General features: G+C 51.2%; 58 protein-coding genes and 1 tRNA gene (2 of these 59 running past the window's edge). 35 read left to right on the forward strand and 24 right to left on the reverse strand.

Going from position 1 to position 57,671, the window contains the following annotated elements:
• From ABD843_RS03215 to ABD843_RS03230, 4 genes are all read left to right on the forward strand, one after another.
• A protein-coding gene (locus ABD843_RS03215; protein ID WP_345078425.1) for a type III PLP-dependent enzyme domain-containing protein crosses the window boundary here: on the forward strand, window positions 1–398 show its 3' portion. Its footprint begins 1,018 nt before the window's first position; only the last 398 of its 1,416 coding nucleotides appear in the window; its start codon lies beyond the left edge, outside the window; its stop codon occupies window positions 396–398.
• Between the two features lie 67 nt (window positions 399–465).
• A complete protein-coding gene (locus tag ABD843_RS03220; RefSeq protein WP_345078427.1) occupies window positions 466–693 on the forward strand; it encodes a DUF433 domain-containing protein in 228 nt (75 codons plus the stop codon).
• A 1-nt stretch (window position 694) separates the two neighbouring features.
• Window positions 695–928, forward strand: a complete 234-nt coding sequence (locus tag ABD843_RS03225; protein ID WP_345078430.1) for a hypothetical protein — start codon at window positions 695–697, stop codon at window positions 926–928.
• A 207-nt stretch (window positions 929–1,135) separates the two neighbouring features.
• Entirely contained in the window at window positions 1,136–1,288 is a 153-nt protein-coding gene (locus ABD843_RS03230) for a hypothetical protein (RefSeq protein ID WP_345078433.1), read from the forward strand.
• 3 nt (window positions 1,289–1,291) lie between these two features.
• On the opposite strand, the gene ABD843_RS03235 is transcribed toward ABD843_RS03230, so the two are convergent.
• The 3 genes from ABD843_RS03235 to ABD843_RS03245 all read right to left on the reverse strand — a co-directional run bounded on the left by ABD843_RS03235 (window position 1,292) and on the right by ABD843_RS03245 (window position 3,176).
• On the reverse strand, window positions 1,292–2,020 hold the full coding sequence (locus ABD843_RS03235) for a carbon-nitrogen hydrolase family protein (RefSeq protein WP_345078436.1): 729 nt from the start codon (window positions 2,018–2,020) through the stop codon (window positions 1,292–1,294).
• A gap of 75 nt (window positions 2,021–2,095) precedes the next feature.
• Window positions 2,096–2,587 carry a YajQ family cyclic di-GMP-binding protein gene (locus tag ABD843_RS03240; protein ID WP_345078439.1) on the reverse strand — a complete coding sequence of 164 codons (492 nt, stop codon included), beginning with the start codon at window positions 2,585–2,587 and terminating at the stop codon, window positions 2,096–2,098.
• An 85-nt stretch (window positions 2,588–2,672) separates the two neighbouring features.
• Window positions 2,673–3,176 carry a glutathione peroxidase gene (locus ABD843_RS03245; protein WP_345078442.1) on the reverse strand — a complete coding sequence of 168 codons (504 nt, stop codon included), beginning with the start codon at window positions 3,174–3,176 and terminating at the stop codon, window positions 2,673–2,675.
• Window positions 3,177–3,332: 156 nt separating this feature from the next.
• Between ABD843_RS03245 and ABD843_RS03250 the strand changes: the two genes are divergently transcribed.
• The 6 genes from ABD843_RS03250 to ligD all read left to right on the forward strand — a co-directional run bounded on the left by ABD843_RS03250 (window position 3,333) and on the right by ligD (window position 8,881).
• Window positions 3,333–3,896, forward strand: a complete 564-nt coding sequence (locus ABD843_RS03250; RefSeq protein WP_345078445.1) for a hypothetical protein — start codon at window positions 3,333–3,335, stop codon at window positions 3,894–3,896.
• Between the two features lie 28 nt (window positions 3,897–3,924).
• Window positions 3,925–4,557 (forward strand): polysaccharide deacetylase family protein, encoded by a 633-nt coding sequence (locus ABD843_RS03255; RefSeq protein ID WP_345078448.1) that lies wholly within the window; start codon window positions 3,925–3,927, stop codon window positions 4,555–4,557.
• A 37-nt stretch (window positions 4,558–4,594) separates the two neighbouring features.
• Window positions 4,595–5,368 (forward strand): TatD family hydrolase, encoded by a 774-nt coding sequence (locus ABD843_RS03260; RefSeq protein WP_345078451.1) that lies wholly within the window; start codon window positions 4,595–4,597, stop codon window positions 5,366–5,368.
• A gap of 149 nt (window positions 5,369–5,517) precedes the next feature.
• On the forward strand, window positions 5,518–6,294 hold the full coding sequence (ku, locus tag ABD843_RS03265) for a non-homologous end joining protein Ku (protein ID WP_345078454.1): 777 nt from the start codon (window positions 5,518–5,520) through the stop codon (window positions 6,292–6,294).
• On the forward strand, window positions 6,294–6,893 hold the full coding sequence (locus ABD843_RS03270; RefSeq protein ID WP_345078457.1) for a DNA polymerase ligase N-terminal domain-containing protein: 600 nt from the start codon (window positions 6,294–6,296) through the stop codon (window positions 6,891–6,893). The genes ku and ABD843_RS03270 overlap by 1 nt, the downstream gene beginning before the upstream one ends.
• A 2-nt stretch (window positions 6,894–6,895) precedes the next feature.
• The gene (ligD, locus tag ABD843_RS03275; protein WP_345078460.1) at window positions 6,896–8,881 is read left to right on the forward strand and encodes a DNA ligase D; all 1,986 of its coding nucleotides are present in this window, start codon (window positions 6,896–6,898) and stop codon (window positions 8,879–8,881) included.
• Window position 8,882: 1 nt separating this feature from the next.
• On the opposite strand, the gene ABD843_RS03280 is transcribed toward ligD, so the two are convergent.
• A complete protein-coding gene (locus tag ABD843_RS03280) occupies window positions 8,883–9,356 on the reverse strand; it encodes a hypothetical protein (RefSeq protein ID WP_345078463.1) in 474 nt (157 codons plus the stop codon).
• Window positions 9,357–9,483: 127 nt separating this feature from the next.
• On the opposite strand from ABD843_RS03280, the gene ABD843_RS03285 reads away from it, so the two are divergent.
• Complete coding sequence (locus ABD843_RS03285; RefSeq protein ID WP_345078466.1) at window positions 9,484–10,155, forward strand: LysE family translocator; 672 nt, start codon at window positions 9,484–9,486, stop codon at window positions 10,153–10,155.
• A gap of 4 nt (window positions 10,156–10,159) precedes the next feature.
• On the opposite strand, the gene ABD843_RS03290 is transcribed toward ABD843_RS03285, so the two are convergent.
• The 9 genes from ABD843_RS03290 to ABD843_RS03330 form a co-directional block, all read right to left on the reverse strand.
• On the reverse strand, window positions 10,160–11,149 hold the full coding sequence (locus ABD843_RS03290; protein WP_345078469.1) for a cytochrome-c peroxidase: 990 nt from the start codon (window positions 11,147–11,149) through the stop codon (window positions 10,160–10,162).
• Between the two features lie 35 nt (window positions 11,150–11,184).
• On the reverse strand, window positions 11,185–11,871 hold the full coding sequence (locus ABD843_RS03295; RefSeq protein WP_345078471.1) for an MbnP family protein: 687 nt from the start codon (window positions 11,869–11,871) through the stop codon (window positions 11,185–11,187).
• A gap of 3 nt (window positions 11,872–11,874) precedes the next feature.
• The gene (locus tag ABD843_RS03300) at window positions 11,875–12,345 is read right to left on the reverse strand and encodes a hypothetical protein (protein ID WP_345078473.1); all 471 of its coding nucleotides are present in this window, start codon (window positions 12,343–12,345) and stop codon (window positions 11,875–11,877) included.
• Window positions 12,346–12,347: 2 nt separating this feature from the next.
• On the reverse strand, window positions 12,348–12,629 hold the full coding sequence (locus ABD843_RS03305; RefSeq protein WP_345078475.1) for a hypothetical protein: 282 nt from the start codon (window positions 12,627–12,629) through the stop codon (window positions 12,348–12,350).
• Window positions 12,630–12,657: 28 nt separating this feature from the next.
• Window positions 12,658–13,182, reverse strand: a complete 525-nt coding sequence (locus tag ABD843_RS03310) for an RNA polymerase sigma factor (protein WP_345078763.1) — start codon at window positions 13,180–13,182, stop codon at window positions 12,658–12,660.
• A 28-nt stretch (window positions 13,183–13,210) separates the two neighbouring features.
• Window positions 13,211–13,585 (reverse strand): DUF7009 family protein, encoded by a 375-nt coding sequence (locus ABD843_RS03315; RefSeq protein ID WP_345078478.1) that lies wholly within the window; start codon window positions 13,583–13,585, stop codon window positions 13,211–13,213.
• A gap of 19 nt (window positions 13,586–13,604) precedes the next feature.
• Entirely contained in the window at window positions 13,605–14,432 is an 828-nt protein-coding gene (gene fdhD, locus ABD843_RS03320; RefSeq protein ID WP_345078481.1) for a formate dehydrogenase accessory sulfurtransferase FdhD, read from the reverse strand.
• Window positions 14,433–14,511: 79 nt separating this feature from the next.
• Complete coding sequence (locus ABD843_RS03325; RefSeq protein ID WP_345078483.1) at window positions 14,512–18,192, reverse strand: M1 family aminopeptidase; 3,681 nt, start codon at window positions 18,190–18,192, stop codon at window positions 14,512–14,514.
• Between the two features lie 20 nt (window positions 18,193–18,212).
• A complete protein-coding gene (locus ABD843_RS03330) occupies window positions 18,213–19,073 on the reverse strand; it encodes an ABC transporter ATP-binding protein (protein WP_345078485.1) in 861 nt (286 codons plus the stop codon).
• 375 nt (window positions 19,074–19,448) lie between these two features.
• Here ABD843_RS03330 and ABD843_RS03335 point away from each other — a divergent pair, with 375 nt between their 5' ends.
• Window positions 19,449–19,847: a MerR family transcriptional regulator gene (locus tag ABD843_RS03335; RefSeq protein ID WP_345078487.1), complete on the forward strand. Its 399-nt coding sequence runs from the start codon at window positions 19,449–19,451 to the stop codon at window positions 19,845–19,847.
• Here ABD843_RS03335 and ABD843_RS03340 read toward each other — a convergent pair.
• Both ABD843_RS03340 and ABD843_RS03345 read right to left on the reverse strand, forming a co-directional pair.
• On the reverse strand, window positions 19,844–20,467 hold the full coding sequence (locus tag ABD843_RS03340) for a ClpP family protease (protein WP_345078489.1): 624 nt from the start codon (window positions 20,465–20,467) through the stop codon (window positions 19,844–19,846). The two genes, ABD843_RS03335 and ABD843_RS03340, sit on opposite strands and share 4 nt — an antisense overlap.
• Before the next feature lie 36 nt (window positions 20,468–20,503).
• Window positions 20,504–21,316, reverse strand: a complete 813-nt coding sequence (locus ABD843_RS03345; protein WP_345078491.1) for a PhzF family phenazine biosynthesis protein — start codon at window positions 21,314–21,316, stop codon at window positions 20,504–20,506.
• 284 nt (window positions 21,317–21,600) lie between these two features.
• Here ABD843_RS03345 and ABD843_RS03350 point away from each other — a divergent pair, with 284 nt between their 5' ends.
• From ABD843_RS03350 to ABD843_RS03360, 3 genes are all read left to right on the forward strand, one after another.
• The gene (locus ABD843_RS03350) at window positions 21,601–23,079 is read left to right on the forward strand and encodes a trypsin-like peptidase domain-containing protein (RefSeq protein ID WP_345078494.1); all 1,479 of its coding nucleotides are present in this window, start codon (window positions 21,601–21,603) and stop codon (window positions 23,077–23,079) included.
• Between the two features lie 356 nt (window positions 23,080–23,435).
• Window positions 23,436–24,398 carry a DMT family transporter gene (locus tag ABD843_RS03355; RefSeq protein ID WP_345078497.1) on the forward strand — a complete coding sequence of 321 codons (963 nt, stop codon included), beginning with the start codon at window positions 23,436–23,438 and terminating at the stop codon, window positions 24,396–24,398.
• Between the two features lie 19 nt (window positions 24,399–24,417).
• Window positions 24,418–25,470, forward strand: coding sequence for a branched-chain amino acid aminotransferase (locus ABD843_RS03360; RefSeq protein WP_345078499.1), 1,053 nt, complete (start codon window positions 24,418–24,420; stop codon window positions 25,468–25,470).
• 150 nt (window positions 25,471–25,620) lie between these two features.
• On the opposite strand, the gene ABD843_RS03365 is transcribed toward ABD843_RS03360, so the two are convergent.
• From ABD843_RS03365 to recF, 4 genes are all read right to left on the reverse strand, one after another.
• Window positions 25,621–28,713 (reverse strand): T9SS type B sorting domain-containing protein, encoded by a 3,093-nt coding sequence (locus tag ABD843_RS03365; RefSeq protein ID WP_345078502.1) that lies wholly within the window; start codon window positions 28,711–28,713, stop codon window positions 25,621–25,623.
• 416 nt (window positions 28,714–29,129) lie between these two features.
• Entirely contained in the window at window positions 29,130–30,410 is a 1,281-nt protein-coding gene (locus ABD843_RS03370; protein WP_345078505.1) for a metallophosphoesterase, read from the reverse strand.
• 41 nt (window positions 30,411–30,451) lie between these two features.
• Window positions 30,452–30,952, reverse strand: a complete 501-nt coding sequence (locus ABD843_RS03375; protein ID WP_345078508.1) for an NADPH-dependent FMN reductase — start codon at window positions 30,950–30,952, stop codon at window positions 30,452–30,454.
• A gap of 143 nt (window positions 30,953–31,095) precedes the next feature.
• Window positions 31,096–32,193 carry a DNA replication/repair protein RecF gene (gene recF, locus ABD843_RS03380; protein WP_345078511.1) on the reverse strand — a complete coding sequence of 366 codons (1,098 nt, stop codon included), beginning with the start codon at window positions 32,191–32,193 and terminating at the stop codon, window positions 31,096–31,098.
• Between the two features lie 79 nt (window positions 32,194–32,272).
• On the opposite strand from recF, the gene pdhA reads away from it, so the two are divergent.
• The 8 genes from pdhA (at window position 32,273) to ABD843_RS03420 (ending at window position 39,286) form a co-directional block, all read left to right on the forward strand.
• Window positions 32,273–33,220: a pyruvate dehydrogenase (acetyl-transferring) E1 component subunit alpha gene (gene pdhA / locus ABD843_RS03385; RefSeq protein WP_425575657.1), complete on the forward strand. Its 948-nt coding sequence runs from the start codon at window positions 32,273–32,275 to the stop codon at window positions 33,218–33,220.
• 55 nt (window positions 33,221–33,275) lie between these two features.
• Window positions 33,276–33,977: a tetratricopeptide repeat protein gene (locus ABD843_RS03390; RefSeq protein ID WP_345078517.1), complete on the forward strand. Its 702-nt coding sequence runs from the start codon at window positions 33,276–33,278 to the stop codon at window positions 33,975–33,977.
• 177 nt (window positions 33,978–34,154) lie between these two features.
• On the forward strand, window positions 34,155–35,375 hold the full coding sequence (hemA, locus tag ABD843_RS03395) for a glutamyl-tRNA reductase (protein WP_345078520.1): 1,221 nt from the start codon (window positions 34,155–34,157) through the stop codon (window positions 35,373–35,375).
• Window positions 35,375–36,286 carry a hydroxymethylbilane synthase gene (gene hemC / locus ABD843_RS03400; protein WP_345078523.1) on the forward strand — a complete coding sequence of 304 codons (912 nt, stop codon included), beginning with the start codon at window positions 35,375–35,377 and terminating at the stop codon, window positions 36,284–36,286. The genes hemA and hemC overlap by 1 nt, the downstream gene beginning before the upstream one ends.
• Window positions 36,287–36,337: 51 nt before the next feature.
• On the forward strand, window positions 36,338–36,994 hold the full coding sequence (locus ABD843_RS03405; RefSeq protein ID WP_345078525.1) for a uroporphyrinogen-III synthase: 657 nt from the start codon (window positions 36,338–36,340) through the stop codon (window positions 36,992–36,994).
• A gap of 44 nt (window positions 36,995–37,038) precedes the next feature.
• Window positions 37,039–38,070, forward strand: a complete 1,032-nt coding sequence (hemE, locus tag ABD843_RS03410) for a uroporphyrinogen decarboxylase (RefSeq protein ID WP_345078528.1) — start codon at window positions 37,039–37,041, stop codon at window positions 38,068–38,070.
• 33 nt (window positions 38,071–38,103) lie between these two features.
• The gene (gene hemF / locus ABD843_RS03415) at window positions 38,104–39,018 is read left to right on the forward strand and encodes an oxygen-dependent coproporphyrinogen oxidase (protein WP_345078531.1); all 915 of its coding nucleotides are present in this window, start codon (window positions 38,104–38,106) and stop codon (window positions 39,016–39,018) included.
• Window positions 39,019–39,040: 22 nt separating this feature from the next.
• Window positions 39,041–39,286, forward strand: coding sequence for a FeoA family protein (locus ABD843_RS03420; RefSeq protein WP_345078534.1), 246 nt, complete (start codon window positions 39,041–39,043; stop codon window positions 39,284–39,286).
• Here ABD843_RS03420 and ABD843_RS03425 read toward each other — a convergent pair.
• Complete coding sequence (locus ABD843_RS03425) at window positions 39,281–39,520, reverse strand: hypothetical protein (protein ID WP_345078537.1); 240 nt, start codon at window positions 39,518–39,520, stop codon at window positions 39,281–39,283. The two genes, ABD843_RS03420 and ABD843_RS03425, sit on opposite strands and share 6 nt — an antisense overlap.
• A 118-nt stretch (window positions 39,521–39,638) precedes the next feature.
• Window positions 39,639–40,910 carry a pyridoxal phosphate-dependent aminotransferase gene (locus tag ABD843_RS03430; protein WP_345078540.1) on the reverse strand — a complete coding sequence of 424 codons (1,272 nt, stop codon included), beginning with the start codon at window positions 40,908–40,910 and terminating at the stop codon, window positions 39,639–39,641.
• Window positions 40,911–41,019: 109 nt separating this feature from the next.
• Here ABD843_RS03430 and ABD843_RS03435 point away from each other — a divergent pair, with 109 nt between their 5' ends.
• From ABD843_RS03435 to ABD843_RS03450, 4 genes are read left to right on the forward strand one after another with little or no spacing between them, the layout of a single operon-like run.
• The gene (locus ABD843_RS03435; RefSeq protein ID WP_345078542.1) at window positions 41,020–41,817 is read left to right on the forward strand and encodes an alpha/beta fold hydrolase; all 798 of its coding nucleotides are present in this window, start codon (window positions 41,020–41,022) and stop codon (window positions 41,815–41,817) included.
• 1 nt (window position 41,818) lies between these two features.
• Window positions 41,819–42,958 carry a glycosyltransferase gene (locus ABD843_RS03440; protein ID WP_345078545.1) on the forward strand — a complete coding sequence of 380 codons (1,140 nt, stop codon included), beginning with the start codon at window positions 41,819–41,821 and terminating at the stop codon, window positions 42,956–42,958.
• 53 nt (window positions 42,959–43,011) lie between these two features.
• The gene (locus ABD843_RS03445; protein ID WP_345078548.1) at window positions 43,012–44,571 is read left to right on the forward strand and encodes an ArnT family glycosyltransferase; all 1,560 of its coding nucleotides are present in this window, start codon (window positions 43,012–43,014) and stop codon (window positions 44,569–44,571) included.
• Between the two features lie 57 nt (window positions 44,572–44,628).
• A complete protein-coding gene (locus tag ABD843_RS03450) occupies window positions 44,629–45,450 on the forward strand; it encodes a DUF695 domain-containing protein (protein WP_345078551.1) in 822 nt (273 codons plus the stop codon).
• A gap of 7 nt (window positions 45,451–45,457) precedes the next feature.
• Here the strand turns inward: ABD843_RS03450 and ABD843_RS03455 are convergent, their stop codons facing one another.
• The gene (locus ABD843_RS03455; protein WP_345078554.1) at window positions 45,458–46,534 is read right to left on the reverse strand and encodes an LptF/LptG family permease; all 1,077 of its coding nucleotides are present in this window, start codon (window positions 46,532–46,534) and stop codon (window positions 45,458–45,460) included.
• A gap of 143 nt (window positions 46,535–46,677) precedes the next feature.
• On the opposite strand from ABD843_RS03455, the gene lysA reads away from it, so the two are divergent.
• The 7 genes from lysA to ABD843_RS03490 all read left to right on the forward strand — a co-directional run bounded on the left by lysA (window position 46,678) and on the right by ABD843_RS03490 (window position 54,661).
• Window positions 46,678–47,886 carry a diaminopimelate decarboxylase gene (gene lysA, locus ABD843_RS03460; RefSeq protein ID WP_345078557.1) on the forward strand — a complete coding sequence of 403 codons (1,209 nt, stop codon included), beginning with the start codon at window positions 46,678–46,680 and terminating at the stop codon, window positions 47,884–47,886.
• A 115-nt stretch (window positions 47,887–48,001) separates the two neighbouring features.
• A complete protein-coding gene (locus tag ABD843_RS03465; protein ID WP_345078560.1) occupies window positions 48,002–48,427 on the forward strand; it encodes an SRPBCC family protein in 426 nt (141 codons plus the stop codon).
• A gap of 144 nt (window positions 48,428–48,571) precedes the next feature.
• Window positions 48,572–50,431 (forward strand): asparagine synthase (glutamine-hydrolyzing), encoded by a 1,860-nt coding sequence (gene asnB / locus ABD843_RS03470; RefSeq protein WP_345078563.1) that lies wholly within the window; start codon window positions 48,572–48,574, stop codon window positions 50,429–50,431.
• A gap of 80 nt (window positions 50,432–50,511) precedes the next feature.
• On the forward strand, window positions 50,512–51,741 hold the full coding sequence (locus ABD843_RS03475) for a lipoprotein N-acyltransferase Lnb domain-containing protein (RefSeq protein ID WP_345078566.1): 1,230 nt from the start codon (window positions 50,512–50,514) through the stop codon (window positions 51,739–51,741).
• On the forward strand, window positions 51,725–52,510 hold the full coding sequence (locus ABD843_RS03480; protein WP_345078569.1) for an alpha/beta fold hydrolase: 786 nt from the start codon (window positions 51,725–51,727) through the stop codon (window positions 52,508–52,510). The genes ABD843_RS03475 and ABD843_RS03480 overlap by 17 nt, the downstream gene beginning before the upstream one ends.
• Window positions 52,507–54,447, forward strand: coding sequence for a PKD domain-containing protein (locus ABD843_RS03485; protein ID WP_345078572.1), 1,941 nt, complete (start codon window positions 52,507–52,509; stop codon window positions 54,445–54,447). The genes ABD843_RS03480 and ABD843_RS03485 overlap by 4 nt, the downstream gene beginning before the upstream one ends.
• Before the next feature lie 140 nt (window positions 54,448–54,587).
• Window positions 54,588–54,661: transfer RNA gene (locus ABD843_RS03490), tRNA-Asn, on the forward strand.
• A 97-nt stretch (window positions 54,662–54,758) separates the two neighbouring features.
• Here the strand turns inward: ABD843_RS03490 and ABD843_RS03495 are convergent.
• Window positions 54,759–55,295 (reverse strand): rep family protein, encoded by a 537-nt coding sequence (locus tag ABD843_RS03495; RefSeq protein WP_345078575.1) that lies wholly within the window; start codon window positions 55,293–55,295, stop codon window positions 54,759–54,761.
• Between the two features lie 175 nt (window positions 55,296–55,470).
• Between ABD843_RS03495 and ABD843_RS16360 the strand changes: the two genes are divergently transcribed.
• Window positions 55,471–55,656, forward strand: a complete 186-nt coding sequence (locus tag ABD843_RS16360; protein ID WP_425575660.1) for an Arm DNA-binding domain-containing protein — start codon at window positions 55,471–55,473, stop codon at window positions 55,654–55,656.
• A 114-nt stretch (window positions 55,657–55,770) separates the two neighbouring features.
• Here the strand turns inward: ABD843_RS16360 and ABD843_RS03500 are convergent, their stop codons facing one another.
• Window positions 55,771–57,671, reverse strand: partial view of an Ig-like domain-containing protein gene (locus ABD843_RS03500; RefSeq protein WP_345078578.1) — the 3' end only. Its footprint extends 3,583 nt past the window's final position; the window shows 1,901 of its 5,484 coding nt (coding positions 3,584–5,484); its start codon lies off the right edge, out of view — the gene reads right to left on this strand; its stop codon occupies window positions 55,771–55,773.

The following is a 57,671-nucleotide window of genomic DNA, read 5'->3' on the forward strand; positions in this document are numbered from 1 at the left end:
ATAGCTCGTTCATCACCACACTGCCCGATACATGGGGCATAGGCGAGAAATTCCTCATGCTTCCCATCAACAAATGGGACAAAGAGTACCAGGAAGTACACCTCGGCGGCCTCACCTGCGATAGCCACGATTTCTACACATCCGAAGAACATATAAATGCCGTGTTCCTGCCCAAGCTGGATAAGGAAAAAGGACAGGAGCCGCTATACATAGGCTTCTTCCATACCGGCGCCTACCAGGACCAACTGGCCGGCTACGGCGGTATAAAACACTGCATGATACCCTCTCCCAAACACATAGTGGTAGAGCGCAACAAGGATGGCGAACTGGAAGACTGGCTCTACGCCCGCGAACAATCGCCCCAAAGCATGCTGAAGATACTGGGGTATATAAAGTAGGGTAGTAGCCATAGCCTAATGTTTTGGTCATATAATATTCCTAACTTTGGTGTATATATCAGACATCATGACCGATTACAGGCAATACATTACGATAGAAGCAGGTATAAGAAGCGGAAAAGCTTGTATACGAGGCATGCGTATCACGGTAGCAGATGTACTTGGTTATCTTGCCTCGGGTATGACCCACAAAGAAATACTTGACGATTTTCCCGAACTGACCAACGAAGATATACTCGCCTGTCTGGCATATGCTGCTGATCCTGAAAAGCGAAGTGTAGTAATAACAGTCTGATATGAGATCCTACTTCAGCAAAGCCGTAGGTTCCGGTAGTACAACGGGTGTTCGTGGTTATGAGTATGATGAGGAAGGGATCACCGTTCAGTTCATAAGTGGGGATGTATACCATTACACATATGCCTCGGCCGGTGCTACCCACATTGAGGCTATGAAACAGCTTGCCGATGCGCAACAAGGTCTCAGTACCTATATCTCTCAGCATAAACCCCGCTATTCCTCAAAATATTAGCCACATTTCATGTTCTGTAGTGGAAAAAAATCCACACCCATTTCCCATATATATAATGATTGCCCTATATTTTTATGACGCATTAAAAATGTTGTATAAGAATATCATTTTGAGAAGCAATAGACTTTTATCTCCCACTTTAAAAGATCATTAAGCCCGGAAACTTTGCACAGTTCTTGTCTTAGTAAAAGCAGAAAACCGCTCACTATGACCGACCTGTATTATATAGTATTGAGATACTGGGATGTGGTGATACCTACCTGCAATACTATAAAAGAGATCCTGAAAGAGGACATTGTAAGATATACCGAACGCTTCCAACGGCGTCCCCTGCTCCGTCACAATTACCAGGAGCAGTAAGGCTTAGAGCGTTACCTGTGTAGCTTGTTCGTTCGCTATATCGTATATCACCAGCCCTTCCGATGTGTTGTCCAATTGTGCCGCCAGCGCGCCTTTGGCATCCCATATCGCAGAGCGGCCATCGCCCACAAAGTTGTCGCATTCGCCTACACAGTTGGCCATTGCTACTACCATGCCAAGGCGTGCTGCTATCTCGGGGTAATGTTTGTAGGCTCGTACAACACCACTGGCCGACTTGGCTACACTTGCCAGGTATATATCGGCACCTATGCGTTTGGCATTCTCGGCATGCGATGGCTGTAGCGACTCGAAACATATGGCCGGCGCTACATTTATCGTGTCTTGCGAGAAGATCACTTGCCTGGGGCCGTTCACGAAGAATGGGAACTCGTCAGAGTGCAACTGCTGCTTGGAGTATGTGAGGCGCGGTAGATGGGGCTGAAAAATGATCATACTTATGCGCACATCGGCACCGCTCCTTGTGGGTAGGCCCACGCCTATAGATATGTTCTTATCATTGCTCACCTGCTGAAACACATTCAGCCGGCTATCGTTCTGGTCTGTAGCAAGGTCATTGGCCAGCCCGGGCTCATAACCTGTAAGCGAAAGCTCTGGGAAGACGATAAGCGACACGCCCTCGCCTGCGGCCGCACATATGGCCTGCATATGTTTTTCAATATTTTTTCCGATATCGCCTTTTACTGGTCGTAGCTGTGCGGCACAAAGTTTCATATGGTCAGTTCATCATTTTCCATAGCTATATCTACTTTGGATATGCTCATATGCCGCGAAGTTATACTCTCTATCTTAGGCCTTCATATTCACATACTGCAGGGGCAGTTCCAGCCCTGCGGTGCGGCATAGGGCTATCACTTCCTGCAGGTCGTCTATCTTTTTGCCCGTTACGCGTATTATGTCATCCATTATAGCTGCCTGTACCTTTATGCCGCTATCCTTTATCAGCTTCACTATTTTCTTGGCATTGTCCTTATCTATACCATTGCGTATGGTTATGGTCTTGCGTATATGCTTGCCCGATGCCGAATGCTCCTTGCTCATATCAAAGCAGTTGGCCTCCAGGCCCTGGCGCATGGCTTTGGTCAGCAGCACGTCTTCCAGTTGTTTCAGCTTCATGTCCGTATCTACCTCTATGGCAATGGTCATATCCTTTTTGTTCAGCTCCAGGGATACATGCGAACCTTTGAAGTCGTAACGGTTGTCTATCTCTTTCTTGGCTATGTTCACTGCATTGTCCAGTGTCTGCAGGTCTACCTTGCTGGCTATATCGAATGAAGGCATGATGGATGTGTTTAGTGTGAATGTGTATCAAATTTACTGCTAATGTGCAAATGGTGCAAGACACCCGTGCGAAAATATGGTGCCATTACTCTGCGGCAGGCGTTTCTATGGCTGCAATGATGGCCGTATCGGTCGGTGCCATCTCTGGCGCAAAGATGTGCGTTAGTCTGCCTTTCTCATCTACCAGGTACTTCTGAAAGTTCCATTTTACTTCACTGTCGGCATGGCCGTTGTACTGTTTTTCGGTGAGCCAGTGGTATATGGGTGCTTTTTTGTTGCCCTTCACATGCACCTTGGCCGCCATGGGAAATGTGACACCGAAGCGGGAGGAGCAGAACATGGCTATCTTCCTGTTCGACAGTGGCTCCTGGAACAGGAAATCGTTCGAGGGAAATCCTAATATCACCAGCCCGTCATGGTACTGTTCATAAAGCTGTTCCAGTTGTTCATATTGGGGCGTATGGCCGCAGAACGAGGCCGTATTCACTATCAGCATTTTCTTGCCCCTGTATACCGACAGGTCTATGGTATTGCCATCTATACCCATTACCAGGAACGAGTAAATATCAGCGGGTATGTGCAGGGGCATTTTTTTATGAAAGAACGAGAACATTATGTGTCAGAACTGTACTTACAAATATACCCCCATATCGCCGGTATACGCACAGTTACTAACACTGTGTGGATTTTTTGTGGTTCCGGCCTAGTTATAGCCATATTATTTTTGTATTAAACTATCTTACCCATGTCATTAACTACCTTGAAGGACGATCTGCTGGCAGAGTTCAGAGAAGAAAGGATAATGATAAACGACCAGCTTGAAGTGCTGGACCCTCTCGCTACTGCCCTCCGTCGTCCTGCCGCACAGCGCCTGCTCAGCAGCAGTACCCTCATCATCGCCGAATTCACTTGCTATGTCCTAAGCCTCGGTGGTATCGCCTTTGCGGTGCTCATGCATCGCATCTATCCGTTCAGCCTGCTGAACAAGGCGCTATACACACCCGATGTGCGCAATGCCATAGGCGCTCCGCATCTTTCGGTGCTCATAGCTGCTACTTATGCGCTGGTGGCCATAGGTGTGGTGTTCCTATTCGTCATAGCGCGCATGGCGCGCGAGCTGCGCCTGAAGAACGACATACTGCACATGGCCTGCCGCGATATAAAGACCATAGTAGGCCAGCACCTGGAGCGCCGCGCTGCCGTGCGCACCATAGAGCAGCGCCATATGCTGGGCCTTTCAGGTGTTATGCCTGTCACCGATGCCACTAAGGTGAACCCTGTGAAAGAGATGGCGAACGCAGGATATTGAGCATACTGATCCCTTTTATCTTTGCTATATGGCATCTTACTGGGTAAAGAACCCCGGCTGGCTCAAATGTTTTTTCCCCGCCGGTATGGTATGGGACCATTCGCAGCACACTGCCGATACGGTATACATCACCTTCGATGATGGTCCCCATCCGCAGATAACGCCTTTCGTGCTGGATGAATTGAAGAAGTACGATGCCCATGCCACCTTTTTCTGCGTAGGCAATAATGTGGCCCGCTATCCCGATACCTACAAGACCGTACTGGCTGCCGGTCACCGAACAGGCAATCATACCTACAACCACCTCAATGGCTGGAAGACCACCGCAGACCACTACATCAGGAACATACACCAGGCCGCAAAGCATATAGATAGCCCACTGTTCCGCCCGCCATATGGCAGGATAAAGCTGTCGCAATATCACAAACTGGCAAAACGCGGTACCGGCTGGAAGGTATATATGTGGGATATACTCAGCGGCGATTTCGACAATACCATTACACCGCAGCAGTGTGCCGATAATGTTATTGCACACATCGTTCCCGGCTCTATTGTGGTCTTTCACGATAGCGAGAAGGCATGGGAACGCCTTCGCCATGCACTGCCTGCCGTATTGCAGTACTGCCATAGCAAAGGCTGGCGCATGGCTGCACTGCCTTAGCGCATCATTAGTATATAATGCGGTAATTTTGCGCCTCATGACATTCGTAGATACACATACCCATCTATACGACGAGCGGCTGATGGCCGATGAGCAACAGGTACCCCGGGCATTGGATGCAGGAGTGCAGCGCATGTATATGCCCAATTGCGATAGCGGTACCATAGCTGATATGCTGCAGCTGGCCGATAGCTGGCCTGCCAACTGCCTGCCCATGATGGGCCTGCACCCATGCTATGTGAAGGACAACTACGAACAGGAGCTGGCCACTGTTACCGAATGGCTGCAAAAACGTAAGTTCTACGCCATAGGCGAGATAGGTATAGACCTCTACTGGGACAAGACCTGGAAAGAACAGCAGATAATAGCCTTTGAAACACAAATAGACCTTGCGCTGCAGTACGATCTGCCCATAGTGATACACAGCCGCGAGGCCACCCCTGAATGTATAGATGTGGTGCGCCGCAAGCAGAACGGCAAGCTGGGCGGTATATTCCACTGCTTCAGCGGCACGGTGGCCGAGGCAAGGCAGATAGCCGACCTGGGGCTGTACCTGGGTATAGGTGGCGTTGTTACCTACACCAAGGGTACACTGCCCGATGTAGTAAGAGAGATACCCCTGCAGCATATAGTGCTGGAGACCGATGCGCCCTACCTGACGCCGGTGCCCTACCGCGGCAAGCGTAACGAGAGCAGCTATATACCCGTTATAGCCGCTAAGGTGGCCGAGATAAAGGGTGTGTCACTACAGGAAGTAGCGGACGTCACTACTGCCAATGCCGATAAGATATTTGGCTTTGCACAACGATAGCCGCGGGATCGGCATTACGATAATATATGTATCGTTGTAGCTGAACAAATTAGCATTTTCTTATTTTCTTTAACCCTATTTTAGATCGCCTGCAACGCAGGCCGGGCGTGTAATGCCGTAACTTTAGGAAGACCAAACACCCACTTCCTATGAGAGCTATATGGTCTGGTTCCATAGGCTTCGGCCTTGTGAACATCCCGGTAAAACTCTTCAGCGCCACACAAGACAGCCAGCTAGACCTGGATATGCTGGATAAACACGGCCATGCCAACATTCGCTATGCCCGCATCAATGCCGATACCGGCAAAGAGGTAGAATGGGCCGATATAGTGAAGGGCTACAAGCTCAACGACCGCTATGTGGTACTCACCGATGCCGATTTCGAGAAGGTGGCCCCGCTGAAAAGCAAGATCATCACCATCAACGAGTTCACCAGCGAGGATGCTATAGATACCACCTTTTACGAAATGCCCTATTACCTGGAGCCCACCAAGGGCGGCGAGAAGGCATATGTGCTGCTTCGCGAGGCCCTGAAGCAGAGCGGCAAGGTGGCCATCGGCCAGTTCGTAATGCGTAATAAGGAGTCGCTATGCCTGCTGCGCGCGCAGGACGATGTACTGCTGCTGCTAAAGATCCGCTTTCCCGAGGAGATCCGCGAATATAGCGACCTGAACATACCCGGCGATATATCTGTAAAACCCGCAGAGCTGAAGATGGCGCAGACCCTCATCAACCAGCTTACGCCAAAGAAACTGAGCCTCGATAAATACAAAGATACTTATGACGAGGCCCTATTGAAGATAATACAGGCCAAGGCCAAGGGCAAGAAAGTAACAACGCCTGCCATAAAGATAGAAAGCAGCCGATCGAAAGACCTGATGGCGCAGCTCAAAGCCAGTCTTACACCGCGTAAAAAAGCATCCTGATGAGCCTGCAGCAGTATAAAAAGAAACGGAATTTTGCCGATACGCCAGAGCCGGAAGGAAAGGCGAAAGCCTCGGGGAAGACGGATAAACTCATATTCACCGTGCAGCGGCACCATGCCTCGCACCTGCATTACGACTTTCGGCTGGAGCTGAATGGTACGCTCAAAAGCTGGGCAGTACCCAAGGGTCCCTCCCTTAACCCTGCCGACCGCCGGCTGGCCATGATGGTAGAGGACCATCCAATCAGCTATGCCACCTTCGAGGGCGATATACCCGAGGGCAACTACGGAGCAGGTCATGTAGATGTATGGGACCATGGTACCTATGAGCCCGTAGACGAGGATGGTAATGTCATTACACAGGCGGCTTTTGCAAAGGCGCTCAAAGCAGGCAGTATCAAGTTTCGCATGAAGGGCAGGAAGCTAAAGGGCGAATTCGCACTTGTGGATATGCATAAGGGTGATAGGTCGTGGCTGCTCATAAAGCACAAGGATAAGTATGCCACCGACGAGCCCTACAACAGCGAGGACCATGCAAAAAAGAGCTCGCTGGCCTATACTGCCGCGCGTAGGGAGAAGAGTGTGGTAAAAAAAAAGTGAAGTTGTTACCGAAGAGGGAAGAAGAACCGGCGCCTAAGACCTACAAACAGCGCCACCCGCCCAGCACCAATAAAAAGTATACGCACTTCATAAAGCCCATGCTGGCAAAGCTGCACGAGGGCGCTTTTGATAATGAGGATTGGATCTTTGAGATAAAATGGGATGGATATAGGGCCGTTGCAGAGGTAGATAAGGGTAATGTGCGGTTGTATTCACGCAACGGCCTTTCTTTCGAGACAGACTATCCCATAGTGTACGAGGCTCTAAAGAAGATAAAAAAACAAGGCCTAGTACTGGATGGCGAGATAGTAGCGCTCGATGAGAACGGCAAGCCCAGCTTTCAGCTACTGCAGCAGTACGATAGCAGCACCCCGCTATGCTACTATGTTTTCGACTGCCTTAAGGTAAACGGCATATCTATTGAGGACAAGCCATTGCTGGAACGCAAGGCCATACTACAGAAATTGCTGCCCGAAAGCAACATCATATCGTACTGCGATCATGTAGCTGCCAGGGGGAAGGACTTTTTCAAGGCCGTAAAAACATCGGGGCTGGAAGGTATGATAGCCAAGCGCGCCGATAGTACCTATCACGAGGGTACACGGTCCTCATCTTGGCTGAAGGTGAAGCACATACTTACCGAAGAGGCCGTCATTGCAGGCTATACTGCTCCCCGTGGTGGGCGAAAACTGTTCGGTGCGCTGGTGCTGGGCGTTTACAAAAATGGCAAGCTGGTGTACATAGGTCATACAGGTACCGGCTTTGACGATAAGACACTGCGGCAGGTATACGACCGGTTGCAGCCATTGAGAACAGATACATCGCCCTTTGGTGTGCGGGTACCCGTTAATTCGGCTGTTACATGGGTAGTGCCCCGGCTTGTTTGCAATATCAAATATACCGAGGTCACCGAAGGTGGCAACCGCAGGCACCCGGTATTCATGGGCCTGCGTGTAGATAAAGAAGCGCAGGACGTACACGAGGAAGTAAAAGATGGCGGCCCCATACAAGCACATAAAACGAAGAACATGAGAACAGCAACAAAGAACAAGGCCGAACCGGTAAAGGATATAGCCATAAGCGATAAGGAACAGACCATAGGCGGCCGCACCCTCATATTCACCAATACCGATAAGGTCTTCTGGCCCAAAGAGGGCTATACCAAGGGCGATGTGATCAACTACTACAACACCATATACCCTTATATGGGCAAATACCTGAAAGACAGGCCCCAGTCGCTGCTGCGTATGCCCAATGGTATACTTTCTCCGGGTTTCTTTCACAAAGATGCCGGCGATAATGCCCCCGAATGGGTAGACACCTACAAAATGTTCTCTGAGAGTGCCGATAAAGAGATAAACTATATAGTGTGCAATGAGAAGGCCACCTTGCTCTATCTTGCCAACCTGGGCTGTATAGAGATCAACCCATGGTGCTCACGCGTTACTAGACCCGACCACCCCGACTACCTGGTACTGGACATAGACCCATCCGAGAAGAATACCTTTGGGCAGGTGATAGAGACCGCCAATGTGATAAAAGAGATACTGGACCGTGCCGGTGCCGATTCTTACCCCAAAACATCGGGTGCAACGGGCCTGCATGTGTATGTGCCCCTGGGTGCGAAATATACCTATGAGCAGGCAAAGGATTTCGCCCACCTGGTAGCAGTGATGGCGCACGAGCAGTTGCCGAAGTTCACCAGCCTGGAGCGCAGTCTTAGCAAGCGCGGCAAGAACCAGATCTATATAGACTTCCTGCAGAACCGCAGGGGACAGACACTGGCCTCGCCCTATAGCCTGCGCCCCAAGCCGGGAGCCACGGTATCTACACCCCTCGATTGGAGCGAGGTAAAGGATGGCCTTCTGCCTTCCGACCATACTATAGAGAACATACTGACGCGTATAAAAAAGAAAGGCGACATATTTGCCGCCGTTCTCAAAAAAGGTATCGATATGAAAAAATGTCTCAAAGCCCTTGGGGGCTGACCTACAGGTGTACCTGCACTGCGAACCAGTTGGCATCGGTAGTATAAGAACAGATGCTCACGTTCATGGTGCCATTGCTGTAATGATACCATGTGGCTTCCACTTTCTCTATTGTCTTATGTTCTTCCTTCACGAATTTATAACCGCTTGCAGCCAGCTTGGCCTTTATGTCCAGGTAGTACTTCTTGTCGGTGGTGGTGAAGGTGATGCCTACGGCGGCATTGGGCACCTGGCGGCGCACGAAGGTATATTTTTTGTCGTTCACACCTGCCTTGTCGCTGGTATATACTTTCGATACCTGGTCCGAAAGTTTTGTTTGCAGCGAATAATCCTTTTCCAGCATTATGGTCTCGAAATCGCTGGCGTTCTTCGACGGCAGTTTTACAAGTTCCGGCAGCGGGAAAGTATACTGTGCAAAGGCCGCCGACGATGAAAGGATGATGCTGAGTAGCAGTAGGATGGTAGAACGCTTCATTGCAGTTGATTTGATCCGGTCTTAAAAGTAATGGTTGAATGTTATCTATGCGAATATACAATAATTATCTTTCCACTAAGGGCATGTTAGCGGCATGTTCTTTGGGCCATTTTTTTTAACTTGCCATATGCATATCGCAGACGCGGCGATAAAGGGGATACTCGTAGGCCTGTTCATGGCCATATCCGTGGGGCCCACCTTGTTCGCCATCATCAGGTATAGTCTCAATTTCAGTTACAAGGCCGGCCTGGCCTTTGTGCTGGGGGTGTCGGTGAGCGATGCGCTCTATGTTACCATAGCCAATATAGCTGCCTCCTGGCTGCAGTATCTTGCACCCTACCAGAAGTATATCGGTCTCGGCGGTGCCGTGGCGCTCATGTCCATAGGCCTGATAGGCCTGCTGCGGAAACTAAAACCCAAACGCCCCTCTTCGGCACAGATAGCCATATCGGGTGGCGATATCTTTCGCATATGGATGAGCGGCTTCCTGGTCAATACGCTCAATCCCGGCGTGTTCATCACATGGCTTGGTGCAGTGGCCATTACGGCCAGCACATCGGGCCTGTACCGTTTTGTGCTCTTCGGTACGGCATTGGTCATCATACTGGGTATAGACTTTTCCAAGGTATTCCTTGCCGACCGCATCAAGCGCCTTCTTACCGTGCGCAAGGTCATTTATGTGCAGCGTTTCTCTGCCGCCTGTATACTCTTTATAGGTATAGCCCTCATGGTAGGCACCATTCTCAACGTCCACTCTGCAGGAGAGGGTTCGGAGATAAACAGGATATTGACGAGGTAAGGTTTTATCTCCCCAAAACATCGACCGGAAAAGAGAACGCAGTATCGAACAGAAAACCGCGGTCAGTAAGTGTCAGCAGAAAAGCCACAAGATCCACCTTCTCATTTGGCGATAGCATGATAGGCTTTCTTAATTCGGGCGATAATGTGGGGCCATACTCTATGCCGGTCGCATAATGTTCCACCACATCGCGCAGCTTGCTAAAGCGGCCATCGTGCATATAGGGGTAGGAAAATTCAATATTGCGCAGGGTAGGTATCTTGAAGAGTAGGGAATCTGCGGGTCTGCCGGTCACCCCCATGCGGCCCATATCGTTCAGCCCGGTATCTATGGGCAGGCCGTTGTTGGCAAACCCATTGGTGGTGAATAAAGGTTCTTTATGGCATGCCTCGCAGTTCGCCCGGAATAGCCTGTATCCGTTCGCCTCCTGTGGTGTAAAGGCAGCATTATCCTCATGCCGCATCACTTTGTCATATTTCGAATTTGAGCTCACCAACGTCAGCATGAACTGTGCCATGCTCTTCAGGAAGCGTTCACCTGTAATGTCGCTATCGCCCCATGCCTCGTAGAATAACCTTTTGTACACATCGCTCCTGCGGAACCGCAGCACCACACTGTCTGCGGCAAAGGCCATCTCGTCGGGGTGGGCAATGGGGGCCAGTGGCTGCATATCCAGGTGGTTCACTGCACCATCCCACATGAATTGAGTGCCCCAGGCCATATTCATAAGGGTAGGGGAGTTGCGCCTGCCTATATGGCCTGCTATGCCATGGCTCAGTTTATGGTCTACATGGGTAAAAGCCGAGTACTGCAGGTGGCAGCTCACGCATGATATAGTACTGTCTGCAGATAGAATGGGGTCGTGAAAAAGCGCCCGGCCCAGCAGTATCTTTTTCTCTGATAGCGGGTTGTGGCTTAGGTCGTATACGGGTCTCGGCCACCCCTTCGGTACTTTGAACAATGCCTTCCCGGCCGGTGCGAAAGCTACTGCCACAGCCCATAAAACGCATATGCACAATACCGTCCTCCTCATGGCCCTATGCTGAAACTGCCCACTACCTTGCGCGACAATGCCACTGCATTCGGGCCCGGTATCATTATGCTGTTGGTGGTATGCAGGTCTATACCGGAAAGGAATTTTTTAATATCCAGCGATATGGCAACGCCATCCTTGTCGTTCACCTTCAACACCACGGTCTGCATACTGTTCTGGGCACCCGCATAGCCCCCCAGGTGGAACTGGAACTCATGCTTGCGTGTAGCGCAGGCAGGGCTGGTACCTTCCAGCTTAAAGTTGATATACCCGCTCTGCCACGACCAGTACATGCCTTTTGTAGGATCCAGTTCGCCGCCCATGGCCCCCGATACATTGGTGATACTGTCAATACCCAGCCGCAGCTTTATGGCATCGAACGCAAGGCCATTGGGTATGTTCAGGGCAAGGTGCATAGATGATGGCTCTTCCATATCCAGCAGGTGATAGCTATTGGCCTCCTTCCATACACTGGTCTCCTGCCTCATCAGCTCTATCCCCGAAATGTAGAAGCGCAGCGTGGTCACCTGCACGGTATCTATGCCGGCCGCTGCATATGTATCGCCCGCTGTAAGTATATTGTCGCCATAGCAGGGCACGAACGATACCGCATATTGCCGGGTCTGTGCCGATACCGTGCCCACCATAAGGAAGCACAACAATATATACAATGCACGCACCACAGCCTACGGACGTTTATGAGGTGGGGGACCAAAAAGGTGTGCGAACTCGCCTGCCAGCTCATTGAAGGCCTGCTGCTGCTCTGGCCTGCAAAGCTGCTTTATGGCCATAAAATGGTCGTAATGCACATATTCCATCTTCCGCTGCAGGGTGGTAATGGCGTTCACTATAGAATCTTTATTGCCTGTTGCGCCCTCTCCCAGGGTCAGATAGAGCTCATCTTTCAGTGCGCGTATCTGTTCGTCGGTATTGTACACCTCGGTACGGTGCACTTTTATCAGTTCCTCATACCGGGCCACCTGCTCTTTGTCCAGGTGCAGGCGCTCTATTATCTGGTTCTTGGGGCCGCCGCCCTGTGGCGGGTGCATTGGCCTGCCTTGTATGCGTTCCGTATTCAGCGCTATATATGACACCAGGGCTATATTGGACAGCAATAAGCCTACGGCAAGAATAGATATGGATCTTGTCTTTTGCATGCTTATTCGTACAATGTATTATCGGTGAAAACATTCATTTGTTGTCCGGTGTGCGATGCGTACATCTTATTGCCGCCCTGCCAGTGGCCTATCATCACATATGCATTCATGGCGAACACACACAGCAGCAGGCACGATGATGCCCATGCAAAGGCGGGTGTCATCCGTTGCTCATAGGTCTCCATTGCCCTCTGGCGTATACGCGTCAGCAGGAAGGGTGGCGCCTCCACCCTTCTTAGGTGGTCCAACTGGTCGGTGGGGTCATATGAGGATGGTCCTTTCATAGTATGTACTTTTATTAAGACGACGATCTTACTTTTTTCCTTCGCTATTCTTCATTTTTGCTGCAAGGCTGGCTTTGGCCCGCTGTGTCAGCGACTCTACGGCCTTTACGCTCAGCCCCATTATCTCTGCCACTTCGGTCTGTGGCAGTTGCTCGGTCTTGCTCAGCAGCAGGGCCGTCCGCTGGTTCTCGGGCAGTTCATTTATGTATGTAAATAATTTTTCTAATGTTTCCTTGTGTTCCAGTTGCACACCCGGATGGTCGAAATGGGGCACATCTTCCTTCCCTTCGCCATCAAATAGAGCGGTTATAAAACCGAACCGTTTCTTACGCTTACGCGCCTTTATCACATCCAGGCAGCGGTTCACAGTTATACGGTATATCCAGGTAGATACAGTGGAGCGGCCATCGAACGAGGCCATAGACCGGTATACAGATACGAACACATCCTGTGTTATCTCCTGTGCATCCTCATAGTTCTGCACATAGTTCAGGGCCAGGTTGAAGACCATGTCCTTGTACCGGTCGTATAGTTCTTCTAGTTCCAGATCTATCCTAAAGTGGGCGTTTCAATAAAGAGTGTTATTCGCAGGATATCAATGGGTTTTCATAATTATCCGACTGGTCCTCGGTCACCTCCGCATCTATGCACTTGAAATCTTTCTCCAGCAGCAGGAAGAGCGATCCGCCACCGGGCAGCGGCAGGCTGTTGCTATAGCCTACAGTATCATTGCCCGCCCATACAGCGGCCAGCGGGGCAGGCATATACATGGTCATGGTGCCGGCGGCAAAGCCTGCTTCCAGCCCGGTAATGCCGGTCTTGCTTTGCAGGGCATAGGTAAATGTACCATTGGGGAACATAGTGGTCTCCTGCAGGCTTTCGCCCGCTGCCAGTTTTTCAGCCTCCGGCCTTGTCACCCTTATGCGAACCGAATTTCCCTTGATGCGTATCTTCATTTTTTCCTGTTGACCGCTGCTAAATTACTATTCTTTGTGCTCCCGTATATATATTGAAACGCTCGCCCCGCAGAAAGCCCACCAGCGTCATGCCCCATTCGTCGGCCAGTTGTACGGCCAGGCTCGATGGCGCGCCTACTGCAGCTATCACCTTTATACCTGCCATGGCGGCCTTCTGCACCAGCTCGAAGCTGGCCCGGCCACTCAGCAGCAGTATATGGTCGTTCAGGGGTAGCAGGCCATTGTCTATGGCGGCGCCTATCAGTTTATCCAGTGCATTGTGCCTGCCTACGTCTTCCCGGGTCATTACCAGGTTCCCTGTGGTATCGAATATTGCACACCCATGCAGTCCACCCGTATGCTCAAAGACGCTCTGCTGCGCCCGCAGCGTGGCGGGCAGTGTGTAAATGGTGCTGTGCGGTATCTCTATATGGTCTTTTGTGTCTAGTATGTTGCAGGCAGTGCGTACGGCCTCTATCGATGCCTTTCCGCATACCCCACAGCTCGATGTGGTATAGAAATTACGTTCCAGTCTTACTATGTCGGGCATTACCCCTTGCGCAAGCGTCACATATACTACATTGCCGTTCGTGTCCGATGCATGCCGCGTTTCGGTCACATCCTCCCGCGAGCTGATGATACCCTCTGTGTACAAAAAGCCCTTTGCCAGCTCCAGGTCATTGCCCGGTGTGCGCATCGTCACCGATATGCTCTTGGCCGTATAGCCTGCTTGGGTATAGTAACTCAGCCTTATCTCCAGTGGCTCTTCTGTGGCCAGCATATCCTGCTCTTCTAATATGTCGCTGCCCGTTATCTTCTTTACCTGTGCCTGTGTTACCGCTTGCATACCCAAATTTACACAGTATACCCCAAAATAAACGGAGCGGCCATGGCCGCTCCGCTACACTGTTCTATATCATTATGTTCTATCCGCGCTGTGCCCTTACAGATGAGCCGCTGCTCTCTTTCTTCTCTCCCTTTTCATCCTTGTCTATATACATTTCATTATCGTCCTGCTTGCGGTCTATCAGCAGTACGCGTGGGTCCACTATCACCTGGTAGGGTTTGAAGGTCAGCGGAATGTTCAGCTTATTCACACCCGGCGCCAGCTTGTACTTAGCTATGTAGGCCAGTTTCTTCCTGCCTTCCGATGCGCCCACTGTTTTCTTATACACGCCTATCTCTACATAGTTGCTGCCCGGTGCATCGGTCTCCTTGCCTGTACTATCGGCATACATCTTTTTAGAGTCCACCGTTACATCTACCGAATAATTACCCTCCGCACCTTTTAGTTTGGCTTCGGTCAGCTTATTGTCGTAGAGCGTTATCTTCTCGAAGGCATCTGTAACAAAGTACTGCATAGAATCCGGTGTAGACTGGCGTATAGCGTTCACCAGTTCGCGGGTAGTGGGGTAGGGCGGTCCCTGGAACGCATATTTGTCTATAAAGCGTTTTATGGCATGGTTCATGCTGTCCTCGCCCAGGTATTTGTTCAGGGCATGCATCTGTATACCGCCTTTCTGATACAGTATATAGCCCTGTCCTACGTCGGCATACATCCAGGGTCTCTCCTTTTCCGATTCTGAAGAGCGGGTAGAAAGATACTTGTCCATCTCTATCTTCAGGAACTTGCGCAGCTTTTCCTCGCCATATTCGCGTTCCAGCACCATTATCGATCCGTACTGAGCCAGCGACTCCGACAGCAGGTTCGATCCCTCTACATCGGCGCCTATCACCTGGTGGGCGAACCACTGGTGGGCCACCTCATGTGCCGTTACATAGAAGGGGTAATCCACATTGTCCTTATCGGCCGTCACATCGGCTATAAAGCCCAGACCCTCAGAGAACGGTATGGTATTGGGGAACGACTGCGCAAAGGTAGCGTAGCGGGGAAACTCCAGTATACGCACCTGCCTGTGCTGGTAGGGCGAGAACACCTGGGTATAGTAGGTAAGCGACTTCTTGATGCCGCCTATCATACGGTCCAGGTTGTACTCATGGCCCGGGTGATAGTATATCTCAATATTGGTGTTATTCCACTTATCCTTCTTTACCTTATACCTTGCCGACATAAAGGAGTAGAAGTTCAATATCGGGTTGTCCATCTTATAGTGGAAATACCTGCGGCCGTTCGCGCTCCACTCGCGCAGCAGGTAGCCGGGCGCTACGGCTATCTGGTCGGGCACGGTGCTCATGGTCACCTCCAGTGTCACAAAGTCGGCATCGTGTATGAAGAGATTCCTCTTCCATGCCACTGTATCGCCTATGGCATTGCCGGTGGCCCTGTAGCCCAGGCCATACTTCTTGCGGTCGCTATTGTCCGATAGCTCGAAGTCGGTACTATAGCCTATCATGGGCAGGAACGAACGGTTGTTCACGAACGTACCATTGTACAGTGGCTTGCTCAGTCCGTCGAATGAATGTTCTATGCCTTTGCTCACCATATCTATAACAAAGGAAAGTGTGAGGGTATCACCCGGGCGCAGGGGCTGGTCCAGCCTTAGTATCCGGTAGCTTACTGTACTGTCATAGTATACCTGCTTTGCGCTACGCGCCAGGGTCATGCTGCGTACCTTTATATCCTCCGGCATCAGTATGTGTATAGAGTCTACCGGTACATCGGTCTTGTTCTGCAGCACATATGTGCCCGCAGTATGCAGGCTGCGCTGCTGCGGGTATATGTCCACATTCAGCTTCACATCTGTTATCTTGGGCTGTGGTATACCCTTGTACCGTGCGAACCTCTTTTCGTAGTCCACCGACTTTTTCTCCTGCTCGGTATCGGTCAGGTTCTTGTTCAGCACATCGGTATTGTAGTAGATAAAGCTGCCACAGCCTATGAACACCAGCAGCGCACCTGCCACCAGTACCCACGATCGCCTGTTCTCCTTATGCCGGGCATCGGCCAGCCTAAGGCCCAGCTTTTTCTCTGTGCCACGCGCCCACAGCAGGCTGGTAAGCCCTGCCAGCGCTACGCTCAATGCACCCCAATACAGCTTGAATATGAAGTAAGGATAGGTAAGGTGGCCAAAAGCGTTCATGTCAGAATACATTATCCCCGGATCGGATGAGAAAATGAACAGCTTATGCTTCAGCACCAGCGATGCGAAGGTGCTGTTCCAGAAATAGAACAGGGCCACAATGAAATACCCAAGGAACTTATTGGATGAAAGTGTTTGTATGAAGATGGCCAGTACCGACAGCAGCCACAGGTCTATGAGCCCGAAGCCATAGGCATATTTTATGTACACACCTATCTCGAAATTCGTATATCCCTTCGATACCTGCACTATCATGCCGCATATCACCACTATGGTCTGCAGTATCACCTGCATGAACAGCAGGCCGCTGAGTTTGCTGATGTAGAACACCCAGTTGGGCACCGGCAGGGCATCCAGTATATTGCTCATCCTGTGCTCGCGGGCACGCCATACCAGCTCCCCGCTGAATAGTATGGTCAGTATGACCATGAACAGGTTGAAGGTGCCGCTGAAATACTCTACCACCGTATACGTCACAGGGTAGGTGGTAGTATCATATATCTTGCCTATCTGGGTCGATACCAGCAGCAGCAGTGTCATGCCGAACGACAGTATGATACGGAAAGATGTATTGCGTATCAGTGTCTTGCACTCGTTCACAGACAGTCCCCACATGTTCTGCAGCATGGCGCGGGTAGAGTGATCGGGATTGGTATGCGGCAGCGATCCCTTGCGGAAGAACGCAGGCACAAAGCTCATTTTGCCGCTTGCCACTGTAGGCCTGGGCGCACGGAACGATATACGACGCGGGGTAGAAGAGAAAGAGAAGAACCTGTACCCAATGGCCCATATGCCCACACTTATGCCCAGCCACAGCAGCCTGTTCACCAGGAAGAGGCCTTCCATGGGCATCACCTGATGGTTCTTGTCATGGGTGCTCCAGTAGCGGGTGAGGGTGCGCTTTGCAAAGGTGCCCATAGGGTCGGCGAGGGCCGCTACAGAGCGTAGCTCCAGCGAACTGAATGTAGAAGATGCCACACCATTGGCCACAAAGAACGCTATCAGCGAAAGCCATATCACCAGTATATCGCGCGATATAAGGCTCACTGCAAAGAAAATGGAGCCGAATATGAGCGTATTTGGCACTATCGTCTGCCAGTAGGTATGTATATACGGCGCCAGCATAAAGGCGCCTATACGGTCGGGGTTCAGGCCGGGCATGGCATAGCCTATCATCAGGCCGAAGGCAGGCCCGGTAAGCACCAGCATGGCTACCATCATAGATGCCGCAAAACGCCCCGACAGGTAATTGAACCTGGTGACAGGCGTAGTGAATATCATGGAATAGGTATTGAATTTGAAATCTTTCAATACCGCATTGCCCACTATGGCCACTATGATGATGAGACCTACATAGTTATTGATGAACGAAAAGAATGCATCTACTATCACAGGCGCATTGGCATATATCTTCTCTCCGCCAAAGGCGAACTTGGCCTCGGGGAACATGCCGCCGGCCAGCATGGCCACGAATGCAGTTACCGCTATCAGTACTACAAAGTATATATAGGTAGAGGCCGACCGTAACAGCCGCCTGACCTCGAATGAGAATATCGAACTGAACATTGCTGTAAGTGTTGAATGGGTTAGGAGATATTAGCGAAATAGATGTCCTCGAGTGTGGCCTTTTCCTGCACATACCCATTGCCCGGGTCGGTATCGCTATATATATGCACCACCATTTTCCCTCCCGACAGTTTAGAGAGTACCAGCCTATGCTGCTCCTGCACGCCTGCCACCTCGTCCTTGGCCACCTGCTTGCTCCATATCTTGCCGCCAAAGGCGTTCAGCATTTCCTGCGGCACACCGCGCTGCACCACCTTACCACCTGCTATTATGGCCATGTCGTTGCACAGTTCGCTTACGTCCTCCACTATATGGGTCGATAGGATCACTACTATATTTTCACCTATCTCGCTCAGCAGGTTGTTGAAACGCAGGCGCTCTGCGGGGTCCAGGCCGGCAGTAGGTTCGTCCACTATTATCAGCTTGGGGTCGCCTATCAGGGCTTGTGCTATCCCAAAGCGCTGTTTCATACCGCCCGAGTAGCCGCCAAGGAACTTATTGCGATGGTTGTACAGGTTCACCTGTTCCAGCAGGGCCTTCACCAGTTCCTTGCGCTCTTTATCGTTGGTTATGCCCTTCAGCCTGGCTATATAGTGCAGCATTTCCTCTGCCGATACCCTCGGGTACACACCGAACTCCTGCGGCAGGTAACCCAGGGTCTTGCGTAGTTCCTGTTTCTGGGTCAGTACGTTTATACCGTTGAAGGTGATAGTACCGGTGTCCGCATCCTGTAGGGTGGCTATCGTACGCATCAGCGACGATTTACCAGCCCCGTTGGGCCCCAGCAGCCCGAACATGCCGTTCGATATGGTAAGAGATACATCCTTCAGCGCCTGCACGCCATTAGGATAGGTCTTGGAAAGGTTGGAGATCTGTAACATTATATAATGATGTATGGTTTGACAAATACTATATCGTCAAATTAAGCATCTTGTTACAGTTCCGGAAGAAAAAATATTTCGGATGGTGGAAAATGCCCATAAAGGAGCAAATGCCGGATCTATCGATCCCGCTTTCTTACCGAAAATACAGTACGGTCCAGCCTGGTTTGGTTGGTGGTGCCATACGCCTGGTTGATCAGGTAAAAAGCTGCTTCAAGCCTTTCCCGCAATGTCTTGTTCCGCCAGTACGATACATGGTCGTCAGCGTCCTTAGCGTTGATGGCCTTGAATGCGGTCCTGTCCAATCGGAATTTTTGTTCCATACCATGTAAAGATACCTAAATACTTCCGAACACTTTTCACTAGCTTTACATCATGCTGATAGGCGAGCTGGCAAAAGCATCGGGGTTTTCCAAAGATACCATCAGGTACTACCAAAAGATAGGCCTCATAGAGCTATCGAAGCAGGATCGCCGCGATAATAACTACCGCGACTATCCCGCCGAAACGCTGCAGACCCTCATCGCCATTCGCAACCTCAAGTCGCTGGGCTTCACGCTGGAGGAGATACGCGAGATAATAGTGCGCCGCCAGGTAGATGCCCTGGACCGCGATACCACCTTCCGCATCATAGAGCAGAAGATAATACACCTCGATGCCCAGGTAGATAAGCTGCTCCTCTACAAGCACAGGTTGCAAATAGCCCGCCTGCAGATGCAGGGCCAGCAGATAGACCACATCATACCCCTTACCGAGATAAGTATGTGCGCCTAGGCTGCCACTATCTTGTCTACTATACCATAGGCTATAGCCTCCTGCGCATCCATCCAGTGGTCCTTGTCAAAGTCCTCCTTTATGCGGTCTGTATCCTTTCCGCAGTTAGCGGCCAGTATGCGTGCGGCCATCTCCTTTGCCTTGGCTATCTGTTTGGCATGTATCTCTATCTCCCACATTCTGCCGCGAAAACCACCCATGCTGGGCTGGTGTATCATCACCTCGGCCATGGGGTATATGTAGCGGTGTCCCTTTTCTCCTGCCGATAGCAGTATGGCCGCCATAGATGCCGCATGTCCTATGCAATAGGTATATACGGGCGCAGCTATGCTCTGCATCATATCGTGTATGGCATTGCCTGCCGTCACCATGCCGCCTGGGCTGTTTATATAGAAGTGTATGGGCCTGGCAGCATCTATACCCGCCAGGTAGCACAGTTGCTCCACTATCACCCGGGCGTTATCATCTTCTACCGCTCCCCACAGAAATATCATGCGCTGCTCCAGCAGGTTGCGGTTCAGCACCTGCTGCATGCCAAGTGCCTGTTGTTTATTAGTATCGGTATCGGGTGGAGTATCGGTCGCAAGAAAGCTGTTCATGGTCTTTTTTACCACAAACATAGAGGGTGGAGTATACTCCAATGTTCACACCTTTTATCAGGAAAATTCTATTTCGCCCTGCAGAAAGGTCACTGCATTGCCGCTTATGGCCACGCGTTCGCCCTGCATCTTGCACCATAGGTAGCCCTTGCGTTCCGATAGTTGTATGGCCGATAGCTTGTCGCGCCCCAGCTCTGCCGACCAGTAGGGGGTAAGGGTAGTATGGGCCGATCCCGTTACCGGGTCCTCGTTTATGCCCGATCGCGGGCCGAAGAAGCGCGATACGAAGTCCACATCCGTACCTGCTGCTGTCACTATGATGCCCCGGGCATCTAGTGTGGCAAGAGCGGCAAGATCGGGGCGAAGCCTGATAACATCCTGCTCCGACGGCAGTACCGCCATATAGTCCGTCTTTCCTTTGAAGGTCTCCATAGGCTCTATACCCAGTCCTTCTACCAGCGCGGCAGGCGTGGCCACTTTCTCGTATGTATCTACAGGAAAATCCAGCGTCAGAAGGTCGTTCTCCCTGGTCACCCTCAGTGTACCGCTGCGGTGCGAGTGGAAAGCCAGTTCCGATGCCGTAGCATTGTAATGCTGGAATATGATGTGTGCCGCAGCAAGTGTGGCATGCCCGCACAGGTCTACCTCTACTGTAGGGGTGAACCAGCGTATCTCATACCCCACATCAGTGGTCACTATGAATGCGGTCTCGGCCAGGTTGTTCTCTGCGGCTATGGCTTGCATAGCTGTCTCTGGCAGCCATTCGGGCAGCATGCACACCGCCGCCGGGTTGCCTCTGAACAATCTATCGGTAAAGGCATCGGCCTGGTACATCTTTATTTTCATTGTAGCGAACTGTTTTTCTGACATAATGATCGGGAGTAGACTGACAAACAGTGACAATATTACACAGATCGGATCCGATATCATTGCCCCAAATGTGAAAGATATTTTAAATCGGAACCTGCATATAGAATGCCATTGTATGACCTTGCCAGGTCTCAGCAAAAGCACTCCTATATAATGGCTTGCCCAAGAGTATGTTAAGCTTATTTTCGTCTTGTCATAAGCGGTCATTTTAACAAGATCATAATGGCATAAGGCAATATTTTTGATAGAGTAATTGCAAACAAAAAACTTACAACAGAACAGCTATGAGAAATAAATTGTTTCCCGTTATCGCTACAGCTGCCCTCACGTCCGTGGCCACTCTGTTCGTCGCATCGCGTGTGCTCGACCGTGACCAGGGCCACTTTGCTGTTACCAATAGCAGGCCAGTGCCTGTCAATTATGTCAATTATGCCGGTGCGGCCGCTCCCGCCGGTGCCGGTTTCGAACTGGCCGCAGAATCGTCGGTAAAGGCAGTGGTACACATCAAGACCGCCACCGCCGCGCGCATCATCACCGACAATAGTATGGGCGATGTGTTCAACCAGCTCTTCGGCCAGCGACAATATTATATACCCTCGCAGACCGGTTCGGGCTCTGGCGTGGTCATAAGCCCTGATGGCTATATAGTCACCAACAACCATGTGGTGGCCGATGCCAATGAGGTCACTGTCACCTTCAACGACCGCTATACGGCCAAGGCAAAGGTGATAGGCACCGACCCATCTACCGACATAGCAGTACTGCAGGTAGAGGGCGAGCGCAATATTCCCTTCATGGAGTTTGGCAATTCCGATGATGTGAAGCTGGGCCAGTGGGTGCTTGCGGTGGGTTTCCCGCTCAATCTCGATGCTACCGTCACTGCGGGTATAGTCAGTGCCAAGGGCCGTGCCCTGGGGGTCAACAGGCAGCGCTCCGGCGCTCCCATCGAGTCTTTCATACAGACCGATGCTGCCGTGAACCCGGGTAACAGTGGTGGTGCGCTGGTAAATACCACTGGCCAGCTTATAGGCATCAACTCTGCCATAGCATCGCCCACCGGTTCTTATGCGGGTTACTCCTATGCCATACCTGCCAATATAGTACGCAAGGTTGTCAACGACCTCATGCGATATGGTGCCGTGCAGCGTGCGTACATGGGTGTAGAATACCTGGATAGCCGCACCGCCAGCCCCGAAGCGCTTACTGCTGCGGGCCTCGATAAGACCGAAGGGGTGTACATTACCAACATCAAGGCAAATAGTGGCGCTGCAAAGGCCGGTCTGAAGAAGGGCGATATAATAACCCAGATAAACGGTGTGCCTGTGAACAGCGCATCGGATGTACAGGGCCAGATAGCCCGCTACCGTCCCGGCGACAACATCAGCATAATGTTCAACCGCAGTAGCAAGATGATGACCGCCAATGTGCAGCTTACCAATTTCAGCGGTACTACCGATATTCTGAAAAGCAATTCATCTGCCAGGATGCTGGGTGCTACTTTCCGCCCCGTTACCGATAGCGAGAAAGAGAAGTATGGCATAGATAAAGGCATAGTGGTCTCTGACGCCGGTACAGGGGCACTGGCCCATCAGGCCAAGATCCGTAAGGGCTTTATCATTACAGGTATCAACAACATACCAGTTGGTGCCGTGGCCGATCTCCAGCAATTGCTCGTCAGCAACAGTACCGTGCAGATAGCAGGTTTTTATCCCGGTACACAGGGCATGTACTATTACACCATCAACAACAACGGTGCCGAATAATATATAACGAGCCGACCGGGTCAAAAGGGTGCCAGATAGGAATGTGTGATGAAGAATATAGTGTAAGAGCCCTTTTTCCCGGTCGTTTTCGTTTCATTATAAATATGTTTGTTTAGTTTGGAAATTACAGATCGTAAGGGCCGTCCCATTTTTGGGATGGCCCTTTTACTTTATAGCTACTGTGGCCTATCAGGATCGTATCGTTACCCTGGCCTGCCAAAACAAACTGTTATGGTCGAAAATTCAATAATTGTATCTGTTTTGTTTCCGTTGGAATGCTGAATTTTGTGCCTTCAGCGGGGTATGCAAGACCTTTTATCCTCGCCCTGATACATAACCCGATCGAACCGGCTCATATGACACGACAGACGAAAGCATACATCTCGCTAATATTCATTTGTGTAGTATGGGGTACTACCTATCTCGCCATCAGGGTAGGTGTTCTGCATTATCCTCCCTTCCTGTTCGCCGGCGTAAGGCAGGTAGTGGCAGGCCTTATACTCATACCGCTGGCACTGATCGGCAACAGGCGCACCGACCTGAGCATGCTGAACCTGAGGCGGCAGGCTTTTATGGGTTTCCTTATGCTCACAGTGGGCAATGGTGGCGTTACCTGGGCCGAGAAGTACATACCCAGCGGCATAGCTGCGTTGCTGTGCTGCATGATGCCCATTTTCGCCGTACTGTTCAATCTCGCCTCTTCAAAGAAAGACCATTTCAATGCCACCATAGGTACCGGCATGCTATTGGGTATATGCGGGGTGGGCCTCATCTTCCGGCACAACATTGCCGACCTTGCCCGGCCCGAATATATAGGTGGTATGGTGGGTATACTGCTGGCCACTGCGGGCTGGGCATATGGCAGTACGCTCAGCAAGCGTTATGGCGCAGCCGAGAACCCACTGTTCAATGCCGGTCTGCAATTATCCCTGGGTGGTATATTCATGCTGCTGCTCAGCCCCATTGCCGATGACCATTCCGCCCCCCTGGTATGGAACAACGATGGTATGCTGTCGCTGCTCTACCTCATCACCTTTGGTTCTGTACTGGCCTATGCGGCCTATATGTTCGCCCTGCGTGTACTGCCTGTAGGGGTAGCTACCATCTATGCCTATGTCAATCCCCTTATAGCTGTTATAGCCGGTTATCTGTTCCTCCACGAGGAGCTGAATATATATGTAGGGCTTGCCTTTATCACCATCGTCATCAGTGTCTTCCTGGTAAATCGCGGCTACAGGCAGCAGCATAAGGAGGCCGCTACAAAAAAAGGAACGGAAATGGCCGATACATTCCCGGAGAATGCCCCGGCCGAGTCATAAACAACAAAAACCATGTGATATGGAACAGACAATTTCAATTACATCTCACACCGAAAGAAAGGTGACCGATACCAGGGCGCTGCCCTTTGGTAAAGTGCCTACAGAGCACATGTTCATAGCCGAATACAAGGACGGCAAATGGCAGAACGCCTCGGTGACACCTTTTCACGATCTCTCGCTCAGTCCCATAGCCCTCTGCCTGCACTACGGGCAAACGGTGTTCGAGGGAATGAAGGCTTTCCGCATGAACGATGGCAACATCAATGTGTTCCGCATGGACAAGCACTACGACCGTTTCAACCTGTCCCTGCAGCGTATGTGCATGCCTGCAGTTCCCAAAGATCTTTTTGTCAATGCCATTCATCAACTAGTGGCCATCGATGCCGATTGGGTACCTACCGATGAGGATGGCTCGCTCTATATACGCCCCTTTATGATAGCTACCGAGGCCCGGATAGGCGTAAAAGTGGCCGACGAATACCTCTTCATGGTAGTGTGCAGCCCTGCTTTCCTATATTACTCGCAGCCCCTGCGGGTAAAGGTAGAGACAACGTATGTACGCGCAGCCGAGGGCGGTACAGGCATGGCCAAATGCGGAGGCAACTATGGTGGTGCGTTCTATCCTGCAGGCCTGGCGCGTGAAGAGGGCTTCGACCAGGTACTCTGGACCGACAGCAAGACCCATGAATATATAGAGGAGTCGGGCACTATGAACGCCATGTTCTTTATAGATGATACCCTCATTACGCCATCCCTGTCAGGTTCCATACTCGATGGTGTTACTCGCAATTCGCTGCTCTCCATAGCGCGCGATAAGGGTGTAAGGGTAGAGGAACGCCCCATAAAGTATACCGAGCTGCTGGCTGCCTTCCAGGCTGGTAAAAGGGTAGAGGCCTTCGGTGCCGGTACCGCGGCAGTAGTAGCGCCCATAGCTACCATATCCATCCACGGTACCGACCATGCCTGCTATACCGGCAAGGATGCCATGATGTACAAGCTGCGTAGCTGGCTTTACGATATCAGGATAGGTGCAGCACCCGATACCCACCACTGGAACTACATCATCCGCTGATCTCTTCTTGCATACATATACAGGAGCGCCGCACCATAAGTGCGGCGCCTTTTTGTATGTTCCTGTTCAAGTGGCACGGACCCTAACGGTACAAAAAAAGAGGCAGGCCATTTGCCTACCTCCTTTCCTTATTTATGAAGCGAGTTCTGGTTATCGCAGCAGGGTCACATTGCCCTTATGATTCTCTTTCTGGCCATCCCTGAATTCGGCGTCTATCACATATATATACACGCCCTCGGGTTGTGCTACGCCATTGAAGTTGCCATCCCATCCGCGGCCATCCAGCGCATTGCCGCTGAATACCTGCTGGCCCCAGCGGTTGTATATATCTATTTTGAAGGCGGTAAGGCCTTTGCTCAGCAACTGGCGGGGGAAGAAATAATCGTTCATACCATCACCATTTGGCGAGAATACGTTCGGGATGTCTATATAGCAGTCATCTGAAACAAGTATAGAGTCTGTGGTCTCGCAGCCATGCAGCGACGCTTTCACAAAGTATACGCCCGGAGCTACTATCTGTATGCTCTGTGTGGTCTCACCGGTGTTCCACAGCCAGCTTACACCACCTGTAGATGAGAACCTTTTGGCAGAAAGTTGTATGGCGTTGCTGCCCTTGCATATAGATGTATCAGGGCCCAGGTCGAAGCTAGCATAGGGGAATATGTCCACCTGTGTGTTCAGTGTTGTATCGCGGCAATATTTGTAGTATGCATTCACATTTACCACAAAGCTGCCTGTATTATTGAACGAGTGGTACACAGGGTTCACATTCTTTATACTGTCGTTCGGCTCGAAGTACCAGGTATATCCGTCCACACCTTCACCCACATTGTTCAGCGTGAACGTCATGTATTTGCCTATACATGATACCTTGTCGGTAAGAGAAAGGTCGGGGTAGGGCATCGTCCATATCCGTGCTGATATCTTTCTGCGGTCGCTCACACAGCCCTCTGCCGAGGTCTGCGTCACATACCACGATTCCACACCACCCAGCGCTGTAGATGGCGTAGGTGCTGTGCTTATACCCGTACCGCCCTCGGCGCTGGTATACCACAGCAGGTTGGTACCCGCTACCGAGAATGGTATCGCCAGGTCGTACTGGCAATAGTTCGTATCAGGCCCTATCGGTGCATCAGGTGTCTGGTTCACTACCACGTTCACCGTTGTTGGCACTGTACAGCCGTTCAGTGTCACATTTACTGTATATACGCCGGTCGATACTGTTTGCACATGCGCTATGTAGGGGTCTTCGTCTACCGATGAGTAGGTGCCCGGTCCGGTCCATGAATAAGATGTTGCCCCGTTGGACGAAGAACTGTAGAGGAACAGTGTATCGCCGGAACATACAGGTGCATTACTGCTGGCCGATGGTATAGGCCTCACACGCACCTCTACATAGGTCGATGAGTAGTTGAAACAGTTGTTCTTCGATACCGTTACCGAGTACACACCCGTATTGGCCAGTGTGGCAGGGTATATCATGGGGTTCTGCAGGGTAGATATGAAACCTGCCGGTCCTTCCCACGACCACGATACACCTGTTGTGGCACTGCTGGCGAACAGCTTCAGCGTATCGCCCTCGCACACATAGCTGTTGCTTGTCACCCCGCCCAGGTCAGGCGCAGGTGGGTCTACCAGTGTCAATGGCCCTATGACGTTGTAAGGGCATGCCGCAAGTATTATGGTAATGTCCGAGTACACACCTGCTATCAGTGCGTTCAGGGTCACCTGGCCTGTAGGTCCGGCGGTCACTACCTGTGTTTGCGGTATGCCGTTTATCTTATAGCTTACGGTATAGGTAGTATCGGGAACTATCATACCGCCTATCACTATGGTGCCATCGGCCCCTCCGCATGTGGTGGGGTTGGTAGATGTGGCTATGCTAATGATGCGGGGTGCGGGGTTCAGCAGCACGGCCACGTTCGTATCCATACAGCCTTTCGCATCCATTACTATCACCGTATATGAGCCGGCGGTAAGGCCGGTAGCTGTAGCGGTAGACTGTGGCGGTGCTGTAGACCACGAATAGACATATGGCCCCGTACCCGATGTGGGCAAAACCGTGGCCGATCCATTATTATACCCGTTACACGTCGGTGTGTCTACCGTTACCGTGGTGGTCACATTGGGTAATATGGATACATTGAAAACATGCGTTCGCGTACAACTGGATGTATTGGTCACCGTCACCGTATAGGCGGTCGTTACCGTCGGGCTCGCCACCGGATTGGCACAGGTAGTACAGCTTAGTCCCGTAGCAGGCGCCCAAGAATAGGTAAGCGGTATGGCCACATCGGTAGCATTGGGATATAATGTGGTGCTGCGGCCCAGGCATATCGCAGTATCGTTAGATGGATGCAGTGCCAGGTGCGCAGGTTTGATGGTGGTATACAGCGTATCGGGGCAGCCAAAGCCGGTATAGGGTGTCAGTATCACCGCTATAGTAGTAGGGCTCGATGGGAAGGGTGTCACTATCAGCGTATCGTTCGTGCCATATAAAATAGAGAAGGTGGCAGAGTCGTACCATGCATACGAAGCAAACCCCGGAGGGGCAGTGAGTACGGGAGGTGTAAGGGTATCGCACGCAGTAGTACTTACCTGGAACAGGCCACAGCTAAGGTCTATATATGCATAGCCGTAGTGGCCGCCCTGCGAGCAGTCGGCCGTGGTGAATTCTATACCTACAGTAGAGCCACCCATACCCGAAAGGTCTATAACACCTGTAGACCATGGCAGGTAGCGTATAGATGCTGAACCTGAGCCTACCGTGATGAAGCCGGGCAGTGAGGCATTCACTACATAGCTGTAATCGGCACATGGTATCGGGGCCAGTGTGGCAGAGTCATATGCCCTAACTATGAAACGGGGTTGTTGCGCTGCCGGGTGACCGGGATCTTGCAACACTGTAGCATAGCGGTACACAAGGCTATAGTTCGATACCGATGATGGTACGTTCACAAAGTAGGTGGCCCTTTCGGCCTGCGCACTGGTACCATTGTTGCCCAGCCTGAAGGCATATGAACCGCCACCGGGTGGCAGTATAGGGAAACCACCCACGGGGTCGGTAGCGCCGCCGGCACAGCCTACAAGGCCTGTGGCATTCACCAGCGTATGGCGACAGGCTATGGGTGCCACCGGGGCAGCGCCTATAGACGGCACACCACTAGGGCAGCAAGAGCCTATATAATAGTTCCAGATACTAAGGTCGCCGAGCTCGAAGTCTATGTTCGTCGGGCAGGTCATTTGCGCGCCTGACTGATAAGAGAACCCCGCGATAAGAAGAAATAAACTGAGTAATTTTCTGATGTTCATGGTAGGTCATTGGTGTTTGACTGCAATAATGGGTCGTACTAAGGTCGTGTTAAAATAGCTCTTTTGGCAATTTAAGAATATGTTTTTTATTTTTCTAGTGTAATTAAATATTTAAAAATAAAAATACAAAAGCGGTTAAAATAACTATCGAAAGATCAGCCGATAATTAATATCAGCGATAGGGAGGGGACATGCAGCACAAAAAGCAGGGGAACTCGACAAGAAAGACGAGTGCAACACACATATGGTTTGCATTACGCACAGATATAATTATGCATATTGCGTAAATGTCTCAACTGTCAGCAAAATGCTAACAAGACCAAGGAAAAATTTGATGGAAAATAAGGCTATGCCAGTTCTATTACCGTTATCTCCGGCAGTACACCCAGCCTGCCCGGGTACCCCAGGAACCCGAAACCCCGGTTCACATACAGGCATTGATCGCCGTCGCGGTACAGGCCGGCCCATTCATCGTACACATACTGTACGGGGCTCCATTTCAGCCATTTGCTATCTACCCCGAACTGCATGCCATGTGTATGCCCGCTCAGCATCAGCGATACATCCTTGTACGAGTTCAGCACCTCTCCGCGCCAGTGCGAGGGGTCGTGCGACAGCAGTATCTTAAAAGGTATGTTCTTTTCAGGCAGGCCCTCATAGGCCTTGCCCATATTGCCATATTTGGGAAAGTTCGCCTTTGCGCTCCAGTTCTCTATGCCTACCAGCGCTATTTTTTCGTTGCCGCGCTCCAGCACCACATGTTCGTTCATCAGCAGCCGCCAGCCCACTTCGGCATGTATACCCTTCAGTTTTTCCAGGTTGGCTCTCTTTTCTTGTGCGGATGCCCATGGTACATAGTCGCCATAGTCGTGGTTGCCCAGGGTAGAGTAGACACCCATAGGCGCTTTCAGGCGAGAGTATATGGCCTTGAAGCGGTCGTCTATCTCATCTGCCACATTGTTCACCAGGTCTCCGGTGAATAGTATTATGTCCGCCTCCTGGTGCAGTATACGCTCTATACCGTGTTCCACCGCCCGGTGGTCGTCAAAGCTGCCGGTATGTATATCCGATATCTGCACTATCCGCAGCCCTTTGAAGGCATCGGGCAGCGATGCGAAGCTCAGTTTTATCTTGCGCACACGGTAGCGGTACCTGTTGGTGATACCCGCCGTAAAACCCACCAGCGACAGCCCGCCCAGTACCAGCGCTGCCTGCCTCATGAACACCGAGCGGTCTATGGTCATGCTCTGGTCGGCGGGTGATGTGCCGGGGGCCGGGTTGCGAAAAGCCAGCGAGGCTATCATCCAGGTTATCAGCCTGCGTATATCGTCTATCAGCATTACCAGCATCACCAGTATCTTGCCTACGGTAAAGCCCAGCACCATGGCTATGTATATGTTGCGCAGCAGGTGCGGCACCTCGGCCCAGTTTATGGCCCTGAACAGTACCAATCCGCCCCATGCCATGAGCGTAAAGGCCACATACAGCGCAGTGAGCGATATGCGCCATACCGGCTGCATGGTACGCAGCGCCCCACGCACTGCTATGAAACTATAATACTCTGCAAGCAGAATGATGCTGAGGATGATGATGAAACGTATACTCATGTCGGTAGAGGCAAAGGTCAAAGGTCGGGGGTTTATGCACCCCCTGCGCTATCTGTATGTCATTAAAATTTCAAAAACTCTTCCATTTGTATGCTTATGAGCCGCCCGGTCTCGGACCTCAATAGCACACCATCGTTGTTTATCTCTTCCTTCACCTTCGACAGCAGCATCTTGTTATACAGCACATTTACACGCAGATAGTTCAGTATGGCCGTCATATGCTCTATGCCGCGCAGGTTGCCTGCGCGCCCGTCCGACAGGCCCACAAGCGCTGCCTTCTTGTACCACCAGCATTTCTTCACATCGCTGTTGTCCATCATCATCTTCAGCACCCCGGGGAAACTGGCGTTATACTCCGGCATCACAAATACGAATTTGGTGGCCGGTATCAGGTACTGCTGTTCCAGTTCCTGCATGGCCGCGCCACGCTCCCATACCTGTTTCCCCTCCAGCGATAGCAGTTGCACATCGCTTGTCTGTCCACTTAGTTCTTTAAGGTACACATTCGCTATGCGCATGGTCATACTATCCCGGCGATCCGTTCCTGCTATTATTGTTATCATATGTTCTCCTGCTTATATCATGCCTCTTTTTTCCTAGTGGCAGAGGTCTTTATCTTCAAAGGTGGCAACATTTTGCCACATTGTACAAAATGATGGTATAGAAGCACTTGATAATAGTGGCCGTGCAAAGTATGTATCGTTCCCTACAAATGAATGAAGCCCACATTCTCCTCCCCGCCAAAGGCATTGCGTATGCGGTCGGCATGGGTATCGGTCAGTATCACTTGCCCAAAAGCATCGCTGCGTATGATGCGCAGCAGGGCCTCCATACGGCTCTGATCCAGCTTCTCGAATATGTCGTCCAGTAGCAGTATGGGCTTGTGGCCCAGCGCCCGGGTGAGCCATGCATACTGAGCCAGTTTCAGCGCGAACAGGAAACTCTTCTTCTGTCCCTGCGACCCGAAACTTTTCAGCAGCATACCGTTCAGCTCCAGTTCCCAGTCGTCCTTGTGTATGCCGCGTAGTGTACGCTGGTAGCGCAGGTCGTGGTCCAGTCCCTGTTCCAGCCACGTTAGCAGTGGCTTTTGCAGCAGGTCGCTCACATAGGTCACTTGTATGGCCTCGTTACCGCCGGACAGGCGATGGTAAAAGTCTGACAGCAGCGGCAGAAAGTCTTTCAGGAAGCCGGTACGCCTTCTATATATGAGGTCGGCATCGGCGGCCAGGCAGGTATTATAATATTCCAGCTCGGTGTACTGGCCTGTTGTGGGCCGCGTGGCCTGGTTCTTCAGCCATGCATTGCGCTGCAGCAGTATGCGCTGGTAGTGTATCAGCCTTTCCAGGTATTCTTTGTCGGCCTGTCCCAGTATACCGTCCACCCATTTGCGGCGCAGCTCGCTGTGCTCGTTTATCAGCTCTATATCATCGGGGGCTATCATCACGGCTGCATAGGTGCCTATATGGTCGGTCAGCTTTTCATACTCTACATTGTTCTTATATATTTCTTTTTTTCCTGCCTTCCATTTGCAGCTTATGGTATCCGTCTGCCCATCTTTCCTGAATTCCCCCGTCACCCTGAACCCGTCCGTTCCGTTCTGTGCGCTGTTCTGCTGGTAGGCGCTAAAGTAGCTTTTGGTATAGCACAGGTAGTATACGGCATCCAGCAGGTTGGTCTTGCCGCTGCCGTTGGGGCCGGTTATACACATTACCGGTCGGGGAAACTCATACACTGCTGATGTATAATTGCGATATTGCAGCAGCGATATTTTGTCAATAGCTATCAAAGGCGGTTGGGGGAACAAAAATTTTTATAAATTCGCACAAATTTAAAAAATAGTGCAGACTACTTTCGGGAAAGATACATATCTGTATTGGTATGAGATGATGCTTCTGCTGCGCCGCTTCGAAGAGAAGGCCGGACAGCTTTATGGCATGCAGAAGATCAGGGGTTTTTGCCATCTATATATAGGACAGGAGGCAGTAGCAGCCGGTATGATGACCGCTATACGCCCCGATGACAACCTGATAACCGCCTACCGCGACCATGGGCTGGCCATAGCCAAGGGCATGACCTCTAACGAGTGCATGGCCGAGCTTTATGGTAAAGCCACCGGCTGCACCAAGGGCAAGGGTGGCAGTATGCACTTCTTCTCCAAAGAAAAGAGGTTCTTCGGTGGGCATGGTATAGTAGGCGGCCAGATAGGTCTGGGTGCCGGTATCGCCTTTGCCGATCAGTATAATGGCAACGACAGGGCCACTATCTGCATGTTCGGCGATGGCGCTGCGCGCCAGGGCCTGCTGCACGAGACCTTCAATATGGCCGTGCTGTGGCAGCTGCCCGTGGTCTTCATTTGCGAGAACAACTACTATGCAATGGGTACATCTGTAGGCCGCACCGCCAAGCAGACCGACATCTACCCGCTGGCCGATGCCTATGGTATGCCCGGCGACAGCGTAGATGGTATGAGCTGCGAAGAGGTACACAATGCCATAGACCGCGCTGTACGCCGTGCGCGCGAGGGTGGCGGACCTACCTTCCTGGAGATAAAGACCTACCGTTATCGCGGCCACTCTATGAGCGACCCTGCCAAATACCGTACCAAGGAAGAAGTGGAGGAATACAAGGAAAAAGACCCCATAAACCAGGTACTGAAGGTAATAACGGAAAACAACTATGCTACCCAGGAGCAGATAGAGCAGATAAATGAAAAGGTGCGTATGGAAGTGGAAGAATGTGTACGCTTTGCCGAAGAAAGCCCATGGCCCGATGACAGCGAGCTGTACAAGGATATCTATGCCGATACAGATTACCCCTACATAACCGACTAGTACACAGCCCATTATTCAAATAAAACAAACAACGTAAATACGATAATCATTTATTATGGCAAACTCAGCAAGGAATCTTCCCGGTGTAGAGAAAGAGACCGAAACAGTATACCCCGAGGTGAACCCGATGGACAACCTGACGGTGGCCTATGAAAAGAACAAAAAAATGATCAGCACCGTTACTACCGTTATACTGGTAGTGGTGGTAGGTTACTTCGGGTATATGAAGATGTACAAAGAGCCTAATGAAACGAAGGCCAATGCTGCTATGTACTGGCCCCAGCTCTACTTCCAGGTAGACTCTCTGAACCAGGCCCTTAACGGCGATGGCAAGAACATAGGTTTCTCCAAGATAGCCCAGAAATATAGCGGCACTCCCGCGGGCAACCTGGCTCATTACTATGCCGGTATATGCTACCTGAAGATGGGCGATAATGCCAAGGCCATCACATCCTTCCAGGCGTTCGATGGTGGTAGCACTATGCTCGGTCGCCAGGCGGCCGGTATGCTGGGTCTCGCATACCTGGAAAGCGGCAATAACGAAAAAGCCATAGAGAGCTTCAAGAAAGCTACTTCCGAGAAGGAAGATGGCCTCATCACACCTATGTACCTCTACCACATGGGTATGGCATACCAGGCCACCAATAAGGCCAACGAAGCAAAAGAAGCCTTCAAGCGTATACGCGATGAATACCCCCGCAGCCCACAGGCCCGCGATATGGATAAGGAGCTGGCTCGCCTTGGTGAGGTGAACTAATGGACCATCGATACAGATAAACCGGAAAGGCCCCTCGCAACAGGGGTCTTTTTTATTGGCATAATGCAATGTACCTGACCAATGTCAGCCCCCGAAATGACCATGTTATGACACGATCATTTCCTTGTTGGCTGGCCCAAAAGTATCTTTGCACCTGTTACCGATCCATATCACACAGTGCGAGTAAGGCATACAACAGAAGAGTTCATAGTCACCGGCATCAACTACAAAAAAAGCGATGCTGCGGTAAGGGGTCAGTTCGCGGTCAATAACGAACAGTATGCGGCATTGCTGGCCACAGCATGCCAGTTCGGTATATCCGATATGTTCGTGCTTTCTACCTGCAACCGCACCGAGATATACGGCTTTGCCGAACGCCCGGAGCGTTTCGCAGAGCTTATCTGCAGTGTTTGCACAGGCAGTCCCGATACTTTTGCCGAAATGGCCTATACCAAGGCAGGCAGCGAGGCTGCTACACACCTCTACCGCGTAGCCGCCGGCCTCGATTCCCAGATACTTGGCGACTACGAGATACTAGGCCAGATAAAGAATGCTGTGAAGCAGGCGCGTGCCGCCGGTTTCATAGGCCAGTACATGGATCGCCTGCTGGGCTCGGTGCTGCAGGCTTCCAAGGCCATAAAGACCCATACTGCTCTTAGCGGTGGTACCGTATCGGTATCGTTCGCGGCCATACAGTACATCCGCGAATATGCCGAAAGCCGTGGCGCAGACCCCGCCGGGCTGAAGATAGCGCTGGTAGGTACAGGAAAAATAGGCCGCGTTACCTGCCGCAACATACTGGACTACCTGCATACCCACAATATCTGCCTCATAAACCGTACCGAGGCCACAGCACAGGCGCTTGCTGCAGAGCTGGGCCTGCGCTCGGCGCCCTTATCGGCCCTGGCCGCGGAGGCCGCTTTGGCCGATATAGTACTGGTCTCTACCAATGCCACCGAACCTGTGATCACCGCACCGCACCTGGCTGGTAGCGGTCAGAAGCTCATCATAGACATATCTGTTCCCTGCAATGTGGCCGACGATGCACAGCGGCTGCCCGGCATCACTTTCGTAGATGTGGACCAGCTTTCCCGCATCAAAGACGAGACCTTGCAGAAACGCAGCGCCGAGGTGCCCAAGGCCCTCGCTATCATAAACGAGCACATGGCAGAGTTCAGCGCATGGTGCCATATGCGCAGGCATGCGCCTGTTATAAAGGAAATGAAAAGCAAGCTCATGGGCATACCTTTCATTAGCCCTGTACTGCTGTGCGATCACCAGCATACCGGGCAGGAAGAAAAGGTCCAAAAGGTGCTCAATGACTTTGCTGTCAATATACGCAACGGCAATACGCCCGGTTGCTACTACATTCAAGCCATCAACGATCTTATAGCCTGATGACCCACAAGCCGATACGCATAGGAACACGCGAAAGCCAATTGGCCGTGTGGCAGGCTGCCGCTGTGCAGCGCCTGCTGGCACAGCACGGTCATACATCGGAACTTGTATACATAAAAAGCGAGGGCGATACCGACCTCAAGACACCACTGTACGAGATAGGCGTTCAGGGTATATTCACCCGCTCGCTGGATATAGCCCTGCTGAACGGGCAGGTAGATATCGCGGTCCATTCTATGAAGGATGTGCCCACTATGATGGCCAAAGGCATAGTACAGGCTGCGGTATTGCCGCGTGCCTCTCATGCTGATATACTGGTACCCGGCCCCGGCTTCACTGCCGACAGGACCGAAGCACCGGCCACCATAGCTACCAGCAGCATACGGCGCAAGACACAATGGCTGCACCGCTACCCGGCCGATAGTATAGACAACTTGCGAGGCAATGTGAATACACGCCTGGCCAAGGTGCAGGAAAGTACCTGGCATGGGGCCATCTTTGCGGCCGCAGGGCTGGACAGATTGGACCTGAGGCCCGAGGACTCGATACTGCTGGACTGGATGCTACCAGCCCCTGCACAGGGTGCCATAGTGGTCGTATGCCGTGAGGAAGATACTTATTGTGCCGATGCCTGTGCCGGGTTCAACGACGCACATACTGCCCTTTGTGCGGCCATAGAGCGCGACCTGCTGCGTACCCTTATGGGCGGCTGCTCTACACCCATCAGTGCGCTGGCCGAGATAGTGAATGATACTGTGATACTGAAAGCCAACGTTCTCAGTGTAGATGGAGGCTCCAAGATAGAGATAGAAAAGACCGCTGCGATAGCAGATGCCCGCGACCTGGGTAGCGAGGCCGGAGCCGAGCTACTGGCCAATGGCGCCCGCCAGCTACTGCACCGCGCGGTATGATATATGAACAGAACGATATCCATACTATGTACCGGCCACCTGCCTGCTCATGTGGCAGATGAGGCTACCGCCTCGGGCAAGGTTCGGCTGGATGTTATCCCCTTCATAGACATAACTCATGTAGACAGTTATGATATGACAGCCCACATTTCAGAGCTGGCAGCCAAAGATCTCAATGCGGTCTTTACCAGCAGCAATGGGGTAGAGGCGGTGGCGGCCATGTTGGGTGGTAAAGACACGAAGTGGAAGATATTTTGTTTAGGTAATAAAACAAAAAACACTGTTTATCAGTATTTTGATAAAAATAAAATATTATCAGAATGTGATAATGCACAACAGTTGGCAGATATGCTTATCGGGCTGCGAGTGAAAGATGTTACCTTCTTTTGTGGCGATAGCCGTATGGATATTTTACCTCATGCCCTGGCAGGTGCAGGGGTAAAGGTAGAAGAGCTGGTGGTATACAATACTACCGAAACACCGCATGTAATATCTACCGGTTATGATGGGGTACTATTCTTTAGCCCCTCTGCAGTAAGGAGTTTTTTCAGTGTCAATACACTTGGGGCAGATGCCGTTCTGTTCGCCATCGGCGATACTACAGCGGCAGAGATAATGAGGTATTCTAAGGCAAAGATCATTATCTCCCCATCTCCGTCAAAAGAGGAAATGATAAATGATGTTGTAAATTATTTTTTTATCAAATAATTGATTTTTAATTAATTGTAAGAACAAACGAAACTAAACATAAAATGTCGGAACTGAAGAACGATCTTTTGCTGCGCGCTCTAAGGGGCGAAGAACTGAGCCGCCCACCCGTATGGATGATGAGGCAGGCCGGCCGCTACCTGCCGGACTATATAAAGCTGCGTGAAAAATATGATTTTTTCACACGCGTGGAAACGCCAGAGCTCGCCTGCGAAATAACCTTGCAACCGGTAGACCAGGTAGGCGTAGATGCTGCCATCATTTTTTCCGACATACTGGTGATACCCCAGGCCATGGGCATGCAGGTGCTGCTGGAGGAGGGCAAAGGCCCTCTCTTACCCTCTGTGGTGAAGAACGAGGCCGACATAGATGCTCTCATCACTACCGATACAGAAGAAAGGCTGCACTATGTAATGAAAACCCTTTCCCTCACCAAACAGGAGCTGAACGGCCGCGTACCCCTCATAGGTTTCGCAGGCGCTCCATGGACCCTCCTTTGTTATATGGTAGAGGGTAAAGGCAGCAAGACCTTCGATAAGGCAAAACAATTCTGTTTTACAAAGCCTGAACTGGCTCACAAGCTGTTACAGAAGATAACTGATATGACCATTAAATACCTGATAGCCCAGACAAAGGCCGGTGCCGACCTGGTACAGGTGTTCGATAGCTGGAGCGGTATGCTGAGCCCTGCCGATTTCAAGATATATGCCGAGCCCTACCTGCTGCAGATAGCCGATGCCGTGGGCAAGCATGCACCTGTCATACTTTTCCCTAAGGGTAGCTGGTATGCTCTGGCCGATCTGAGCAATAGCAGCGCCTCGGGTCTCGGCCTCGATTGGAGCCTTACCCCCTCGCTTGCCCGTCAGCTCACAGGAAACAAGATAACCCTGCAGGGCAACTTCGACCCTGCCAAGCTGCTGGCTCCAATACCGCAGATAAAGAAGGAAGTAAAGGAAATGATAGATGCCTTTGGCACACAGAGGTATATAGCCAATCTGGGGCACGGTATATTGCCTAATGTGCCCGTAGACCATGCAAAAGCATTTGTAGATACAGTTAAGGAATACAGTAAATAGCATTTCTGTTTCATTGTAATTTAATATTTTATTATGAATTTCAGAGAACGTTTCGTAGAGTACATCCATCAGTTGCAAGATACTATATGTACTGGCCTGGAACAGGCCGATGGTAAGGCTACCTTCGTAGAGGATAGGTGGGAAAGGCCGGAAGGTGGCGGTGGCAAGACCCGTGTGATAGCCGATGGCAATGTACTGGAGAAAGGTGGTGTCAATACATCGGTGGTACATGGTCCGCTGCCTGCATCTATGCAGCAGATGTTCGGCGTTGCGGATTGTGACTTTTTTGCATGTGGTCTTTCTATGGTGTTGCATCCGCTCAATCCGTTCGTTCCCACCACGCATGCCAATTGGCGTTATTTTGAACTGTATAACAAAAATGGCGACCGTATAGATAGCTGGTTCGGTGGCGGTGCAGACCTCACACCTTATTACCTGTTCGAGGAAGATGCAAGGCATTTTCACACCACCCTCAAAAATGCCATAGCGCCCTTCGGCGAAGAACTGTACCCATTATATAAGAAACAATGCGATGAGTATTTTGCCAATAAGCACCGCAATAACGAGATGCGTGGCATAGGCGGCGTGTTCTACGACCACCTGAGACCCACCGATGAGGCCGACCGTGAAAGGCTTTTTGCCTTTCAGCAGGCCAATGGCGATTGCTTCCTGGATGCCTACCTGCCCATCATCAGCAAGCGCAAGGACATGCCATATGGTACGCCCGAGGTAGAATGGCAGGAAATAAGGCGCGGCCGCTATGTGGAGTTCAACCTGGTACACGACAAGGGTACGCTCTTCGGCCTGAAGACCAATGGCCGAACCGAAAGCATACTCATGAGCCTGCCGCCACGAGCACGCTGGTACTATGCGCACGAGCCTGCCCCAGGCAGCCGCGAGGCCGAAATGATGAAGTATTATTTCCCTAATGACTGGGTCTGGGTGTGAAACAATTGAGTAATTTTACAGTATGGTAGATGAAAAGGCAATGCGGCTGTCGCAGTTACCGGCCGGTACAAAGGCCGTGATAAAAGACCATGAGGACAATGATCTGCGGCTTACACTTATGGAAATGGGTTGTGTGCCGGGCGAACCTGTATGGGTAGAGATGATAGCCCCCATGGGCGATCCGCTTGCGATAAATATAGCGGGTTACTATTTGAGCATCAGGAAAAAAGAGGCCGATAATATATGGGTCATAAGAGACCCGTCATAGGTCCTCGTATTTGTCGAAGTCCGTATTGGACACAATGTCCATGCGTATCTTGCTGAAGCGTTTGCCCCCGTTCACAAGGTCTACTCCTTCCAGTATCTTCAGTTCCACTATTGCGCCATTCAGAAAAGCAGTATCTATCATCCTGATGATCTCATTTTTGATATTGCTGTTCGTTACCTTGTCCTCATCTTCCTTCGATAGGGTAGACCCTACCTGATATTCCTTTCTTATCATATTAGCAGAAGTGTTTATCGGGGAACACAAACATAACACATCTTCAATGAAAAGATAAAAAAACTATATTTTAATATTTGTTCCACATACTCTATTCTCTGTATTTACAACAGATTGGCTAACCGTTCGTTATCGGGTCCACTCCTTCCAGTGCTTTTTCCAGCAGCGCTAGCACTGTAGCAATGTCTTCCGGGTTGCAGGTGCCCACACTTATGCGGTACCATGGCGAGCTACTATCGGCTCCAAAGCAGTAGAACGGCACCATGGCCAGTTGTGCTTTATCCAGTATATACTGCGTCACATCTTCCTGTGTCTTTAGTGTTCTTCCGGCTACGCTCCGGCCTCGCAGGTCTACCTTTACGGTCAGGTATATAGCCGCCTGTGGCGCTATACGGTCCACCGCATAGCCCTTGTTCTTCAGCGCGGTAAAACCCTCGTAGAACATTGTGAGCCGCTGCTGCAGCCCGGCCCTGAAGCCCGCCAGGTAGGCATCTACCTCGCTGGTCATGGTCAGATATTTAGCTGTGGCTTTCTGCTCGGCCATTGGTGCCCATGCGCCTATGTGGCTCAGCAGGGCTTTCATTTTGCCCAGTATCTCTGCAGGCCCCAGCGCCCAGCCCACACGCACACCCGTGGCCGCAAAGGTCTTCGATATACCATCTACGAATATGGTATACTCCTTCATCGCCGGCCGCAGCGATACAGGGGTATGGTGTTCCATACCATTATATGTCAGCAGGCCATACATCTGGTCGAACATCACATACAGTTTCTTCGCATCTCCGCTGCGGCTTGCGTTCTCGGCCAGCACCATATCGCATACACCTTCCATGGTCTCGCGGGGCATGGTAGTGCCGGTGGGGTTCTGTGGGGTACACAGGCACAGCAGGGTGGCCTCCTTTATATATGGCTCTATATCTGCCACCGATGGCATGAAGTCGTTCTCGGGGTAGGTGTCTATCATGCAGTGCTCGCCCTGGTTCATCGATACATAGTGGTTGTTGTTCCAGGATGGCACCGAGTATAACACCTTATCGCCCGCATCTACTATGGCCTTGAACAGGGTGTATATTATGGGCCGCCCGCCCGAGGCTATCAGCACCTCGTTCTGCCCATAACTGATACCCATGTACCGCTCTATAAAGGCCGATACCGATGCCCGCAGCTCTGCAAGGCCCTCTGCCGGCGGGTAGTTGGTATAGCCGTCGCGGTAGCACTGCACTATCAGGTCTTCCAGTTCTTTAGGCAGGGGAAATACCGCAGGCGCCAGGTCGCCTATGGTGTAATTATATATCTTTTCTCCGGCCTGTATGCGGCGGTTTATCTCGTTGCCCAGTTTCACTACTTCCGACCCTACCAAAGACCCTGCCAGCCTACTTAGTGTGCTCATATCTCCCGTTTGTGACCATGCAATATACGACCTGCCACCGATAAATACTAGCCTGTGAACGGGTGGTACAAAGCTATTATGGCAGGCTATCTGTATTTTTGATGAGCATATGCCGCATATCTCTATCGGGGCCGAACAACTGCATTACCTGCGCATGGGTACGGGTAGCGATGTGCTGCTCGCTTTTCATGGCTATGGCGAGCATGCGGGCACTTTTTCCGTGTTCGAAGAACATCTTGGCCACAGGTACACTATTCTCTCGTTCGATCTGCCCTACCATGGCGGTACCGCCTGGCGTGGCAAGGAACACCTTACCGCAGACGATCTGGTGATACTGGTAGCTAATGTGATGGTACAGTTCGGGGTAGATAAGATCTCCCTGATGGGGTACAGCATTGGCGGCAGGGTATGCCTTTCGGCCATGGCCGCTGCTCCGCAGCATATACATAGGGTACTTCTCATGGCCACCGATGGCCTCACGGTCAACCCGTTTTACCGTTTCTTTACCCGTGTGCCGGCCGGCAAATACGTTTTCAGGCGCTTTCTGCAGGCAGGGGAGGGTAGTATACGCCTCACCGACCTCTGTCGCCGGCTACGGCTCATACCCGATGCCTTTCACAGGCTGGCCACCCAAACGCTACGGTCTCAGGAGAGCCGCCTGCAGTTGCTTCATGCATGGCCGTGCCTTAGCCATCTTGTGCAGCCGCCCAAGGTCCTGCGGTCGGTCATAGCCACACATAAGATACCCGTATTCCTCTATATGGGTGCGTCCGATCGTGTACTGCCTCCATCACTGGCACAGCCATTCGCAAAAGGTATGGACACGGTACAGCTATACATTCTCGAAAAAGGACATCGTATATTTGATACAGGCAATGCTGCACACATAGCCGCCTCCCTGCTCTGACATGGTCATATTCATCATCTGTACTATACTCACACTGGCATATGTGGCCCTTATGGCACTATACCACAGGGGCTGGGCCATGCAGAAAGAGCTGAACGTGCATGCCCTTTACGAGCCATCTACCAAGATGTCGGTCATAATACCCGCGCGCAACGAGGAGGAGAACATAGGCGCCTGTCTCGAATCGATACTGGCGCAGAAATACCCTTCTTACCTCTACGAGGTCATAGTGGTCGACGACCATTCCGACGACCGTACGGCCATCATAGCCGAGGAATATGCCATACGGGGGGTGCGCTGCATTCGCCTGGCCGATTACCTGCCCATGGGCAATGCCCTCAATGCCTACAAGAAGATGGCGATAGCTACGGGCATATCGGAAAGCAGCGGCGCCCTCATCGTTACCACAGATGCCGATTGTGTGATGCCCAATGCCTGGCTGCGCCACATAGCGGCCATATACGAGCAGCAGCAACCCCTGATGATAGTAGCGCCGGTGATATACAATGCAAAGCGGAACCTGCTGCATATCTTCCAGCTCATAGACTTTATGAGTATGCAGGGTATAACAGGTGCTGCACATGCGCTGAAGCTGGGCAACATGAGCAATGGCGCCAATCTCGCCTTTCGCAAAAGTGCCTTCGAGCAGGTGAAGGGATATGAGGGCATCCTTGACCTCGCATCCGGCGATGACTTCCTGCTCATGATGAAGATGAACGACCTGGCGCCCACGGGTATCGCCTACTTGCGGTCGGTGAATGCTGCCGTATCAACCCTGCCACAGCCCACATGGCGCAGTTTCCTGCAGCAGCGCATACGCTGGGCCTCCAAGTCGGGCAAGTACAAAGACACCCGGCTCACCCTCATCCTCTTGCTGGTATATGCCTTCAACCTCTTGCTGCTATCCCTGGCCATCGGTAGCCTTTTCGATCGCGAGTTGCTGTTCCTTTGTGCCTGCGTCTTCGGTATAAAGGTGGTGGTCGAATTCTGGTTCCTGCGGCCTGTGGCCCGTTTCTTCCACAACGAGTGGGCACTGCTCTATTTCCCCTTCCTGCAGCCGCTGCACATCATATACATAGTGCTTGCAGGTTTTCTGGGTTTCGTAGGTGGCTATGAGTGGAAGGGCAGGAGGGTAAAGTGAAAAAGATCTGCTTTCTTTGAGGTGGCCGTTCTGCCTGCGTCACCATACAGCACATGCCCGCAAAAACCTCATATATATCCCACCGCATCCTGTTCTATATAGCCCTTCTTGTTTTCATCATTTTCAAGATACCCTATCTGAGCGATGCGTTCTATTGGGATGAAAGTTGGGTGTATGCCCCTGCTATCAAAAGCATGTACCAGGCAGGTCCCAGCCTGATGCCCGATGTGATACCTGTAGAATATTCCCGCGGTCACCCGCTCCTTCACCAATTCGCCTGTGCGGTATGGATGTATGTGTTCGGCAGTTCCAACCTCTCCATGCACTCATTTGCGCTATTCCTGTCGGCCATGCTTGCCATATCCTTGTTCGAGGTCATGCGCAGGCTCTTTGACGAGAATATCGCATTGATAAGTGCGCTGCTACTACTGGTCAATGTCACCTTTTTTGCGCAGTCCTCTTTTGTGATGACCGATATTCCACTGGCCCTTTTCGCACTGCTCGGTATCTACTATTATGCAGGTGAGCGGTACATACGCGCCATACTAGCGCTCACGGTATTGTACTACATCAAAGAAAGCGCCTGGATGATGGCATTCGTACTTGCGGCCGATGTTGCTGTCTCTGTGTGGAAAAAGGCACCGCGCAAGGTCATCATTTCCCGGGTGCTTGCTACCGTGCTGCCGGTACTGTTCATATTCGTTTATTTCCTACTTCAGAAGATACGGCTGGGCTGGTTCCTTTATCCTGCCCATACCGATATTATAGACGCCAGCCTCTTTCATACCCTCGACCATTTCCAGCGCATCCTCACTCTGCTCTTCTGGACCGACCAGATATTCCTCTATCATTTTGCCTTGGTGCTGGCTTGCGTCATTTTGTACATACGCACCCGCCGCCGGGTATTCCTATACATCACTGCTGCTTATCTGGTCATTTACCTCCATACAGTGGTACTCGGTTACAAAGACCTGCTCTATTACGTCTTCATCATAGCAATGCTGGTAGCTTTTATAGCGTTCCTGCGGTCGCCATTGTCCATGCTCACCCGCCCGCAGGCCCGTTTTCTCAAGCTGTCCACGGCTTTTTCCGTGGCCTTCAGCTATTTCTCCAGCATCAATTTTTACGAGGAAAGATATGCTTTTGTGGTCCTTCTCCTCATGTTCTTCATTCCCATGGGCATAGCTTATGGCCGCATAGTGGCCTCTTTGGGAAGAGGGAAATGGGTTATAGCCTGGGTACTGGTATTACAGTTGGGGTGCCCGGTATACATCACCGGCAACAACCAGATGATAGCATACGAACGCATAAGAGCACAGCAGCAGCTTGTGGACTACATGGAATCACAGGGCTACTACGACAAGATCATATGTGCGCCTTCCTACCTGGAAAGGGTACACCTGAATGATGCCGCCACCGGTTTCCTCAATTCCCCGAAGATCTTTCCACATGTGTACGAACACATGAGCGCTAGTACAGAGCTACTCATATTCGATAATATAGAACCGGATGTTCTGTTCCACAGACAGGTAATGGCCGATACCAATTTCCATCTCGTTCACAAGATCACTTATAAAAGAGCATGGATAGAGGTGTATGAGCGCCGCAAGTGATCCCCAAAATTTTCTTAAACACCCCTCCGTATCGCGAATAACACTTTATTTTACATTGTGATACATTTTCGCTCGTGGGCGCTCATCGCCATATTGCTGTCTGCCGCCAATGTGCAGGCACAGGAGAATTGGGATGTCTATATGTCCCTCGTCAATTCAAAGCCCGGTTCCATAATGGTAGATATGGGCCTTGTAGACAAAGCACCCGATAAATTATTGCCCTACCTGGTAGTAACAGGTCCCAGGGCGGCCACCAACTGCACCGATAAACGCGGCCTGCCCTCTGCCACCGATATAGACGATATGGAAAAGGTGCTGGACCTCACAGGCAGTATACTCAGCAGTGTCACCGCCAAAAGGCTGGCCGGCACACTTACCTGCAATTGCGAGCGGCTCAATTACTACTATGTGCGCGATACTGCAGGCGTGCGCAATGCGCTGGCGCGTATGTATACCCGGCATTTCGGCGACCGCCCCTATACCGTGCGCATAAAGCCCGACCCCGAATGGACCGCCTACCGCAACTTCCTTTACCCCGATAGCGCCGCACGCGAATGGATGGCATCGGACAAGATAATAGCCTCAATGATAGCCGCAGGCGACGACCTGGCACGCCCAAGGGATATAACACACGGTCTCTACTTCCTGTCTGAAGAGGGTAGGGAGCGTTTTGCCGATTCTGCTATCGCACATCACTTCACCATTTCGGGCAAGAAGGTAACGAGCGGGGTGGGGAAGAGCCTTTACGAGATCTCTGTATCGCACCACGGCGGGGTACGCATGGACAGTATATTGGCTACCGAGGCGCAGCTAAAGTTGCTGGCAGCGCCATTGGGTGGTACCTACCGTACCTGGCAGGCCCCTTATCCCAAAAAATAAAAGCTGGTCACCGCAATTGCCTGCGGTAAAGCACATAGGCCACCACGCCGAATATCACATTCGGGATCCATACGGCTATCAGAGGCTCCAACGATGCCTTGGTAGCAAAGGTGTTCGATATTTGCTGGAACATGATGTAGATAGCGCTCAGCGCTATGCCCAGCGCCAGGTGAAAGCCACTGCCGCCCCTTATCTTGCGGCTGGCTATACAGGCGCCTATCATGGTAAGCACAAAGCCCGCAAATGGCTGCGATGTACGGCGCTCTTTCTCTATCAGGTAGGTGTTCAGGTTCTCTTGCCCGCGTAGCTGCTCTGCCTCCAGGTATGCTACCAGTTGTGGGGTGGTAAGGGCTTCTTTTATAGCGTCGCCCTTGTTCAGGTCGCGCGGAGAGAAGGGGTATTTCACCTCCATCATGGGTAGCTTCACCAGTTTCTCGTGCAGGGAGTCATTGGTGCGTATCATCACATTATGCAGTTCCCATGTCTTTTTTACAGTGTCATATATGGCATATTCCGCCATTATCTTTTCCTTCAGCAGGGTGCCCTCTATACGCTCTACACAAAAGCGGTTGCCCATGTAATTGGTAAAGTTGAAGTTCTGCAGGTATACATATGTGCCCTTGGCTATGCCCAGGTGCATGTCGTTCGCTGCATAGCGGAAGTTGGCATCGTTTATATATGTGTTCTCAAAGTCTATTCGCTGCTTGTTGGCCACGGGTATTATCCAGTGGTTGGCCACCAGCGATACCAGGCACAGGAAACCGCCACCTATCACATACGGCCGCAGAAAGCGCCTGAACGATACCCCCGATGACAGTATGGCTATTATCTCAGACTTATACGCCATCTTCGATGTGAAGAAGATAGTGGCTATGAATATGAACAGCGGGAAAAGCAGCGCCGTTATATGCGGCACAAAGTTCTTATAGTAGTTCACCACCACACCCAGTGGCGCCTTTTTCGATACTATATTGTCTACCTTCTCCGAATAGTCTATCACGCACGATATCACCGCCAGTATCATGATGGCGAAGAAGAACGTGGTGAGGAACTTCCCTACTATGTACCGGTCCAGTTTTTTCATTCAGAGAATAGTTGCAATACCCGTTAACGTACGGGGGCGGTGCAAAATTGCTGTTTTTTTGCCGATCCTTATGTACCGGGTACATAATACTATTATAAAACTATGGCGGCAGGGTATCTGCTATATATCTTATTTTCGCGCCCATGTCACAGCCATTCACCGATCAGCAACTTATTGCTGCCGCCACAGAGTTCGGCAGCCCCCTCTATGTATACCATGCAGAACAGATAGCCGCACGCTACAATAAGCTTGTAGATGCCTTTAAGGCGCATCCTACAAAGTTCTTCTATGCCTGCAAGGCGCTTTCCAATATCAATATACTCCGCTACATAAAGGGACTCGGCGCATCGCTCGACTGTGTTTCTATCAACGAAGTGAAGCTGGGTATCATGGCCGGTTTTCAGAAAGACCAGATATTGTTCACCCCCAACGGTGTCGACTTTGCCGAGATAGCCGAGGCAGTATCGCTGGGCGTACGCGTGAATATAGACAGCATATCCATGCTAGAGCAGTTCGGCAATACCTATGGCGGCTCTTACCCGGTATGTATCCGCATCAATCCTCATATAGTGGCCGGTGGCAACTACAAGATCTCTACCGGGCATATAGATAGCAAGTTCGGTATATCTATTCACCAGTTGCGCCATATAGAGCGCATAGTGAAGACCACATGCCTGCACGTACAGGGCCTGCATATGCATACCGGCAGCGAGATAAAGGATATAGATGTCTTCCTGCAGGGGCTCGATGTAATGTTCGGCATAGCGGCACATTTCAAAGATCTGGACCTTATAGACCTCGGTAGTGGCTTTAAGGTGCCCTATAAAGAGGACGATCAGGAGACAGATGTCTATACCCTGGGCGCCCGTGTGGCCGAGGCTGCCATGGAGTTCGAGAAGGAGTACAACAGGAAGCTGGAGATATGGTTCGAGCCCGGTAAATACCTAGTGAGCGAGTGTGGCTACTTCATTGTAAAGGCCAATGTTGTGAAACAGACCACGGCCACCGTCTTCGTTGGTGTCAACTCCGGTTTCAATCACCTCATACGTCCCATGTTCTACGATTCCTACCACCGCATATCCAACATCTCAAACCCCGATGGCCCCCGCCGTATCTATACCGTGGTAGGCAACATTTGTGAGACCGACACCTTTGCATGGGACAGGGTGCTGCCCGAGGTGCGCGAGAACGACCTCCTGGTGTTTCACAATGCAGGCGCCTATGGCTTTGAAATGAGCAGCAACTTCAACTCTCGCCTCAAGCCCGCCGAGGTGCTTATAGAGAACGGCATTGCGCGCCTCATTCGCCGTGCCGATGTATTTGAAGACCTGCTGCACAACCAGGTGGTATGATCATTTTTATAGCTATTGTCGCAAACAGGCCCTTTATTGTCGCCAATGAGTAGCGGCCATCTGGCCATGTATGCAGATATTTGCATAATAAACGAACATTCAAAAAAACGGCAAAATGGAAACATCACAAACGACCAAGATAACCATAGAGACCTCGGTGAACGCGCCACTGGCCACTGCATGGGAAACATGGAGCGGCCCCGCCCACATCATGAAATGGAATAGTGCATCGCCCGACTGGCACTGCCCGAAGGCCGAGAACGACCTGCGTACAGGTGGCACTTTCTCTAGCCGCATGGAGGCCCGCGATGGCAGCATGGGCTTCGACTTCGGTGGCGTATATGACGAGGTGCGCCATCACGAATACATAGCCTATACCATGGGCGATGGCCGTAAGGTGAATGTCACCTTCGCCCCGCAGGGCAATGGCACACACATCCTGCAGACCTTCGATGCCGAGAACATGCACCCGGTAGAGATGCAGCGCGAGGGCTGGCAGTCTATCATGAACAACCACAAGACGTATACAGAAAACCTGTAAACGTTACCGTCTTATGGCATTTGTATATACGGCATACCACTACGGTGTGCCGTATATATTATTTGCACAACAGGAATTACAGGAGTAATTTTGACGACCTTCGGCCAACGTGCCGATGGCAAGACCCCGGATAATTCGCGACACATGTGTGGAATAGCAGGAGTATATGGTAGGATATCTACAGAGAAACGGCGTGCAGCGCTGGCACATCTGTCAGAGCAGTTGTCGCATAGAGGGCCTGATGGTAGCCGGACCTATGAAGATATAGATATAGGACTGGTACATACTCGCCTTTCCATTATAGACCTTACCGAATCGGGCAACCAGCCACTTTATAACGAGGACAGTTCGCTGGTGCTGGTCTGCAATGGGGAGATATACAATTACCAGGCCGTACGCAAAGAGCTGCAGGAAAAAGGCCATGAGTTCCGCTCCCATTCCGATTGTGAGGTGATACTGCACCTGTACGAGGAGTATAAGGGCGTACCCGAAAAAGTGCTGGAGCGCCTCACAGGCATGTTCGCCTTTGCGCTTTGGGACACCAAAAAAGAGATACTCCTCATAGCCCGCGACAGGCTGGGCATAAAACCGCTCTACTACAGTCGCAAGGGCGATACCTTTATCTTTAGCTCAGAGATACGCCCCATAGTGAATTGTGGCCTGGTGGATACCACTACCGATCACACTTCCATATACGAGTACCTGCTTACCGGCAGCGTACCCGCGCCCAATACCATATACAACGAAGTAAAATGCCTGGAGCCCGGCTACTATGCCATAGTGCGCGACAGCCGTATGAATACAATGCAGTACTGGGATATACCCATACGCGACGGCAATGAATGGAAGAGTGAAGAGGCTGTGCTGGAGGCCACTACCGCTCTGCTGAAGCAGGTGGTACGCGACCACCTGGTGGCCGATGTGCCGGTGGGTACCTTCCTGTCGGCGGGGGTAGATTCTTCGCTCATTACCGCAATGGCGGTAGAGGTACACCCGGGCATACACAGCTTCACCGCATCCTTTCCCGGTGAGCCGGAGGATGAGGGTGTCATAGCTGCCTCGTCGGCAAAGAAGCTGCGCACCACACACCACTCCTACGAGATAAAGGGCGATTTCTTTAACGATATCTCCGAACAGTTCAGGTACATGGACCAGCCTTTCGCCATATCCAGTGCCCTGTCGCTGGGCCGTATATCCCTGCTGGCGCGGAAAGATGTGAAAGTAGTGCTGAGCGGTGATGGTGGCGACGAGCTTTTTGGCGGGTATACCCGCCATGCGCAGCCTGCCGTGCCGGGTTTTCTGAAATACATACCTGCCGGTATGCAGGACAATGCATTGAAGATAGGCGCGAGACTTACCGGCAAGCAGAGCCTGGCCCAATTGCGTAATAACCTGAAGATACCACCTGCACAGACCTTCTTCGACCGTACGATAGTATCGCGGCCGGAGTGGGCGCTGGCCTGCCTGAACCCCGATATAGCCCGGAAGGTAGACACACAACGGTATATGAAACGGCTGAAGTTCTTCTTCGACCGTACCGAAGGGGCAGATATGCTGAGCCGTGTGCTGTATACCGATATGAAGACCACCCTTGTGGACGAAATGCTGACCAAGTGCGACCGTATGACCATGAGGAACGGTATAGAGGGTAGGGTGCCCCTGCTGGATCACCGCATGGTAGAGATGGCATTCAGTATACCATCGGCCTACAAGCGGCAGGGCGATACAGGTAAGGTACCCCTGCGCAAGATGCTGGCCCGATACCTGGGCAACGACCTTGCCTTCAGGCAGAAAACGGGTTTCAATTCGCCATTGAAGCAGTGGCTGCAGAGCGACCCCGCCACATATGGGTACGCGCAGCAATGGGTGAACAGTGCAGGCGATATACCTTTTCTGAATAAAGAGATAACAGGCGCTACTGCGGATAATATAAAAGATGCAAGGCAGACAGAGGTCTTCGGGCTGGTATGCCTGGCGCATTTTTATGGACGTAAAGAAGCATAAATATCGCTTTGCAATGTCCGGTCACTGCTTGCAGCAAGTCGCATGAGCGTCAATGAACATAAAAACACTTTTTGCTAAGGATGAAAAAACTCCTTGTTCTTCTTTGTAGCATATGCATGGGCCTTGCGGCCGGCGCACAAAGCCCTGTGGCTGATACCATGGCCGCTCCTGCGCATCATGGCAGTGGCCTGCGCATCAGCCTGCTTACCTGTGGGGTGGGCGATGAGGTCTACGAAACATTTGGCCATACCGCAGTACGCATCACCGATAGTAATGCGAACCCTCCGTTCGATGACCTGGTATATAATTATGGCATGTTCAACGGCTACGACAAGGGTTTTGAGCTGAAGTTCATGCGGGGCAAGCTGAAGTATTATGTAGCTACCAACTATTTCGGCACCTTCATGGAAGAGTACTATGCCTATGGCCGCAGTGTAGAGGAACAGGAACTGGTATTGGACGATGACAAGAAGCTGGAGATAAAGGCCTACCTGGAGAACAATGCCCTGCCCGAGAACAGGTATTACAAATACGATTTCTTTTTCGACAACTGCGCTACACGCATACGCGATATATTTCCCCGTACACTGGGCAGCGGCTTTGTCTATGGCGATGCCGTACGGCCGGTGCAGGGCTATACCTTTCGCGATATAATGAACAAATACTTCTACGACCGGCACTGGACCCGCCTGGGGGTGAACATATTGCTGGGTAGCCGTATAGACAAGGTGCTTACCAATATGGACATCATGTTCCTGCCGGACTATCTGCGCGATGGCCTGGCCGCAGCCACCCTGAACGGACGACCCATAAGCAAAAAGCCCGAGCTGATACTGGATGGCAGCCACCGTGCCCCTGCCGGGCTGAACGTGCCTATGATAATGTGCTGCGCATTGCTGGTGCTTACCATACTTGGCCATTCGTTATACAGGCTGCGTGTACTGGGGCGCATCATGAATGGTCTTTTATTGTTCGTTACCGGCCTGCTGGGTTGCCTCATACTGCTCATGTGGTTCGGCACCGACCACCAGGGCTGTGGCAATAACTTCAATGTATTGTGGATGCTGCCTGTGAACATACTGCTGCTCGTATGGCGCCCTAAGGGTATAGGCAAATATGCTATCATAGCCATAGGTCTTATAGGTGTTTCACTGGTGCTGCATGTATGCCGTATACAGGGGCTCATACCTGAGTTCCTCCCGCTGATGGCAGCGCTGGTGGTGGTATACATATCTCTGTACAGGCAAGGCAAGAGCAAGGCAAAAGCTAATAGGGTCTTAAAACAGGAATATCATGATGTATTATCGTAGAACGGGCAGCGGACCTGCCGTAGTATTGCTGCATGGCTTCCCTGATAGCGGTGAGGCATGGACAGGAGTAGCATCTGCATTAGAGCGCGAGTTCACCGTCATTATCCCCGATCTGCCGGGCAGTGGCCGCAGTGCATTGCATGGTACCCCCACGCTTACCGATATGGCCGTAGGCGTGAAAGAGATACTGGACCATGAGGGTATAGAAAGGGCCGTGATAGCGGGACACTCTATGGGCGGGTATACGGCCATGGCCTTTGCCGCACAGTTCCCCGCTATGCTGGCCGGCATATCTATGGTACATTCTGCGCCCTGGGCCGATGATGATGAAAAGAAGGCCAGCCGGCAAAAAGTGATAGACCTTATACTAAAAGGCGGTAAAGAAACGTTCATAAAACAGATGACCGCCAACCTGTATGCCCCCTCCTTCGCAGCTGCCCATCCCGATGTGGTGCAGCGTAAGGCTGCATCGGGTATGGAAATGACAGATGAGGGCATGATCAACTTTTACCGTGCCATGATAGCCCGGGCCGATACTACCCACCTGCTGAAAGATGCGCCTTTCCCCATTCAGTGGGTGCTGGGCGAGGCCGATGGCATCATCGATCTTAAGAAAATATTAAAGGAATGTCATGTGTCAGGCATTAACTTTGTATCTTTATATAAGGACACAGGCCACATGAGCATGGCCGAAAGGCCCGATATGCTCATGGCCGACCTGCTTACATTCTGTAGGTATTGCTATAGCCACAACCCTTCTGCCGTATGATAAAACGGGTATCTGCCATATTACTGATCGCGCTGCTGGTGATAGCTTCAGGCTCAAAAGCATCGCATATAGTAGGTGGCGATTTTACCTACCGTTTTATGGGCGATACCATGATAAGCGGTACCTGGCACAAGAAATACAAGGTGACCCTGTATATATACCAGGACTGTGTGACGGGCGTGCCCGATGCCATACAGCAGGATAACCCGGCCTTCTTTACGGTATATGAGAACGGTGGCGGCCTTTTCAGGGTAGATACCAACATCACCTACGACCCTAACCCGAGCAGCGGAGGGTCTATTACCGTACCCGCCAATTTCAGCAACGATTGTGTGAAGAACGTACCGCAGCTATGCCTGCTGCGCAAGCGTTTCGAGAAGATATATTACCTGCCCCAGAGCACACGCGGCTATGTGGTGGTATACCAGCGCTGCTGCCGAAACTCCAGCATTGTGAACCTGATAGACCCGGGCGATAGGGGAGCTACATATTTCTGTGTCATACCCCCGGCTATGGTCAATAATTCCAGCGCGGTATTCAAAAACTATCCGCCGCAGATCATTTGTCAGAACAACCCGCTGTATTACGACCACTCGGCTACCGATGAAGATGGCGACTCGCTCTCATACGAGTTCTGTCCGGCCGAAGAAGGCGCTTCCGGCCCCGACATCAAGCCCAAGATAGCATCGCCACCTCCATTCGATACAGTGGCCTATTTCCCGCCATTCACATACAAGAACGCTATGCCTGGCTATCCGTATATACAGATAGACCCACGCAGTGGTATCATAAGTGGTACGCCCAATCGCGTAGGCCGCTACCTGGTGACGGTATGCTGTACCGAGTGGCGCCATGGCGTGATAGTGAATGTCATTAAACGCGAGTTCCAGTTCGTGGTCACCGACTGCTCGAAGGTGGTGATAGCCGATATGCCCCAGTTCTCTACTGCGCCCAATACATACATTGTGAACTGCAAGGACCGTAAGGTACACTTTGTGAACACCAGCCAAGGTGGCTTTGCATACAAATGGTATTTCGGTACAGAGAATGGCGCCAGCTCTACCGATTTCGAACCCGATTTCGAGTATCCGGATACGGGCACATATGTAGTGAAGCTGATAGTAAATCCCACTTCTACATGCCCCGATAGTATTTCCAGGCTGGTAAAGATATACCCGGTATTCCACACCAATTTCGAGGATACCGGTACTTATTGCCCCGGCTCAGGCATTACTTTCATAGACCGTACAGAGACCACAGTGAAGCCGATCGTGAGCTGGAGCTGGAGCTTTGGCGATGGCACATTCTCTACCGAGCAGAGCCCGGTACACAAGTTCGCCAGCGGCGGTACGTACAATGTGGTGCTGGCCGCAGAGAACGTAAAGAACTGTGTAGATACCACAGTGAGAAGGGTAGTGATACAGCAGTTCACCCCATATGCCGGCGATGATACCATCATAGTAAAGGGCGAATACATACAGTTCGATGCCAAGGGAGGAACATTATACCAGTGGACACCCTCTACCAACCTCAGCGATGTCAATATCAGCAACCCGATAGGCAACTACCCCGATACCGGAACATTTGTCTATCGCCTGTTCGTACAGAGCAACTATGGCTGCAAGGGTTATGACACTATGAAAGTGTGGGTAGTGCCCAACGCATCATTTGTAGTGCCCACTGCATTCTCTCCCAATGGTGATGGCCTCAATGACCAGTTCAGGCCAATGGCAGTAGGGTACCGCAACATGAAGTATTTCAGGGTGTTCAACCGGTGGGGGCAAGAGGTGTATTTCGGCAAGTCGCTGGAGACCGGGTGGAACGGTACCTACAATGGCAAACCTGCCGAACTGGGCGTATATTTCTGGGAGATACGCTATGTGGACCGGCATGGAGAAGATGGCTTTATGAAGGGCGATGTGACCCTGATAAGGTGACCGGTATCAAGCTTGTAAGTGTCACCCTTCAGGTCGGTCTGCCCACCATGCTTGAGAACAAAAAATATTTAGATAATAAGGGCGAAATAATTTTGTAACAACAGAACTGTGACTATCTTTGCGGTCCCAATACGGGAAATTCCTCCTTAGCTCAGTTGGTTAGAGCACATGACTGTTAATCATGGGGTCTCAGGTTCAAGTCCTGAAGGGGGAGCGCAAGACAGGAAAGGGTTTCAGGCAACTGAAGCCCTTTTTCATTTTTAGCATTTCGACACAATTTCGACACAAAGACGTTTTATTTGCTTTTTCGTTTACTGCGTTTCCATGTCAATACCATATTCCAAAAGGTTGTGTAGTGCCGGTGGATGGGTATATCCTGTAAGGGGTGCTTCATGTTCTTCAGATACCCAATCGTGGTATTGCGGTATGTAACGCCAATTTATATGGCCGGTCACTACTTTTGCGGGTTCGGCTTCTTTTGGTTTTTCCGGCAGGTCAAAACCAAACCTTTCAAATATCCGTAGCCCTTTCATAGCCTTCACAATATTATACTTCGCGGCTGCATAAATGGTATCGCCCTTCCTATTGGCCTTATCATACACATCTTTGGCGGTGAATATCTTGGTGCCATACTTTATTACTTCTACTAGGGCTTTCCCGATGTTGTACACTTGCTTGCAATCTTGAGCCTTGGGGCTGGTGAATTTCTTGTACTTCTTATTCCATGTAGTTAGCCACTCATGCACTAAAATATTGGCGGTAGCTTTATCGGGTACTATTATGTGCAAATGCGGGTTGTAGGTTGCATTAATGGGGTTAAACTCTGCTTCTAAGGACTTTACCCCCATTAGCTTTATTCCCTTTCCCCTTTGGTGTCTTTTCCTGTGTTTTGCAATTCAGGGGCCTTTTTGTGCCTTTTTGGGTCGTTTTAGCCTCTTTTGATGGTTCTTGACACTATCGAGGTTGAACATTCTTGTACCGTGTTTTTGCTAATGTGTGCAGGCGTACACAAAGCGACACGCTATGAGTGTACATTACAAGTTTGTCCTCGACAAGAGAAGAAAACGCGAGGATAAGATTTACCCGCTAAAGCTGCGGATCTATGACAACGATGATAACAAAGAAAAGTCGTTGGATATTTACCTACATGAAGATGATCGGGATGAACGCAGGCAAACCATTCTACCCAATGACCCAAACTACAAATAGAACAGTTTTAGGTTCACTACTTGTCGATGATGATCTTTCTGGTTTGCTATCATTTTATCATAAATAAAGCGGGCCACTTAGTGCGGCCCGCTTTATCATTTGAAAAAGCAGACATTAACGTCCGTTGATCACGAATCTCAGTGTCGATCTGTTGCCTTTGCTGTCTATAAGCTGCAGCATATACATGCCACCGCTTATGTTGCCAATGTTCAGATCGGTAGTGCCGGCAGTGAAGCGCAGCTCGCCTTTGAAGATACTGGCGCCCGCAGCATTCCATACCTCGGCCATTACCGGCTCATTGTCCTGCACCTTCTGGGTCAGGGTCATGTTGCCATCACTGGGGTTGGGATGCAGCGTATACGCCTGTGTCAGCTTGTACGCGTCATCAGCATTTTGGCCACCAACTGCAGTTGTGGCACCTGCGGCTTCGTCTATCTCCTGCTGGGGCTCCAGTTTGCAACCCAGGTCAGAGAATATACGGCAGTCGTCGAACACCAGGTTGTACAGTGCCCTTGCCTGGTAGATGGCAGCGCCATCGGCCAAAGGACATTTTTCGGCCAGTACCACCAGATGCTGGCTATCAGCGCTGTTCAGCTTATCTGTACTATACCTGATAAGCAGGTCGTAATACTGCTTATAGTTGCTCACTATATTGTCGCCAGCCTTGTCTGCAAGCACCACATTGGTCTCTGCATCACGCGCATCGCTTGTCATATAGTTCAGTGGCTGTGCCAGCAACTGTTTGGCGTGTTCGTAATTACCGGATGCGATATCGCTTTCTATATCGGTAAGGTACTTGTACCTGCTGTTCTCTGCCATCTGCTTGAAGGCGTATAGCTCTGCCGACATGTTCGTGCCGTCATTATTGGCAATGGCTTTCCAAGTATGCATCTGGCTCATCCAGTTCTGCCCCGTCAGCACCTTGCGCTTTTTCTGGCCTGCATGCCTGTACACTATAGGTATAGTGGTAGGGTCGGGGATGTCGCACAGTGGAACTGTAGTTGTGCCTGTCGCTACATCTATACCACCACCCATGGCTGTGCTATATGGTGTTCCTCCCGGGTCAGACCCATTGTATATAGGAAGCGAAGTAACAGGGGTAGGGTCCACATACATCGCCGATCCGGTGATGTTACTCAGATCTACAGCGCCTATAGTATAGGTCTGCCAGTTCGATGCCCATGAGAAACCACCGGTCGCGTTCCATACATTGGCAGTTACATCGTTCGTCATTGACCAGTAATGGCTCAGCGGCTGGGGCGATATATTGCCATGGAGCACATATCCATAGGCATTGTTCATCATCATGTTCCCTATCCAGTTAAGGTTGCTTATTCCGTCGAAATAGAAACCGGTATTGATATCCCGCAGCAGATTATTGCAGATGTATGTGCTGTTCAGATCGTTACAGTGTATCCCCTCCAGAATAGAGCGTGTAGTGGTCAATGCCGGATCATAAGTAGCGGCAGGTGCAGGCACATTATACCCAGGACCCATTACCAGGTTTGTCTGAATATGATCCCTCAGGTCATTGGCATGCAATATGCCGGCTTGCTGGTAGGGTAGGTGTCCCATACCATCGGGTCGCAGCAGTATAGCATTTATCCGGCTGGTCTTTATCTGATGGTCCTGGTCAAAGCCCGTAAGCACTATGCCATTGTATACATAGGCCATGCTGTTGTAGTCAGTGTTCACCTGGCTGCCCGGCACTATGCCTCCCGAATACGGATATATCAACGCTTGCACGGCTATACCAGTGTGTACATATTCGTTATTGGTCATGGTAGCTGTCAGGGTAGAGTTAGCGCTTATCAGGTTACGGCTCGCTGTTATCTGCCCTACATACAGTGAATGATCGACCGCAGGAGGTACCACCTGGCAACTGATGCCCGTACGGATGTTGTAGATGGTATTGTCGTTGAGCTGTATGTCGAAGAACTCAGATGCCGTCACGGCATAGCCTGCACGGCCCTGCGTGCCGCCACTAGGTACCGTACTGGTATGCTGGCTGCTCA

The organism is Nemorincola caseinilytica (assembly GCF_039540515.1).
In the GTDB taxonomy this organism is placed as follows: Bacteria; Bacteroidota; Bacteroidia; order Chitinophagales; family Chitinophagaceae; genus Nemorincola; species Nemorincola caseinilytica.

Excerpts from the sequence above, each read along its gene's own strand:
- ABD843_RS03220 (WP_345078427.1), top strand. The coding sequence starts at position 466 with ATGACCGATTACAGGCAATACATTACGATAGAAGCAGGTATAAGAAGC.
- ABD843_RS03485 (WP_345078572.1), top strand. The coding sequence starts at position 52,507 with ATGATAAAACGGGTATCTGCCATATTACTGATCGCGCTGCTGGTGATA.
- ABD843_RS03225 (WP_345078430.1), top strand. The coding sequence starts at position 695 with ATGAGATCCTACTTCAGCAAAGCCGTAGGTTCCGGTAGTACAACGGGT.
- ABD843_RS03260 (WP_345078451.1), top strand. The coding sequence starts at position 4,595 with ATGACATTCGTAGATACACATACCCATCTATACGACGAGCGGCTGATG.
- ABD843_RS03430 (WP_345078540.1), bottom strand. The coding sequence starts at position 40,910 with ATGAGCACACTAAGTAGGCTGGCAGGGTCTTTGGTAGGGTCGGAAGTA.
- ABD843_RS03255 (WP_345078448.1), top strand. The coding sequence starts at position 3,925 with ATGGCATCTTACTGGGTAAAGAACCCCGGCTGGCTCAAATGTTTTTTC.
- ABD843_RS03345 (WP_345078491.1), bottom strand. The coding sequence starts at position 21,316 with ATGTCAGAAAAACAGTTCGCTACAATGAAAATAAAGATGTACCAGGCC.
- ABD843_RS03495 (WP_345078575.1), bottom strand. The coding sequence starts at position 55,295 with ATGGGGGTAAAGTCCTTAGAAGCAGAGTTTAACCCCATTAATGCAACC.
- ku (WP_345078454.1), top strand. The coding sequence starts at position 5,518 with ATGAGAGCTATATGGTCTGGTTCCATAGGCTTCGGCCTTGTGAACATC.
- hemF (WP_345078531.1), top strand. The coding sequence starts at position 38,104 with ATGAATTTCAGAGAACGTTTCGTAGAGTACATCCATCAGTTGCAAGAT.
- ABD843_RS03355 (WP_345078497.1), top strand. The coding sequence starts at position 23,436 with ATGACACGACAGACGAAAGCATACATCTCGCTAATATTCATTTGTGTA.
- ABD843_RS03455 (WP_345078554.1), bottom strand. The coding sequence starts at position 46,534 with ATGAAAAAACTGGACCGGTACATAGTAGGGAAGTTCCTCACCACGTTC.
- ABD843_RS03235 (WP_345078436.1), bottom strand. The coding sequence starts at position 2,020 with ATGAAACTTTGTGCCGCACAGCTACGACCAGTAAAAGGCGATATCGGA.
- ABD843_RS03230 (WP_345078433.1), top strand. The coding sequence starts at position 1,136 with ATGACCGACCTGTATTATATAGTATTGAGATACTGGGATGTGGTGATA.
- ABD843_RS03475 (WP_345078566.1), top strand. The coding sequence starts at position 50,512 with ATGAAAAAACTCCTTGTTCTTCTTTGTAGCATATGCATGGGCCTTGCG.
- ABD843_RS03300 (WP_345078473.1), bottom strand. The coding sequence starts at position 12,345 with ATGCAAAAGACAAGATCCATATCTATTCTTGCCGTAGGCTTATTGCTG.
- ABD843_RS03445 (WP_345078548.1), top strand. The coding sequence starts at position 43,012 with ATGCCCGCAAAAACCTCATATATATCCCACCGCATCCTGTTCTATATA.
- ABD843_RS03365 (WP_345078502.1), bottom strand. The coding sequence starts at position 28,713 with ATGACCTGCCCGACGAACATAGACTTCGAGCTCGGCGACCTTAGTATC.
- ABD843_RS03325 (WP_345078483.1), bottom strand. The coding sequence starts at position 18,192 with ATGTTCAGTTCGATATTCTCATTCGAGGTCAGGCGGCTGTTACGGTCG.
- ABD843_RS03465 (WP_345078560.1), top strand. The coding sequence starts at position 48,002 with ATGGAAACATCACAAACGACCAAGATAACCATAGAGACCTCGGTGAAC.
- ABD843_RS03315 (WP_345078478.1), bottom strand. The coding sequence starts at position 13,585 with ATGAAGATACGCATCAAGGGAAATTCGGTTCGCATAAGGGTGACAAGG.
- hemC (WP_345078523.1), top strand. The coding sequence starts at position 35,375 with ATGACCCACAAGCCGATACGCATAGGAACACGCGAAAGCCAATTGGCC.
- asnB (WP_345078563.1), top strand. The coding sequence starts at position 48,572 with ATGTGTGGAATAGCAGGAGTATATGGTAGGATATCTACAGAGAAACGG.
- ABD843_RS03425 (WP_345078537.1), bottom strand. The coding sequence starts at position 39,520 with ATGATAAGAAAGGAATATCAGGTAGGGTCTACCCTATCGAAGGAAGAT.
- fdhD (WP_345078481.1), bottom strand. The coding sequence starts at position 14,432 with ATGCAAGCGGTAACACAGGCACAGGTAAAGAAGATAACGGGCAGCGAC.
- ABD843_RS03270 (WP_345078457.1), top strand. The coding sequence starts at position 6,294 with ATGAGCCTGCAGCAGTATAAAAAGAAACGGAATTTTGCCGATACGCCA.
- ABD843_RS03375 (WP_345078508.1), bottom strand. The coding sequence starts at position 30,952 with ATGATAACAATAATAGCAGGAACGGATCGCCGGGATAGTATGACCATG.
- ABD843_RS03350 (WP_345078494.1), top strand. The coding sequence starts at position 21,601 with ATGAGAAATAAATTGTTTCCCGTTATCGCTACAGCTGCCCTCACGTCC.
- ABD843_RS03285 (WP_345078466.1), top strand. The coding sequence starts at position 9,484 with ATGCATATCGCAGACGCGGCGATAAAGGGGATACTCGTAGGCCTGTTC.
- ABD843_RS03335 (WP_345078487.1), top strand. The coding sequence starts at position 19,449 with ATGCTGATAGGCGAGCTGGCAAAAGCATCGGGGTTTTCCAAAGATACC.
- ABD843_RS03360 (WP_345078499.1), top strand. The coding sequence starts at position 24,418 with ATGGAACAGACAATTTCAATTACATCTCACACCGAAAGAAAGGTGACC.
- ABD843_RS03240 (WP_345078439.1), bottom strand. The coding sequence starts at position 2,587 with ATGCCTTCATTCGATATAGCCAGCAAGGTAGACCTGCAGACACTGGAC.
- ABD843_RS03340 (WP_345078489.1), bottom strand. The coding sequence starts at position 20,467 with ATGTTTGTGGTAAAAAAGACCATGAACAGCTTTCTTGCGACCGATACT.
- ABD843_RS03390 (WP_345078517.1), top strand. The coding sequence starts at position 33,276 with ATGGCAAACTCAGCAAGGAATCTTCCCGGTGTAGAGAAAGAGACCGAA.
- ABD843_RS03480 (WP_345078569.1), top strand. The coding sequence starts at position 51,725 with ATGATGTATTATCGTAGAACGGGCAGCGGACCTGCCGTAGTATTGCTG.
- ABD843_RS16360 (WP_425575660.1), top strand. The coding sequence starts at position 55,471 with ATGAGTGTACATTACAAGTTTGTCCTCGACAAGAGAAGAAAACGCGAG.
- ABD843_RS03435 (WP_345078542.1), top strand. The coding sequence starts at position 41,020 with ATGCCGCATATCTCTATCGGGGCCGAACAACTGCATTACCTGCGCATG.
- ABD843_RS03440 (WP_345078545.1), top strand. The coding sequence starts at position 41,819 with ATGGTCATATTCATCATCTGTACTATACTCACACTGGCATATGTGGCC.
- pdhA (WP_425575657.1), top strand. The coding sequence starts at position 32,273 with ATGATGCTTCTGCTGCGCCGCTTCGAAGAGAAGGCCGGACAGCTTTAT.
- ABD843_RS03250 (WP_345078445.1), top strand. The coding sequence starts at position 3,333 with ATGTCATTAACTACCTTGAAGGACGATCTGCTGGCAGAGTTCAGAGAA.
- ABD843_RS03305 (WP_345078475.1), bottom strand. The coding sequence starts at position 12,629 with ATGAAAGGACCATCCTCATATGACCCCACCGACCAGTTGGACCACCTA.
- ABD843_RS03420 (WP_345078534.1), top strand. The coding sequence starts at position 39,041 with ATGGTAGATGAAAAGGCAATGCGGCTGTCGCAGTTACCGGCCGGTACA.
- lysA (WP_345078557.1), top strand. The coding sequence starts at position 46,678 with ATGTCACAGCCATTCACCGATCAGCAACTTATTGCTGCCGCCACAGAG.
- ABD843_RS03245 (WP_345078442.1), bottom strand. The coding sequence starts at position 3,176 with ATGCCCCTGCACATACCCGCTGATATTTACTCGTTCCTGGTAATGGGT.
- ABD843_RS03330 (WP_345078485.1), bottom strand. The coding sequence starts at position 19,073 with ATGTTACAGATCTCCAACCTTTCCAAGACCTATCCTAATGGCGTGCAG.
- hemE (WP_345078528.1), top strand. The coding sequence starts at position 37,039 with ATGTCGGAACTGAAGAACGATCTTTTGCTGCGCGCTCTAAGGGGCGAA.
- ABD843_RS03280 (WP_345078463.1), bottom strand. The coding sequence starts at position 9,356 with ATGAAGCGTTCTACCATCCTACTGCTACTCAGCATCATCCTTTCATCG.